Origin of the sequence: Pseudarthrobacter sp. PvP004 (assembly GCF_017876035.1) — a bacterium.
GTDB lineage: Bacteria > Actinomycetota > Actinomycetes > Actinomycetales > Micrococcaceae > Arthrobacter > Arthrobacter aurescens_A.
The window spans coordinates 3,041,843-3,099,513 of sequence record NZ_JAGINL010000001.1 but is presented as its reverse complement, the minus strand read 5'-3'; the positions used below and the strand labels follow the sequence as shown (position 1 = coordinate 3,099,513).

The window sequence follows — 57,671 nt, the reverse complement described above, 5'->3', positions numbered from 1 at the left end:
GATCGATCTTGAGGTCAAGAAGAAGGAACTGGGGTTGCTGTGACGACCACCCAGAACGCGAGCCCTTTGGAAGAGGACCTTCAAGAGGCACTGTCCTATATTCGGCCCCTGCTTAAGGGCCACTCCGGCGACCTGACAATCGCAGCTGTTGACGACGGTGTGGTCACCGTTGACTTCCACAATGCCTGCCACTCATGCCCTGCTATTTCGGTGACGTTCGCCGGCCTCGTCCGGTCCCGCCTGATGCAGGTGGACGGCGTCAAAGATGTCAGGTCTTCGCAGGTCCATGCATCACGGCGGGCCTTGGACCGCATCGCAGCCACGCTGGGAGGCCCTGCGCACTACAGGCCTGCCCAGTCCACCTCCAGACCGTCGCTTCCGCTGCTACCAAAGCAGCCCTCTGCCTGCGAACCGTTGGCAATCGCCGACGCAGGAGGACGTTGAGATGAGCAAACTCTCGTTCAGGCTCGACGACGGCGTGGCGATGGTGACCGGTGGGGCGTCCGGCATAGGTAGTGCCATAGCCATAGCGTTAGCCGAAATGGGCAGTCATGTGGCATTGGTTGACCTGCCTTCCAGTGATGCTTCGGCAACTCTAAAAGCAATCGAAGCAGAGGGAAGAAGTGCTGAGTTTATTGCGGCCGACGTGACCAGCGCTGAGCAGATGGAGGCTGCCGTGCGACGGGCAGAGGGCTCATTGGGGCCCCTGACTACAGCAGTGAATTCCGCGGGAATAGCCCATGCGGTTCCAGCGGAGGATATGACTGCTGAGCAGTTCGAGCGCGTCTTTCGAGTGAATGTCACCGGGGTCTTCCTTAGCTGCCAGGCGCAAGCGCGGGCTATGCGGGAGAACGGAGGGGGTGCAATCGTCAATTTGGCTTCCATCTCCGGAATTGTTTCCCATCGAGAGATGCTGCAGTCGCACTACAACAGTTCCAAAGCCGCTGTTGCGCACCTGTCGAAATCGCTGGCTACCGAATGGGCGCAGTACGGCATACGCGTCAACTCCATCTCTCCCGGTTTTACGCGAACGCCTATGAACGATCGCGCCGAAGTGGCGAGCATTCTGGATGAGGCCGTAACCCGCAACACACCGCTGGGGCGCCCCGCGGATCCGTTCGAAATGGCAGGGCCAGCACTGTTTCTCCTGTCTCCTGCCGCCAGCTTTTGCACGGGCGCGGACCTCGTGGTGGATGGAGGGTTCACCGCTTGGTGAGCCCCTCTAGCCCCGGGGTCGATAACCCAGGGTTATCAGGTCCGAAGAAACTTTGACTTGGACTTATCGTGACGGTCCTCACAGACTGGAAATAACTTCGCAGGTTCCCGGCATAGTGGCCGGCACCGCGGTAAACCCCGCTACCAACCCACACTGCGAAGAGCCACACTCCCCAACCCTCATCACCGTTCGAGATTTTCTTACAGAGAGGTAAGGCCCATCGTGATGAACGAATCAAGCCGCGCAACCCAAACAGAACCAGTCCACCTTGGACAGCAGAGGAAGCCGCGTTCCCGCCGCCCCCTGGGCGTCGCCTTGGCAATGCTTGCCACAGCCGCTTTGGCTCTGACTGGTTGCAGCGCGGACAACGCCGCCAATGCAGGCGGGACGGGCAAGAAGACAATCGGTGTTTCGATGCCTGAATTTCATTCCCTCTTTTATGTCGCAGCTGTTGACGGCATGAAGAAGGCCGCTGCTGACGAGGGCTACGAGCTCGTGGTCCTCAATGCGAATGGCAATTCGTCGCAGCAGGTCAACCAGGTGCAGAACCTGGTGACACAGCAAGTCGGGGCAGTCATCTTTGCCATGCAGGATGCAACAGCCGGCGCAGCGGGAGTGGCGGAGGCGAAGGGCGCCAATATCCCCGTCATTGCCATCGACCAGCGCCCTCAAGGCGATGTGACCACGTTCATTGGCAGCGACAGCGTTAAGGCGTCCACCGAGTTGTGTGACTACCTGGCCAAGCAGATGGGCGGCAAGGGTAACCTCGCCATCATCAAGGGTGTTCTCGGGTCTTCTACGGAAATTGAGCGTTCCAAGGGATGCGGAAGCATTTTGGAGAAGAACCCGGATATCAAGGTGGTCTCCACTACCAACGCTGACTGGGACGAGAACAAGGCCTATAACGTGGCGCAGGACGTGCTGACTGCCAACCCGGAGCTGCAGGCAATCTTCGCGCAAAACGATGGAATGGCCCTCGGTGCTGCCAAGGCCGCAGCCCAAGCCGGCCGCTCCAACCTCAAGATCGTCAGCGTGGACGGTTTCCCACAGGTTTACGACGCCATCGAGTCCGGACAGGTTTTGGCCACGATGTCGCAGGAACCGTATCAAATGGGCGAGCTTGCCGTCCGCACTGCCATCAAAGCCATGAGCGGCGAGGCCGGGTCCATTCAGAAGGAACAGTTGCAGCCCACCGTCCTGGTCACTAAGGAAAACCTCGAAGAGGCCCGTTCCGCCGGATACTACGGCCCCGCGAAATAGCAGAAGTCCGGCCTGCCCGGAGCTCGGGCAGGCCGGACTCCACCAAACTAAGAAGGAAATCATGTCAATCCTGAGCACGGGACCGGCCCCTCTCAACGGAGGATCGCTGACCGAGGAGCCCAACGCCCTCAAGGGCATTGGCCTCACCAAACAGTACGGCGGCAACACTGTGCTGCATGGAGTGGACATCACCCTGAGAGCAGGCACGGTTCTTGGATTCATCGGGGAAAATGGCGCAGGTAAATCCACCCTGAGCTCCATACTGGCAGGCATCAAGTCTCCAGATGCCGGAGAGATGTTCCTGAATGGGCTTCCCTACGCCCCTACAGGCCCGGCTTCTGCGCTAAACAGCGGGGTGGCCATTATTCACCAGGAAATCAAGATGGTCCCGCGGCTAAGCGTTGCCGAAAACATGTTTCTGGGGCGGTGGCCGAAAAAACGGGGCCGCGTGGACACGACTTCCATGGCTGAGCAAGCCGAGGCAGCCTTGGCCGTTTTGGGAGCCAAGATCAACCCGCGTCGGGCAGTTGCCGGACTCTCCATGGCGGCGCAGCAGGAAATAGAGATCGCAAAAGCCATCCTGCGGGATCCGTCCTACGTGATCTTCGACGAACCATCAGCTTCTTTGGGACAGGAGGAAACGGAGAAGGTCCTCGATCAAATCCGGGTACTTCGTGACCGGGGTGCGGGCGTCATTTACATCAGCCATCGCCTGGATGAAATTTCGGCTATTGCTGACGAAATTCTTTGCCTCCGTGATGGGCACAGAGCTATGGCATGGGAGACGGGCGAAGTCAGCAAGGACCAGATGATCCGCGCCATGGTGGGCCGCGAGTTCGTTTACGCGCACGAAGCTCCGAAGCCGGCTGAGCCGGATGTCGTGTTGGAGGTCAAGAACCTGGCTCGTCAGGGAGTCTTCAGCGATATCTCTTTCTCTGTGCGCAAGGGGGAGATCCTTGGGCTGTCCGGCCTTGTAGGAGCAGGCCGCACCGAAGTTGTCAGGACCCTTGCCGGTGCCGATCGTGCCGACGCGGGCACCATCGCGGTGGACGGCAAGCCCGTGAAGATCAGCAACGTTGCCAGTGCCATTCGACAAGGCATTTTCATGGTTCCTGAGGACCGCAAAGGCCAAGGGCTGAACTTGGGCAGGAGCGGAGGAGAGAACATGGTCCTGCCGTGGGAAAAAACGCTGACCCCCAGCGGATTCGTGTCCAACAGGACAGTGAAGCGCGTCGAGCGAGAGCAGGCCCAGGAGTTGGATATCCGAGGGAACCTGGACATTCCTGTCCTTTTTCTCTCTGGAGGAAACCAGCAGAAAGTCCTGTTGGCGAAGTGGCTGGTCCGGAAACCAAAGGTCCTCATCCTCGACGAGCCCACGCGTGGAGTGGATGTTGGTGCAAAGGCCGCCATCTATGAAATTGTCCGCAAGCTGGCCGCTTCCGGGGTGGCCATCATTGTTGTCTCTTCCGAACTCGAAGAGGTTCTCGGCCTCTCGCACCGTGTACTCGTCATGGCGGGAGGGCAGCAGCGCGGAATCCTCAACCGCGAGGAAGCCCTCCCGGACCGGGTCATGGAACTCTCAGTGCCCTAGCGCACCCACAACCTTCACAAAAGAAAGATAAGACTGTGCCCTCTACAAACACCGTCGGCCCCAAAGTCGAGCCAGGAGCCCGGGCGAATCCCGCCTCAGGTATTGGCCAGGAGTCAGTGCAAACGAGAATCAAACAGCTCGCCAAAAATATTCCGGGGCCAGTGGTAGGGCTTGTGGTCATCTGCATTGCAATGTCACTGCTCTCGCCCTACTTCCTGACGCCTAACAACCTCATCAACGTCCTTAGCCAGGTTTCATACATCGGGATGATGGCAGTAGGCGCTGCCTTGGTCATCATCCTCGGTGGTATTGACCTTTCCGTGGGCTCCACCATGGCATTGTCGTTCATGGCCACCGCGTTCCTTTACAAGGAAATTGGCTTGCCGTTTTGGCTCGCCATGGTTTGCGGGCTCATTTTGGGGGCTTTCATTGGCCTGGTGAACGGACTCTTGGTGACGTTCGGGCACGTCCAGCCATTTATCGCCACGCTGGCAACCATGTTCGCCGGGGCTGGGCTTGCTTTGTACATCACCAACGGAAACCCTGTTATCGGCTTCCCTGATTGGTTCCTCGGCCTGTCGCGGACCCGCATGCTCGGAATACCACTGCAGGTGTATCTGATGCTGCTGGTCTTTGTCCTCGCAGCGCTTTGGTTGCGGTATAGGCCCTCCGGAAGGCAGCTGTATGCCATTGGTGGCAATGAAGAGGTTGCCCGCCTTTCGGGCATCAGCGTGAGGCTTGCCCAAGCGCGCGTCTATGTCATTGCCGGCTTCCTGGCCGCCTTGGCGGGACTGGCGGTGGGAGCCCGGCTGGATTCAGCGCAGCCAACCGCGGGCAGTGCTTCAGATCTCCTGAGCGTGATCGCGGCGGTAGTCATCGGCGGGGCCAGCCTGTCGGGCGGTGTTGGTTCGATGTTCAGTACGTTCATAGGGCTGCTCATCATCGGAGTACTCAATAACGGGCTCACGCTCCTGAACGTGTCCCCGAATCTCCAGCCTGTGGTGATTGGAGTGGTCATTGTGCTGGCGGTGATCAGCGACCGCGGCAATCTCCCTCTCAAACGGACCTGATGCACCCACTTAACCGGCGAAGCTCCCTGCGCGAATTGTGCAGGGAGCTTTCGTTCGCTCACCCAGCGGGCTGGGAGGCCTGCTTCCGGGGCCGCCCGGAACCGTCCCGGAGAAACCAGGCGATTCCGGGGGCCGGCAACGCTTCTAAAGGTCGTTGGGATTGGGCTGGCCGTTCCAGGCCGTCACACCACCATCTGCCGCAAGGATGTGTCCGTTGATATACGAGGCATCGGACGAAGCCAGGAAGGTAAAGGCCGGTGCTATTTCCTCGGGTGCCGCTATGCGGCCCAAGGGGATGGAGCGTCCGAACGCCTCCTTCAACCCCGCGGTGGAGTCGAGGTTCTTCTGCAGCAGGGGCGTGAGGACCGGTCCTGGGGCCACAGCATTGCAGCGCACACCCCGTTGGGCGTAGTCCACCGCAACGCTGCGCGTGAAGTTGATGACGGCACCCTTCGAGGCGTCGTAGGCGGCGTAGTTGTAATCCGCGCCGATGCCCGAGACGCTTGCCGTATTGACGATGTTGCCTTGGGACTGGATCAGGTGGGGAAGCGCCGCCCGTGTTGCGTAGAACAAACCGTCAACGTTGACCTTCATGACGGACCGCCACAGCTCGTTCGATGTAGTTGCTGCGGGGCCGGTCGGAGCGATTCCAGCGTTGTTAACCAAGACATCCAGCGCCCCTAGTTCTTCCACGCTTTCATTGATGATTGCCTCGATGGCATCGGGATCACCCACGTCGGCGACCTTGAGCGTTATCTGGCCGGACAACACGGAGTTCCGGTCACGGAACCGTGCCATCGAATCTTCGCTAAGGTCCACTCCGATGACGTTTGCTCCTTCGAGGAGGAACCTCTTGAAGACGGCGGCACCCAACCCGGACCCCGCCCCGGTCACCATGACTGTTTTTCCCAAGAATCGATTCTGATCCATGTCCTACTCCATCTTTCATCGAGCCAAGCGCCGTAAAGTCAAGAAACGGCCGGGCATAATTATCGCAATGCAGACAGTTTGTCCGTAGCATAGAAAATAGAGTACTTTACTCGTCAGTCGTTTCGAAGGGATTTCGTTCACCATGAAGATTGATCTCAGCGGTAAGACAGCATTGGTTACTGGCTCTTCCCAAGGCATAGGCTTGGCCATTGCCAAGGAGCTGACAAAGTCGGGAGCGACAGTGGTGCTCAGTGGTCGCAGCCAGGATTCACTGGACAGTGCGGCTGCCGACATTTCCGCACTCGCTGATGTGCGCAAGCCCAGGACCGTCGCGGCGGACCTCGGCACCAAGCGGGGGGTTGCGGAACTCGTCAGCGAGGCAGGGCAGGTTGACATCCTGGTCAACAATCTCGGTATCTACGAGTCGAAGGATGCCTTGGACATTACGGACGAGGACTGGCAGGAGTACCTCGACGTCAACCTGCTCGCCGCTGTTCGACTGACGCGGGCCCTCCTGCCAGCCATGCTTCAGCAAAATTGGGGAAGGGTTCTTTACCTTGCCAGTGATGCGGCCATTGCTGTCCCCCACGACATGCTGCACTATGGCGTTTCCAAGACCGCCTTGGTAGCTGCGGCCAGGGGCTACGCCAAGGTTGCCGCAGGCTCTGGCGTCACGGTCAACTCTGTAATTGCCGGGCCAACCAGGACCGATGGTGCAGTCCGCTTCATCCGGGAGAAGTTCGGCCCGGATATGCCGTGGGAGGAGGCGGAGGGCAAATTCATGTCTACGGAGCGTTCTGCCTCCCTGATCAGGCGGCTTATCGACCCGCTGGAGATTGCCAACATGGTGGTCTACCTCAGTTCGCCCCAGGCCTCTGCCACCACGGGAGGCGCCTTGAGGGTCGACGGCGGATATGTCGACTCGATCTTCCCTTAGGAGAAGGCTGGAAGGACATGTTTCGCCACTTCTTCCAGGGCGTCTTCAATGGGGCGCGTGCTGGGCCGGAAGTTCAATGCCACATGGCCAACGCCGGACTCTTCCAGCTCTCCGAGGTAGCGGACAAGGGAATTGCGCCCTAAGCGGGCGCCGAAGCGGATCGGCTCGGGCGGCGCCCCGGGATCCTCGGCCAGGTCGACGAGCATGGTTGTCAGCAAGGGCTTGCCCTGCCCGTCCGGGACTGCACGGTTCCATCGGTTCACAACTGGTTTCATGAGCCCCCCGGGCCGGTGGTAGGTCATGTAGCCATCCATGGTGGAGGCGATCCAGTCAGTGGTTTGTTGGGCGCGTCCCACTGCCACCAGCGGGATTGGGTTCTGGGCCGGCGGCGGCAGAACCTTCACGGTATCTTCGGGATCCGAACTGTCCCGCCATGCCGTCCGGATGGTGTCCACTGACGAACGGAACCGCTCCCCGCGGGACTCGAAATCGGCGTCGAACGCTGGATATTCGATGGGCCGGTCGCCCGAAGCAACCCCGAGTATAAGGCGGCCTCCAGACAACTGATCGATGGAGGCAGCCATCTTGGCCACGTGCAGTGGATGCCGCAGCGGCAGGACCACTGCGGCCGTTCCCAACAGAATCGAATCTGTTACCCCGGCCAGATACCCGAGATAGGGGAACGGATCAAACACCTGGCCGGCGTCACCAAAAGCCGGAACCCAAAGGGGGACGTCGCGAAGCCAGAGGGCCCTGAAGCCCAACTGATCCGCCAGTTCGGCCCGGCGTCGATGGTGGGTCAGGTCCGGAATGCCGAACTGAGTGGAGGACTTTGCCCGGCTTTGCCGGGCAAAGTCGTTGTCCAAGGGAAACTCGACGCCGATACTCAAGCCGCTCCGACGGAGGGTCGCCAGGGCAGGTGATGGAGAGGTTAACGGGGCTGTTGCCAAGGTCATGACCGTCTTTCGAGCGGGGCTAGAGCGGAGATCCTGCGAGGGACTGCTTCTCGGATGTTGGCTGCACCATGGACTGCTCATCGCCGGACTGCGTCATTCGCTGAGCGGCGCGACGGGCGGCCGTTGCAGCGAACACCATGACGATGAGGCCAAGAAGTGTGATGGCAGCACCTGCCCAAATGGGGGATGTGTAGCCCAGGCCTGCCGTAATGGTGACGCCGCCTAGCCAGGCTCCCAGGGCGTTGCCCACGTTGAATGCGCCGATGTTGGCCCCGGACGCTAAGGTGGGGGCGCTCTTTGCATACGTCATGACGCGCATCTGCAGCCCGGGGACGGTGGCAAAGCCGAAGCCGCCCATGAGTACCAATGACATGATGGCGAGGGGCTGGTTGTCCGCGGTCAAAGCGAACACCACCAGAACTACCAGCAGCACGGACAGGACAACCAGCAAGGCCCGGTCGACGTTGCGGTCAGCGGCCTTTCCTCCAAGGGCGTTACCCACGAAGAGTCCAACGCCGAAGAGGATCAGCAGCCAAGGTACGGTTGCGGCTGGGAAGTGCGAGATCTCGGTCAGCGTGAAGGCAATGTAAGTAAAGGCTCCGAACATTCCGCCGTATCCCAGGATGGTGACGGCGATGGACAGCCAAACCTGGCCCGACTTGAACGCGCTGAGTTCGCCGCGAAGACCTGAGGATGGAGTGGAATCGATGTTTGTGGTGCGCGGCACCAGGGTCAGGATTCCAATCAGGGCAAGAATGCCGATGACGCTGATGGCCCAGAAAGTGGAGCGCCAGCCCGCTGCTTGTCCCAGCATGGTGCCGAATGGCACTCCCAGGACGTTGGCAGCGGTCAGGCCGGTGAACATGATGGCAATGGCAGCGGCCTTCTTGGTGCGGTCCACCATGCCCGCCGCTACCACCGATCCGATACCAAAGAAGGCTCCGTGCGCGAGGGCTGCAATGATCCGTCCAGCCATCATGGTCCAGTAGTCCGGGGCCAGTGCCGACAGGACGTTTCCTATGACGAAGACTCCGAGGAGTAAGGCAAGGGCCGCCTTCCGGTCGATGCGTGACATTGCCAGGGTTAGCAGCAATGCCCCAACCACCACGGCCAGGGCGTATCCAGATATCAACCAGCCCGCGGTCGCCTCGCTCACGGCGAAATCTGATGCGACCTCGGGTAGAAGTCCCATGATGACGAACTCTGTAAGCCCGATGCCAAAGCCTCCCAAGGCCAAGGCTATTAGCCCAATGGGCATAAGAATCTCCTAGAATACTATACGGAAGAGGATAGTGCGCGTAAGCTGTTAGTTGCAGGCGCTGGCTAATATCCTTGCACAAGAAGATACAGCGCGCAAGCAACTACTTTTGCCGTCGCATGGACGGCGCAAACGAAAGGTTGTCCCGTGAGCATCGAAGATGACGCCCTGGAAGTACGGGCCCGAGGTTGGCGAACCCTGGCCGCTTTGCACGGCCTCATTGAGGGTGAACTCGAGCAGGCACTCCAGGCAGAGGCAGGCTTGTCCGTGGTCGAATATACGGTTCTCGACGCACTTGCCAGGCAGGATGGCTGGCATATGAGAATGCAGCAATTGGCGCGGGCAACTGCGCTCTCGCCCAGCGCAACGACGCGCCTCGTGAATCGGCTGGAGGGCCGAGGGCTACTTCAGCGGATTCTGTGCTCAGACGACAGACGCGGTATCTACACCGAGCTCACAAGCGAGGGGAGCGAGCTGCTCATTTCAGCCCGCCCCGCTCACGACATCGCGCTTGAACAGGCGTTGGCAACGGCCGAGGAAACCGCAGAACTCGCTTCGCTCGTGCGGGCACTGCCTCAGCTGTCCACGGCTGTCCAAATCCGGTAAGGCAAAACCACAGTTGGGTGCCGGAAGCCTACCCGTGTCCGGGGGAGGGGATTACCGCAATGATTTCCTCAAGCTGGAGCGCCGCAGAAACCTGTGTCAACGCGGTCACGTTCGACAAGTCCAATCCCACCAGTTGCTCTATGAGATTTCGTCGTTGAGTGATCGTGGTCGTGTTTACGGTCAGGTGTTCGGCAGTCATTTGAGCGTCGAGGTTGTTGTTCATCAGAACGGTCAGGGTCTGCAGGAGTGCTGCCCCATTGGTTGCGTCATAACGATGCAACGGTCCCAGGATTCGGTCGCAGAACGAACGGAGGCCCGCCGAGTCCTGCGTCTGCAGAAAGAGCCCCGCTATCCCGAGATCGGTCAGAAGCAGGGTCTGGCTCGGCGTTCCCTTGAGTCTGGCGAGTTCGACTGCGCCGCGGGCTATGGAAAACGCTTCTTCGTACGCGTTCGGATCAGTCACCGGGCCCGTCAGCGCGACAAGCTGGCTGGTCTCGGCTTCCGTCAGACTCTGACGGATCTGTTCGGCGATGTCGCGAACGGATTCCAAGGGCCGCCTCCCCAAAGGCCACAGGGCGACGACGTAGTCCTTATGTAAACCAACCAGGGGCTTTGGCACGTTGTCATGATTCCAACGGTTTACCTTGCCAGCGAGTCGTCGTAGAACCTCGTCCTCTGGAACCTGATCGTGTGGGGCAGCAATCAAGGCATGAGGTTGCAACAGGTCATACCCCAGTCGCTGGGTCTCCGCGAGGAGAACGGACGTGGAAGGGCGCGGGCCCCTGATTATGTGTGAGAGAAGTTCCCCTGTTCGGTACCACACCGATGCGGCCCCACTGCGAGTGTAAAGGAATTCCAACGCCATGACGGTTGCGGCGTGCTCGATCGCGCGCCGGTGTAATGGCGCCATTTTGGTCAATGGGCCAGTTGTCCAGATCCAGGCCACAACCTCTTCTTTGATGACAACTGGCGCTCGAACGGCAGAAACCGTGGACCCATTGTGGAGCGGCAACCGGATATCCGACGGCCCGCTGATGGCGTCGCTGTTTGGTGATTCGCCTTGGACTTGCTCAGCTTCTCCAGCCACTCCGTCCAAGAAGTCGTCGGCTCCATACTCAGAACCGCAAACCGCATTGCCCTGATCACTCTGAATGACCACAGGCCGTTCGAGCAGCTCGGCAAGTGCATTGCCCACTTCGGCAATGCCACCTCCCTCTAGCGTCAGCGACGTGAGGCGATTGTGAACCTCAGCCACTTTGCGTTGCAGCTCATATTGCTTCTCCAGCGACTCATTGAGGGACTTCTGCTCGGCAATTGTGCGTGCTTGATCCGCCCTGAGCTGAGCCGTGTTCATTGCGACAGCAGCTTGATCGGCTAAAACAGTCAGTAACGAAACTTCGTCATTCTCGAACGCGTGTGGAAGGCGAGTGAAGCAGTTCAGAGTCCCGAGGGTTCCGCCCGGGGCGTTCAAAGGTACGGCAATCATGGAAGTGAAACCCTGGTGACGTGCCGCCGCGGCCCAAGGAACAAACGACGGGTTCGTCGCCGTGTCTTCGACGCTTACGGGGATGCCCAATGTGAAGGCTTGAGTGGATGGTGAAGGCAACGACATACCCCGCAAGCGGATCGGGTGGAGGGCGTTGACGTCCTGGATATATTCGTCGGTTAGTCCATGTGAACCCTTGATCAGCAGCACGGAGTTGGATTGGTCTGGGACTGTAACCGAGCAAAAGTCGTAGCCCATCAGTTCACTGGATGTTCTGGCCACCATGTTCAGCAACTCGTCGAGGGAGACGCCTCGGTTTACGGCCGCGCCTACAGCTGCCAACGCCTTTAGCCAATTCTGGAGACGCTCGACCGTTCGATCTGACCGCTCTTTCACAGTCTCAGTATTCCGATTGTTTGGTTGTGGGGATAGGCCTGAACTGCTGCTCTCTGCTCTGGCATCTACGGCGCGGCATTCTCCGATGCGTGACGACGGCGACGCCCCTGACCGGTTGCGTCGCCGTCGTTTTGCCTCTCCTGTCGAAGGTCTACTCGGCGAGCGCCGCGACCACGGCTGCGGCGACGGCCTCGCTGGATTGCGGGTTCTGGCCGCTGATGAGGTTACGGTCGCGGACAACGTAGCTGCTCCAGGCCGGGGCCGCTTTCACGATGGCACCGCGCTCCGCGAGGGTGGTGGCAACCAGCCACGGGGTGTTCTCGCCGGTCCCGCCCGTGAGCTCTTCTTCATCCGTGAACACCGTCAGCTGGCGGCCGGCAAAGGCGAAGTTCCCGTCCGCGGTGGTGGCGCTGAGCAGGCCAGCGGGTCCGTGGCAGAAGGGAGCGATGATTGTTCCGTCTTGGTCAGCCGCGATAAGCAAGGCACCCAGGTTCGCGTCCGTGGCCAGATCCACCATAGGGCCGTGCCCACCCGGCAGGACGACAGCGTCGAATTGGGCCACATTGACGGAGGCCAAGGGCTCTGGCGTCTCAAGTTCGCCTGCGATGTCCTCAAGGTACTGCTTGAAGTCCTGGACCTTTTCCTCGTCGCCCACGATTTCCGGGTTCAACGAGCCAGGGTCCACGGTGGGCTTCTTTCCGCCGGGGCTGGCGATAGTAATTTCTGCGCCGGTGGCTTTGAGGGCGCGGTGGGCCACCACGAGTTCCTCGGCCCAGACGCCCGTGGGGTGTTGGGTGCCGTCGGCGAGTTCAAGGGAGTCTGCTGCTGATACGACCATGAGGATGCGGGCCATGGGATTTCCTTTCGTGAAATAGTTATTCGATGGTGCCCCGCCGGCGCACTTGGCCTGCATAGGAAAAGCTGTGGCCCCCCATCGGGAAACCTTGGACCGCCCCATGCGAGGATTGCACCGATGGCCACTCACAACCTTGAGCATTTGCGGACCTTCCTCACCGTCTACCGCGTGGGGTCCCTGACCGAGGCAGCAAGGTTGCTCGGCATTTCGCAGCCCACAGCCTCCACCCATGTTCATTCCCTCGAACAGAACCTGGGGCTGCGCCTCTTTGAGCGAAGTCCTACGGGCGTCGCGCCGACCCCCAAGGCCGAGGGTTTGGCCCGGGACGTTGGCCCGCACATTGACGCTTTGGACGACCTCGCCTTCATGTCCTCTTCGTCCGGTGCCAACGGGTCAATCCACTTGGGTGGGCCTGCGGAGTTCATAACCACCTTGCTCCTGCCCCACACCCCGGAGCTCACAGAGGCCATAGGGGCCAAGCTGCGAATCAGGTTCGGTTTGGTGGACGGCTTGCTCGATGAATTGCGGTCCGGCGACCTCGATATCGTGGTGAGTGCTGTCCGCCCACGAGTCCAAGGGGTCACGGGGATTCCACTCTTCGATGAGGAATTTGTCCTGGTGGCTGCTCCGCTCTGGAAAGCGAGCATCACGGGCGTTGACCCCGCCGATGTGGAGTTGTCCGCTATCCCGGTTGTGGCTTACGCGGAGAACCTGCCCATCGTTCGGCGCTACTGGCGGACCGTGTTCGATCGTCGCCCCGATGACCTCCGAACAAGCTGCATCGTGCCCGATCTTCGAGGCGTGCGTGCAGCCATCCTGGCTGGCGCGGGGATGTCTGTATTGCCCAGTTACCTTGTTGAAGACGATCTCTCCACCGGCGCCCTCACCACTCTGCATACTCCCGAGTTCGCACCCCTGAACACCGTGTATTTGGCAACCCGCACCGGCGACCTCGACCGCAACCGTCAGCTGCGGTCCCTCGCTTCCGCCATCCAGAGGCGGGCACGCTTCTGAAGGCCGTCATGCGACCATCTGTGCGCTGGAGAGTTCCCTGATGGTCCACGGCCAGGTCAGGGAAAACAAGAACCCCCGGAAATCCAAGATTTCCGGGGGTTCTTTACCGAGCTTCCTATCAGAATCGAACTGATGACCTTTTCATTACGAGTGAAACGCTCTACCGACTGAGCTAAGGAAGCACCGCGTCCATCACCGGTTTCCCGGGCGATCACGCAAGACATAACTGTAATAGAGGCAGCGCGCTCGGGTCAAAACGAGGGGGGCGGGCGGCCGTTGCGGGGATGTTCACCCGCCCGTCGGGCCGGGTTCAGACGGTGGTTTCCCGGCAGCCGGAAGCTGGGGAACTAGCTGTGGTGAGATCCAGCCGCCATGCACACAAGCCGAAGGAGCCGCTCCATGACCGGGGACGCATTGACCAGGGACGCCAGCCACACACCGAACCGGCTGAGGCTCGCCGTCGTGGATATGGTGGGGACCACCATCACCGACGATGGCCGCACGGAGCGGGCCATGTCCCGGGCGCTTGCGGAACACGGCATCGAACCGGGCAGCAGCCGGTTCGAGAGCATGCTCGGCTACGCCCGGGACACCATGGGCTTCTCTAAAATGACCGTTTTCAGCCACCTTTTCGAGGACTCCGCTGTGGCCGAAAGCGCCAATAAGGTTTTCGAGAACAGCTATGACGAGCTCATTGAAGACGGGGGTGTCCGCGCGATTGCCGGAGCGGAGGACGCCATTTTGTGGATGCGCGAGTCCGGCATGCAGATCTGCCTGGCCACGGGATTCGGCCGTCACACGCAAAACATGGTGCTGGAATCCCTGGGATGGATGGGCCTGGCGGACCTCAGTCTGTGCCCGGCCGACGCCGGACGTGGACGGCCTTACCCGGACATGATCCTGACGGCCGTGCTCGCATTGGATCTGGACGATGTGCGCGAGGTGGCGGTGGTGGGCGACACCAGCTCGGACATGCTCTCTGGCGTCCGTTCCGGCGCGTCCCTCGTGGCGGGCGTCCTGACCGGTTCGCATTCTGAGGCAACGCTACGCGCGGCCGGAGCCACCGTCGTCGTCGATTCCATCAAGCAGCTCCCGCTGTTGGTGGAGAAGCGGGAAGCCAGGCACCTCTAGCATTTGAGCCCGTCCTGCGGCAGCTTGCCGTCAACAAAGTAGTCGTCGACGGCGGTGCTGACGCACGTGTTCGCGCGGCCGTATGCTGTGTGCCCCTCACCTTCCCAGGTGACGAGTGACGCATTTTCCAGTTGCTTGCGCAGGGACTGGGACCATTCGAGCGGGGTGGCGGGATCGCCGGTGGTACCGACCACCACAATGGGTGCAGATCCGTTGTAGTCCACTGGTGCCGGGGTGCGGGTGTTGGCGTACGGCCAGTCCTTGCAGGTGACGCTGCCGTACGCGAAGAATGCACCGAACGTGGGGGAGTCCTGTATGAGGCGGACTTCCTCGGCCCGCATGCCGGCAGTGTCTGTAACCATCGGGTAGTCCAGGCAGTTGATGGCTTGGAACGCGAAAGCGGAGTTGGAGCTGTACGTGCCGTTGGGTTCGCGGTCGGCGCCCAGATCGGCAAGCCGCATCATCTGCGAGACGTCACCGGAGAAAGCTGTCTCCAGTGCTTGGGTCAGGGCCGGCCAGCTGAGGTCGTTGTACAGGGGCAGGATGAGCCCGTTGACGACGTCATTGACCGTCACCAAGCGGCCGTCCTTGGCTGTCTGGGGATTCTGGTCTACGGCATTGATGAGGTCCCGGATTTCCTGGACACCGTTGTCCACGGAGCCGCTGAGGGGGCAGTTTTGCTGTCCCTGGCAGTTGGCCACGTACGTGCGGAGGGCCTTTTCGAAAGCACGTGCCTGGCCGGCCGTCAGTTCCTCGTTGCTGTTGGCCGGGTCCACTGCGCCGTCAAGGACCATGCGGCCCACGTTGTCCGGGAAGAGCGATGCGTAGGTTGAACCCAGGAGCGTGCCGTAGGAGAAGCCCAAGTAGTTGAGCTTGGCATCGTTCGCTACCGCGCGCAGGATGTCCAGGTCCTTGGCAGCGCTCACGGTATCGATGAGTCCCAAAACATCACCGGTCTGCTGGGCGCACTGATCAGCGAATGATTTGTTGAAGGCAAGCGCCGCAGCCAATCCTTCGTCAGTGTTCTTGCGGAACACCTTTTCGCGGGCGGCGTCACGTTCGGCGTCGGTCATGCAGGTCACCGGAGCGGAACGGCCCACTCCACGGGGATCAAAGCCAACAACATCGTAATTGGCCCGCAACTTCTCGGTGAAGTGGGTGCTGCCGGCGTCCTTGACGAAATCCACGCCGGAGCCGCCAGGTCCGCCGGGATTTATCAGCACGGAACCTTGCTTGTTGCCCGTGCTGGGCAGCTTAATGACGGAAAGCGCGATGTCCCCGGATGCCGGGTTTGCGTAGTCCTTAGGCACCTGGACCTTGCCGCAGTGCAGACCGTCCTCGCACGGGCTCCATTCAACAGACTGCGAGTAGTACTTCTCCAGGCCCTCAGGCGCTGATGCGGCGATGGACGGATCCACGGTGCTGGTGGACGGCTTGGCCTGTGGTGTTGGCAGGAGCGTGCACGCGCTGAGCACCAGCATGGATGCCAGAGCAACGCAGAGCGCAGCGACTCCGCGGCCACGCCTTACTGGCATTGCAACACCCCGGATTGCCGATCCACCACCCGCATCAACGTGGGCAGACCGGTCCCGTGAAGGGGTACCGGCGGACCGGCGGGGTGCGGACTTCATGCATTCTCCTATTGCTGAATGAGGCTCGTGGCCATGGACTCGACCGCCAACAGGGGCGCCACGTTGGTGGTGGTGATTCGGACACGGGCTTTGTTGATGGCGTCCATCCGGGCCAAGGTGGTTTCCGGGGTTGAATGGGCCGCGTATTCTTCCAATTCGCTCTTGAGTTCAACGTTGACCAGTTCCACTGCGTTCCCCAACTGGATGATGAGGACGTCCCGGTAAAAGGACAGCAGATCCGTCAGCGTGCGGTCCAGTGAGTCGGTGATGGAGCGCTTGGCACGCCGTTTCTGGTCATCCTCAAGCTGCCTGACTTGGCTGCGCATGGATGGTGGGAGGGTGCCGGATTCGGGAGCGCCCAAGCTTGCCAGCAGTGCGATTTTCTCCGCGGCGTCGCGTTCGTCGTTGGAGCTGTTGGCCTCGTCGGTGGCGATCTTGACCAGCTTTTCGGCCATCATCACGGCAGCAGTGACGCCGCGAAGGCCAAGCGGGATGCGAACGGTATCCATCCGACGTTGCCGCGCCTCGGCGTCGCGGGCCAACCGCCGGGCGATCCCGATATGGCTCTGAGCCGCGCGCGCCGCACGGTCCGCGAGTTGGCGGTCGACGCCGTCGCGCCTCACCAAAAGCTCGGCGACGTCGGAGGCCGGCGGCAGCCGCAGGCTCACAGGACGGCATCGCGACCGGATGGTGACCAGGACGTCGGCAGGTGAGGGGGCACACAGCATCCAGATGGTCCTGGGAGTGGGTTCCTCGATGGCTTTCAGCAAGACGTTGGTGGTGCGCTCGGCCATGCGGTCCGCGTCCTCCACCACGATGATGCGCCACCGTCCCGTGGCTGGCCGGTCGCCGGCCTTGGACACGAGTTCGCGTGCTTCGTCGATGGTGATGGTGACCTTTTCGGTGCGCACGAATGTCACATCCGAGTGCGTTTCACCGAGGATCGTGTGGCACGCCGCGCACTCGCCGCAGCCGCGCATGGTGACGTCGTCCTGCTCGCAGTTCAAGGCGGCGGCGAATGCCTTGGCTGCGTTGGAACGGCCGGATCCCGGGGGACCGGTGAAAAGCCACGCATGGGTGAGGCCGGTTTCGCCCTGCGCCGCTTGCCTTAGTTGCGCGACGACGGGCGCTTGCCCTTGGAGGTCGTCCCAGACGCTCACGGGCGGTCGCCCGAAACGGCTTCGCCCGCAGCGGTTTCGCCCGAAATCCGGTCACCCAACAACGTCTCCACTCGTTCCAGGATCTGTGCTGCCAATGTTTCAATGTCGGCACTGGCAGCCAGCACCAGATAGCTGGACGGTGCAGCCGCCGCGAGGTCCAGGAATGCGTGGCGGATGGCGGAATGGAAGTGGTCAGGCTCGGACTCCAGCCTGTCCTCGGTGGCGTCCCCGGCGGTCCGGCGTTGGCGGCCGTCGGAGGGGTCGACGTCGAGCAGTACCGTCAGGTCCGGATGCAGGCCTTCGGTGGCCCACTCATTGAGTGACAAAACGCCTTCGGCGCCGAGGCCGCGGCCGGCACCCTGATAGGCGACGGATGAATCGATGTAGCGGTCGGTGATGACCACTGTTCCGCCAGCCAGCGCGGGCCGGATCACTTGGCTGGCATGGGCTGCGCGGGCAGCGGCGAACATGAGGGCTTCCGTGCGGGGATCGATGGTGCCGTGTCCGTGGTCCAGGACCAAGGAACGCAATTTCTCGCCGATGGGGGTGCCGCCTGGTTCGCGGGTGCGCAGCACGGAAAGGCCCCGTGACTCGAGGGCGTCGGAGAGCCGGGCGGCCTGGGTGGACTTGCCCGCTCCGTCCCCGCCTTCGAAGGCGATGAAAAGGCCTGGACTCTTAATACTCACTCGTCTAGCCTACCGATCACCGGCATGCGAGACGGCTTTCATCCACAGCATTGCCCGCGACTACGCTGAAACCATGAGCCTTTCCGATCAGCACGCCGCCGATTTGTCTCCGGAAACCGTTGTAGTTGCGGCCGGCCGCCCCGAGCGCGCCCACGACGAGCCCGTGAATCCGCCCATCGTCTTGTCCTCCACATACTTCGGAACTGGTTCGTTGGGCGATGGAGATCGCGGTTACGGACGCTACGCCAACCCCACCTGGGATCCCTTCGAGGATGCGCTGGCCAAACTTGAAGGCGCCACCCTGCCCGGCCTGCTCTACGCCTCAGGTCTGGCAGCGGTCAGCTCAGCGCTGTCCCTTGTTCCCGCGGGTGGTGTGGTGGTCATGCCCTCGCACAGCTACGCAGGTTCACTGGTCATGGCCACCGAGCTGGCGGAGAAGGGTTTCCTGGAACTTCGCACGGTAGACATCACGGACACGGACGCCGTGAAGGCCCTCATCAGCCCTGAAAGCGGCAAGAAGGCGGACCTGCTCTGGCTGGAAAGCCCCACCAACCCCATGCTCGGCATCGCCGACGTCCGCGCGCTTACTGACGCCGCACACGCGGCCGGCGCGATCGTGGTCACGGACAATACTTTCTCCACGCCTTTGGTGCAGCAGCCCCTCAGCCTGGGTTCCGACGTCGTCCTTCACTCCGTGACCAAGTACCTTGCCGGCCATTCGGACGTTGTTTTGGGCGCCTTGGTGACGTCCAACCCGGAACTGCGCGCCACCCTGCTCCACCACCGGATCATCCACGGCGGCATCGCCGGACCGTTCGAGGCCTGGCTGGCACTTCGCGGCCTCCGCACCCTGGCGTTGCGGATCGAGCGTTCCCAGGCCTCGGCGGCTACGCTCGCCGAACGCCTCAGCGTCCACCCCCGCGTCGAAGCTATCCGCTATCCCGGCCTCGCCACGGATCCGGGCCACGAGCGCGCCAAGGCGCAGATGAAGGGCTTTGGCTCCATCCTGTGCATCCAGATCGCCGGCGATGAACAGCGCGGCGGTGCCGACGCAGCAGACCACTTGGTCCGCGCCTTGCAGCTCTGGCTTCCCGCCACGTCTTTGGGCGGGGTTGAGTCGCTGATTGAACGCCGACGCCGGCACACGGCTGAGCCGCTCAGCGTTCCGGAGAACCTGGTCCGGTTGAGCGTTGGAATCGAGAACGTGGAAGACCTCTGGTCCGACCTCGAGCAAGCGCTGAAGTCGCTGGACGGCTAGGCTAAAGAGCGTGGACGGAAAAATTTTGATCGCGTACGTTACCACCGGGGTTTACTGGATCCTTGGCTTGGTGGCCCTTGCCCTGGAACTGTGGGCCTTTGCGGACTGCCTGCGCCACAAGCCGACGCTCTTCGTAGCTGCCTCCAAGCGCACCAAGACCTTTTGGCTGGCCCTCACCGGAGTGGCACTTGCGATTGGCGCCTTGACCGTTCTGGCAGGCGGCAGCAGCCTGGGGTTGTTCGGGATCGCCGCCGTCACCGCAGCGTGCGTCTACCTGGCCGACGTCCGCCCCGCTCTGCGCGAGGCCGGCAGCGGCGGCAACCGCAACGTCGGTCCATACGGCCCCTGGTAGCCGGCGCGGTTCCTCTGGATCGGCCTTAGCGGGGAGCCACGGCGTCCCACGCCACCGTCACTTCACCCAAGCGCCACCGTGCCGGACCGTCCTGAAGCGGCCACCCGGCGTCGTGCAGTGAACGGCACATACCCGTCCAGCGTTGCCGGTTTCCGAACGACGCCAGAGGTGCCGCTTCCAACCATGCCTTGTCCATGGCTTGCAGGAACGCGTGGATCGCTTCGCCCGGGACATTTCGGTGAATCAGGGCCTTGGGCAGCCGCTCCGCTACCTCGGACGGCAACTCAAAACTGCCGAACCGCACGGAAAAACTCAGGCTCAACGGACGTTCTTTATCCAACGCCACCCACGTCACACGGCGCCCTATCTCGTCGCATGTGCCATCAATGAACAACCCGCCGGGCGCCAGCCGGGACTGCACCAGTTTCCAGATCCCTGCGACGTCCGCTTCCTCGTACTGCCGCAGCACGTTGAAGGCCCGCACCAACACCGGGTCACCCGGAACCGGGATTTCGAAACCGCCAACGTGGAAGCTCAGCCCGGGCCGTTCAAGGGCTTTGGCGGTCCGCACGCGCTCCGGCTCAATCTCGATCCCGCAGACCCGCACATCGGGCCGTACGGCTTGAAGCCGTTCAAAAAGCTCGACGGCGGTGGTGGGCGAGGCGCCATAGCCAAGGTCCACAACAAGGGGGTCGACGGCGGCGCGCAGCCGCCACGCTTGGGGTCCCGCCAACCAGCGGTCCAAGCGGCGCATGCGATTGGGGTTCGTGGTGCCGCGAGTGACGTTGCCAACCGGCTTTCCGCCCCGACTACGGGGAGAGCCCACCCGTTCCGCTTTTTGCACCACGGCCCCCACTTTATCCTTGCCAGCATCGGTCCGCGGGGCTCGTTGCCGGACGTAACGACGGGCAGGGCACGTAACTGCTCGGCTAGGATGAAAACCATGACTTACAAGCTGATTCTGCTGCGCCATGGCCACAGCGAATGGAACGCCAAGAACCTGTTCACCGGTTGGGTGGACGTTGACCTGAACGATCAAGGCCGCGAAGAAGCAGTGCGCGGTGGAGAGCTCCTGGTTGAGAACGAGATCCTCCCGGACGTCCTCTACACCTCGCTCCTGAAGCGTGCCATCAACACGGCCAACATGGCCTTGGACAAGGCCGACCGCGGGTGGATCCCCGTCAAGCGCGACTGGCGCCTGAACGAGCGCCACTACGGCGCCCTGCAGGGCAAGGACAAGGCCCAGACCCTTGCCGAATTCGGCGAAGAGCAGTTCATGGAATGGCGCCGCAGCTACGACACCCCGCCGCCGCCCCTGTCGGACGACAGCGAATTCTCGCAGGCACACGACGTCCGCTACAAGGACCTCGGCGACGCACTGCCGCGCACCGAATGCCTCAAGGACGTTCTGGTCCGCCTGCTCCCTTACTGGGAATCGGACATCAAGGAAGACCTCAAGGCCGGCAAGACCGTTCTGGTTACCGCCCACGGCAACTCCCTGCGCGCCCTGGTGAAGCACCTGGATGGCATCAGCGATGACGCCATTGCCGGGCTGAACATCCCCACGGGCATCCCGCTGGTCTACGAATTGGATGAGGACTTCCAGCCCATCAACCCGGGCGGAACCTACCTGGATCCCGACGCAGCAGCCCAGGCCATCCTCGCGGTGGCCAACCAGGGCAAGAAATGACGTTGTAGTTAACGACGACGGCGGCCGGTCACCTCAGGTGACCGGCCGCCGTCGTTAATGCTCCAGTGTTAGAAGCCCTCGGGCTGCCATTCGCCGGTCACCAAGTAGGTGACCTTGCGCGCGACCGAAACGCCGTGATCGGCGAAGCGTTCGAAGTAGCGGCTGGCCAGGGCGACGTCCACGGTGGTGGACGGGCTTTCAGTCCATTCGGGGGAGGCGATGGCCTTGAAGACGCTGAGGTGGAGGTCGTCTACGGCGATGTTGATCTTGAGGATGTCGCGGGCTACCTCAAGATCGCGGGTCTCCAGCAGTTCAATGACCTTGGCGGTGATCTCGATGTCGTGCTGGGCCATGGCCTTGAAGGTCTGGGTCAGCGACGACGGGATCACGGTGGCCGGGTAGCGCAGGCGCGCCAGCTGGGCAACGTGGCGGGCCAGGTCACCCATGCGTTCCAGCGACGCACTCATGCGCAGCGAACCTACAATCATGCGGAGGTCGCTCGCGACAGGACCCTGCAAGGCAAGGATGTCGATGGCACGCTCGTCGAGGCTGTTCTGCAGGAAGTCGATGCGGGCATCTGCCGCAATGACGTCCTGGGCAAGATCCACGTCGGCGCCTTCGAAGGACGTAGTAGCCTTCGTGATTGCTTCGTGAACCAGCTTGGAGATCTCGATGAGGTCGTCACCTACCTGGGTGAGCTCCTCCTGAAAAACCTTGCGCACTAAGGCGTCCTTTCCTTGGAAATCCTGTTCCCATGGTGGGGGTCGGATTTCAAAACCATTGACAGTCCAACCAGTAACTGTGTCAGGGACCAGTGAACTGTTTGGCTCCTTTAGATGAACGTTAGTTGAACCGTCCGCGTTTGGCGCCGGATCACAGCATTGCCGTGTTTCCACAGCATAAGCTGGACACGTGGATCCATTGCTCATAGGTGTCGTCGCTGGCCTCGTAGGCCTGTCGTTGGGCGTCTTTGGCATGCTCGCTTTCAGGATCAGCGAGCGGCAACGGAGCATCGTGGACCTGGACGTCAGCGAACCCCTGCTTCCTGAGGGTGCCGCGGAAGTGCTGTCCGTCGTCGGGCGTGCCTTTGTAGTAGTGGACGCGATCGACGGCGTGGTCCGTGCAAGTCCCGCAGCGTACGCGTACGGCCTGGTGCGCGGGCACACGGTGGTGCACAAGCAACTCCTGGACATGACCGCGAAGGTCCGCCGCGATGGCGTGATCCTTGAAGAGCAGTACGAGCTCCCGCGTGGTCCGTTGGGCAAGGGCACTATTGTGGTCCAGGTCCGGGCAGCCATGCTCGGTTGGGAATACATCGTGTTGCTGGCCGACGACCGTACCGAGATCACCCGCACCGAGGAGATCCGCAACGACTTCGTGGCCAACGTGTCCCACGAGCTCAAGACCCCCGTCGGCGCCATATCGCTCCTGGCCGAGGCCCTCGAAGCGTCGCCCGATGACGAGGAAGCAGTGCGCCGCTTCGCTAAGCGCATGCACAAGGAGTCCGGCCGCTTGGCAGCCCTGGTCCAGGACATCATTGAACTTTCCCGGCTGCAGGGCGCCAACGTCGCCCAGCAGGGGCACGCCGTGGACATCAATACCGTGATCACAGAAGCGGTGGACCGCTCGCAACTGCCTGCAGAGAGCAAGAACATCCAGATAGTGGTGGGTGGACACTCCGACTCGCTTGTTTTCGGTGACCGCGATCTCCTGGTGACCGCGCTCCGCAACCTGATCGACAACGCCATCCGCTATTCCCCCGAAAACACGAGGGTTGGTGTCGGCGTCCGGACCCGCGAGGGCGTCGTCGCCATCTCGGTCACGGACCAAGGCGAAGGCCTCACCGCCGAGGACCAGGAACGCGTGTTCGAGCGTTTCTACCGCGTGGACGCGGCGCGATCCCGCCACACCGGTGGCACGGGCCTCGGGCTCAGCATCGTCAAGCACGTGGTGTCCAACCACGGCGGCGAGGTGACCGTGTGGTCCCAGCCCGGCCAAGGGTCAACGTTTACTATTCGCTTGCCGGAGATGGAAGGCCAGGACGACGACGCCGGCCTCCAGACTTCCGCTGCCACGGCAGCCGCGTCTTCCGAACTTCCGGCGACCACCGCCGTCGAGCCTCATCACGCGATTGAACAACCCCATCACGTGAATCACCATAGGGGCGCCAGCGGCGCCCAAGAGCAAGGAGCCAGCGCTTGAGCCGGATTTTGATAGTGGAGGACGAAGAGTCCTTCAGCGACCCCTTGTCCTATCTTCTGGGCAAAGAGGGTTTCGACGTCGAGGTAGTGGATAACGGCAGCGACGCCTTGGTGGAATTTGACCGGAACGGTGCCGACCTCGTCCTTCTGGACTTGCAGTTGCCGGGAACGCCAGGAACGGAAGTGTGCCGGCAGCTCCGGCAACGTTCCAGTGTCCCCGTCATCATGCTGACGGCCAAAGACTCGGAGATCGACAAGGTTGTTGGGCTGGAGCTCGGCGCGGACGACTACGTCACCAAGCCGTATTCCTCCCGCGAGCTCGTGGCCCGAGTCCGAGCGGTGCTTCGCCGGCAGGGCGAGCCGGAGGAGCTCATCACGTCCACGGTGCAGGCCGGTCCTGTCCGCATGGACATCGAACGCCACGTGGTGAGCGTCAACGGTGAGCAGGTTTCCCTGCCGCTTAAGGAGTTCGAGCTGTTGGAGATGCTGCTCCGCAACTCAGGCCGGGTACTGACGCGTGGCCAGTTGATCGACCGTGTGTGGGGCTCGGACTACGTGGGTGACACCAAGACATTGGACGTCCATGTGAAGCGGCTCCGTAGCAAGATCGAGCCGGATCCCTCCGCTCCCCGATACCTGGTAACTGTGCGCGGCCTGGGCTACAAGTTCGAGCCGTAAAGATCGCTGCAACGGCGCTGCGCACAAACAAACAAGGAAGGGTCCCGCCGAGGCGGGACCCTTCCTTGTTTGTGTCGCTTGTGGCTTGCTGCCTGCTAGTGTCCGGCGGCCGGGGCCTCCGAGGACGTAGCTGTGGACGTCGGCGTTGCCGTCGGGGTCGGCGTGGTGGGCAGGTACTTGGCGTACTCGGGCAGGGTGCCGTCAACCACGGGGACGTTGACCGTAGCGGAGTCGGATCCACTGCGGATGGTGATCGGGGTCAGGCCGCCGGGGATGACACCCGCGGTGCTGAGGATCGCTGCATCCGCGGTGTCATTCAGGTACGTCTCCGCGTTGGCCTTGACCGGGATTTCGGTCTGGGCTCCGTTGGCACCGCTCATGGTGAGGGTGGCGTCGGTGCCGGAGGTGTTGAAGACGGCGCCGATGACGCGGCCGGGCTCGTTCTCGCCCGACGCAACAATCAGGATGTTGCGCAACTGCAGGGGACCGAGATCAGCTTTGATCCCGTCCGATGCCGAGTATTGGTGGGTAGTCTGCTGGGCGTTGACGAATCCACAGCCGGTGACGGACAGAAGACCGACGCCGATTGCAGCCGCCGCAATTGCCAGCTTGCCGCGCTGGACAGGGTTCATCGCAGTATTGCGCACGACACCTACTCCTCAAGAGTCATTGGAACACTTTTCAGCCATAGCCTATCGGCAAACCCGCCAAAATAAGGATTCGGGAAGGCTATGTGGCGCCATCAACGGAAGAGATCTTGCTCGCACTTTGATTGCCATGAGCATCTTTCCCCGAATACGTCAAGACCTTGGAGGAAGTCGTTTAAGGCCTTATTCCCTTTATTGGCGCGGCAGGAGGGCCTGTGTGATGCCAGTCGTATGCCTTAATCGTGATAGACTAATCTGCGGGAAAGGGGAAAGTCCACATGGTTTTTGAGGTCGGCGAGACAGTAGTTTACCCTCACCACGGTGCAGCAAAAATTGAGGAAATCAAGATGCGCACCATCAAGGGCGAAGAGAAGATGTATCTCAAGCTCAAGGTGGCTCAGGGTGATCTGACCATTGAAGTTCCAGCAGAGAACGTTGACCTTGTTGGGGTCCGGGACGTAGTGGGCAAAGAAGGCTTGGAGCACGTATTTGACGTTCTCCGCGCCGAGTTCACTGAAGAGCCTACCAACTGGTCGCGTCGTTACAAGGCGAACCTGGAGAAGCTTGCTTCGGGCGATGTCATCAAGGTGGCAGAGGTCGTTCGCGATCTTTGGCGTCGTGATCACGATCGCGGCCTTTCCGCAGGTGAGAAGCGGATGCTGGCCAAGGCGCGGCAGATTCTGATTTCAGAACTGGCCCTGGCTGAGAAGACAGACGAAGAGAAGGCTGCAAGCGTTCTCGACGAGGTCTTGGCTTCCTAAGAAAATTGAGCCCGGTGGTGCGAATGCGCCGCCGGGTTTCTTTTTGCCACGCGCCGGGTTTCATTTCTCACAAGTACTCTGGTGATCATGAGTACTCCTTCCAAGCGCGCCGTCACGGCCGTGATCGTGGTTGCTGCCGGCTCCGGTGAACGCCTCGGCTACGGCATGCCCAAAGCCCAGGTTCCGCTGGGTGGCGAAACCATTTTGATGCATGCCCTTCGCGGTGTGGTTGCCTCTGATGTTGCGCGCCAGATCTGCGTCGCCGTGCCCAAAGGGGACACCGCCCTGCGCGAGTCGATCTCCGAGTTCACTATTGACCTGGTGGACGGCGGCCCCGAGATTTCGGTTGTCGACGGCGGTTCCTCCCGCGCGGATTCCGTCCGGGCCGCCATGGCTGCTTTGGAGGACGGAACGGAACTTGTTCTGGTCCATGACGCCGCCCGCGCCCTGACCCCGGAACGGGTTTTCCAGCGTGTCTCCGACGCCTTGGCCTCCGGCGCGAAGGCCGTCATTCCCACCATGCCGGTGGTGGACACCATCAAGACCGTTGCCGAGACGAACGGCTCAGACGCGTCCATCGCCCCGGAAGTGGTCACGGGAACAGCTCCCCGCGAACAGCTCCGGGCCGTACAGACCCCGCAGGGCTTCGAGCTGGCCGTCCTGCGCAGGGCACACGAAGCGGCCGGGCTGTTCGACGACAAGCAATCCGCAGCTGTCACCGACGACGCCATGCTGGTGGAGCTCCTGGGCGTTCCCGTCCACGCTGTCCGCGGGGCCAGCCAGTCACTCAAGATCACCACGCCCCTGGATCTGATCATTGCCGAAGGCTTGTTGGAAGGTCCCCTGGGAATTCGTTGGGTGGAAGGCTGATGACACAGAACCAGAACATGGTGCTTCCCCGTACCGGCGTTGGCATAGACGTCCACGCGTTCGCCCCCGAAGACCACCCGCAGCCGCTGTGGCTGGGCGGGCTCTTCTGGGAAGGCGAGCAAGGACTTTCAGGGCATTCCGACGGCGATTGCGTCGCCCACGCCGCCGCCGACGCACTCTTCTCCGCATGCGGAATCGGTGACCTGGGCACGCACTTCGGCACGGACCGTCCTGAGTTCGCCGGAGCCTCCGGCGTCAAGCTCCTCAGTGAAGCGGCACGCATTGTGCGCGCCGCAGGCTTCGAGATCGGCAACGTCGCAGTGCAATTCGTGGCTAACCGCCCCAAATTCGGGCCGCGCCGGGAAGAATCCCAGCGGGTCCTCAGCGAGGCCGCAGGTGCGCCGGTCAGCGTCACGGCAACTACCAGCGATGGACTGGGATTCACGGGCCGGGGCGAAGGAATTTCCGCTGTTGCCACAGCCCTCGTTTACCCGGTTTCCGCACATGAGGTGGCGGCAGCCGAGCCGGGTCCCGCGAAAGGTGCGCCTCATGGTTAAGCCGGGCGCTGGCGTCGTGCGTTCCGCTGTGGTGTCTGCAGGCTTGGCCGCATCTCTCCTGCTGAGCGGTTGCGGAGGGACGCCAAAGATGGATGTAACAGCCAGCTGCGAATTCCTGAACAACGACACCTTCAAGCCCGAAGGCAACCAGCAGCAGCAGTCCAAGCAAATCGCCGCCCACTATCACGAGATCGCGGACAAACTCGCTCCGGAGATCGGAAATCCCATCAAGGAAATGGCCGCGATCATGGACGAAGCAGCGGGTTCATCGCTCGGGGCAGCCACCCAAGACCAGCAGGAGAAGCTCAAGGTGCAGTTCAACAAGATCGGCGAATACTGCAAGTAGGCAGGTCACGCCGCGTCATCGGCTAATCTGGAGCGGTGACCCTGCGCTTCTATGACACCGCCTCCGCCGAAGTCCGCGACTTCGTTCCCCTCGAAGACGGCAAGGCCAGCGTGTACTACTGCGGGGCCACTGTCCAAGGAATGCCGCATGTGGGCCACGTCAGGTCGGCCATCGCCTTCGACCAACTGACCCGCTGGCTCGAATTCCGCGGCCTCCGGGTTACCGTGGTGCGCAACGTCACGGACATCGACGACAAGATACTGGCCAAGTCCGCCCAATCCTTCGGGCCGGACTGGGACGCGGAACCGTCAGCGCGCCAAGCCGAAGAGTGGTGGGCCCTGGCGTACCGCTACGAGCAGGAATTCGAGAATGCCTACGAGTCCCTGGGCGTCCAACGGCCCACGTACGAGCCCCGTGCCACTGGCCACATCCCGGAAATGCATACGCTCATCCAGCGGCTCATCGACCGCGGCCATGCCTACCCCGCACTTGACGATTCCGGCGACGTCTACTTCGACGTCCGCTCTTGGAGCAAATACGGCTCGCTGACGCGGCAGAATATTGACGACATGCAGGGCGCGCCCGACGCCGACCCTCGCGGCAAGCGCGATCCGCGCGACTTCGCGTTGTGGAAGGGTTTCAAAGACGGTGAGCCCGTCACTGCCAAGTGGGAGTCCCCATGGGGCGCCGGTCGTCCCGGATGGCACCTCGAGTGCTCCGCCATGGTCACCAAGTACCTGGGCCCACGGTTCGATATCCACGGTGGGGGACTGGACCTTCGCTTCCCGCACCACGAGAACGAGATGGCCCAATCCCAGGCTGCCGGCGACGAGTTCGCCAACTTCTGGATGCACAACGGCATGGTCACCTACGAGGGTGAAAAGATGTCCAAATCCATCGGCAATACGGTGAGCCCGGCCGAGATGCTCGAACTCGCCTCACCCCGCGTGGTTCGCTACTACCTCGGCCAGGCACATTACCGCTCCATCCTCGACTACCGGCCTACCTCGCTGCAGGAGGCCGCCGCCGCCGTCGAGCGCATTGACGGCTTCATCCACAAGGCATCTTCCAAGGTAGGCACGGGCGCGCCAGACGTTTCCCCGCAGGCCAACATGCCCGCGGCTTTCATCGCAGCCATGGACGACGACCTCAACGTTCCCCAAGCCCTGGGTGTGCTGCACGAAACTGTGCGGGCCGGCAACACCGCCCTGGCTTCCGGTGACCTTGAAGGCGCCAAAGCGGCCCTCTACAGTGTTCTTTCCATGACCGAGGTGCTCGGCCTGGATTCAGTCAAGCGTCCGGAAGCTGTCCAAGGACGCGAGCACGCCGCCTTGGAAGTGCTGATCGAAGCTCAACTCGAAGCCCGAGCCGCCGCCCGGGCCAACAAGGACTGGGCCGCGTCCGACGCAATCCGCGACACACTCGCCGCCGCCGGCGTCGTCGTCGAAGATGGTGCGGACGGCGCCACCTGGAGCCTCAAGCGCGACTGACCAACCGGCGCGACGGCCGAATTGCATCGGGTCAGTAGACTTGATTCCAGACTTACTCACAAAATCAAGGATGGAATCTCATGGCCAATAATGGTCGCCGGTCGGTCAAGCAGAAGAAGGGCCCCACCACCGGAACCGGTGGCCACGGCCGCAAGGCCCTGGAGGGCAAGGGTCCCACGCCCAAGGCGGAGGAACGCACCTACCACAAGGCATACAAGAACAAGCAGCTGGCTGAGCGCTCCGCTGCCAAGCGCGGATCGGGCACCCGTCCCGGTGGCGCCGGCGCCCGCTCGGGTCCCAAGGGCCGTGCAACTGAAGAGCTGGTGACGGGCCGTAACTCGGTGGTCGAGGCTCTCCGCGCCGGGATCCCGGCCAAGGCTTTGCACGTCGCCATCCGCATCGAGATGGACGACCGCGTCAAAGAATCCCTCAAACTCGCTGCCGAGCGCGGTATTCCGCTGCTCGAAACGGGCAAGGTTGAGCTGGACCGCATGACCGAGGACGCCGTTCACCAGGGTCTCGTACTGCAAATCCCGCCGTACGAATACGAGGACGCTTACGACCTCGCCGAGGAAACCCTCGCCAAGTGGAAGAAGGGGCACATCTCCAACGCCCCCATCTTCGTTGCACTGGACGGCATCACCGACCCCCGCAACCTCGGCGCCATCATCCGTTCCGTCTCCGCGTTCAGCGGCCACGGCGTCATCGTCCCCGAGCGTCGCTCCGTCGGCGTCACGGCGTCCGCATGGAAGACCAGTGCCGGTGCTGCTGTCCGCGTCCCGGTAGCCCGTGCCGCGAACCTCAACAACGCACTCAAGCAGTTCAAGAACATGGGCATCTACGTTCTTGGCTTGGACGGCGACGGCGATGTCTCACTGCCTGACCTTACTGTTGCAACCGAGCCCGTCTGCATCGTGGTCGGTTCCGAAGGCAAGGGCCTGAGCAGGCTCGTCCGCGAAAACTGCGACCAGATCGTCTCGATCCCCATCGACTCCGCCATGGAGTCGCTCAATGCCTCCATGGCCGTTGGAATCTCGCTGTACGAAGTGTCGAGGCAGCGGGCCGTTAAGTAACCCTTGCCAAGGCGCCGCAAGCGCCAAGCAGTCCTCATGAAGGCGCCGCAAGCGCCATCCTCCGCGTGCTCGCTCGTTCTTCGCTTAGACGCACGCTTCCGGATGGCCCTTGCGGCGCCTTTTCGCATGCCCAGCACGGTGTCCCGACGCTCTCTCACATCCCTCGGGCTTGGGCCGGACGCTCTCTCATATCCCTCGGGTTTGGGCGGGTCGCTCTCTCACGTCCCTCGGGTTTGGGCGGGTCGCTCTCGCACATCGCTCTTGGAAGTCCTCTACTTTCCCAGGAACTCGACCTCGGCTTTCAGCCGCACGCTCTCGGCCAGCGCCTACTGATGCTACTCCCATGCCAAGGGCCCACGAACGGGCACCGGGGCCAGCGCCGGACCGCCAGAAGAACGCTTCCGGGCCCGCGAGAGCCAGTTTCCCAGGGCGCTTTCCGCGACCTCGATCGCCTCACCGAGAGGGATGGCTGGAAGGGCTGGGGATGTGAGAGAGGGATGGCTGGGAGGGCTGGGGATGTGAGAGAGGGATGGCTGGGAGGGCTGGGGATGTGAGAGAGGGATGGCTGGGAGGGCTGGGGATGTGAGAGAGCGTTAGAAGTCGCGGCGGTTGGCAAGGACGGGGAGTTTGGCGCGGGCGTCTTCCACCACAGCAGGATCGAGGTCGTAGAAAATGAGGCCCGGCTCGCCTTCGAGGGCTTCCAGTACCTGTCCGAACGGGGAGACGACGGCGGAGTACCCCACGCCCGTGGGTGCGGCACCTTTGGCCTCTACACCTTGGGTGGCAGGATCGCCTTGGCCGCAGGCGAGCACGAACGTGGTGGTGTCCACGGCGCGGGCGCGGGCCAGGAGCTGCCACTGATCGGCCTTGCCCGGCCCGGAACCCCAGGACGCGGACACAATGTTCACCACGGCTCCGCGCTGGGCATTGGCCGTGAACAAGGCGGGGAAACGGATGTCGTAGCAGGTAGCCAAAGCAAAGGTGAGGCCACCGGCGTCGAACGTTACCGGATCCGTACCCGCCTCAACGGTGTCCGATTCCGCGAAACCAAACGCATCAAAGAGGTGGATTTTGTCGTAGCTCGTTTCCACGCCAGGTCCCGTGGCCAGAAGCGTGTTCCGCACCCGCGGGGATCCGGACTCGGAGGGGCTGCCCGGGGTGAACATGCCGGCCACGATCACCAGCTGAAGTTCCTCGGCGAGGGATCGCACCCGGCTGGCCCACGGCCCGTCCAAGGGCTCAGCGATGTCCAGCAGCGAATTTCCGAACGCGCGCATCATCGCCTCAGGGAAGACCACCAACTCGGCGCCGCCGTCCTTGGCCCGGCGGGCGTTCTCCTCCAGGAGCCGCAGGTTGTCGGCCAGATCCCGGCCGGTGATGACTTGGGCAAGTGCTACTCGCACGATAAAACCTCCAGTTGTCTCCGTCCCAGTATGCCAAGCGGGTGGCCCGGAGGCGGCGCGTCGCGACACAATCGGGGCCTGAGACCTCAAACGAGCACGCCCCGAGGGAGCGTTCCAGCACGTGAGCGGCTGTTCAAATCCCGCCATATTAGGGCAAGTAATGAAATCGAGATGCTGAACGTCGTCACATGGCGGGCCCGCGCGGTACATACTTTGCGTGGAACTAAACTTGCAAGCAATGGTTATGCCGATTTTTGACACAGCAGCTGCCCTGGATGCGTCGCAGCCCAGGCCCCTCGGACTGAGCGCGCCCCAGCCCGGAGTTTTCGACGCCCAAACCGCACCCAACGATTCGGTGAACGTGGCCGTCTTCGCACCGGATCTGGACCGCGTGGAGGTGGTGTTCCAAGCACCCGGCGAACCGTGGCAGTCCCACATTCTGTCCAACGTTGAGAACGGCGTCCACTTCAGCCTCGTCAACGGCATGCCGCCGGGCACCCGCTATGGCTTCCGTGAGGCCCCCGGTGAGGGCGGGCTTCCGCTGTCCATCCCGGCTGTGGACCTGGACGACGACGGCGGCCAGCCACTGCTGCTCGATCCTTACGGCCGCGCCGTGGACCAGCGGGGCGAGTTCCTCACAAGCGTCCACGTGGATACAGGCTTTGATTGGGGCGACGACCGCCCGCCACGAACGCCCATGCGCACCTCGGTGATCTATGAGGCACACGTTCGTGGCCAAACCATGCTGCACCCGGACATCCCTGAGCACCTCCGCGGGACCTACGCGGGCATGGCGCATCCTGTGATGATCCAGCACCTCACTGAACTGGGCATCACGGCCGTCCAGCTTCTGCCCATTCATTTCCACTTGGATGAGTCCCACCTCCAGGACTTGGGCATGACCAATTACTGGGGCTACAACACGGCTGCCTTCTTTGCTCCCCACGCTGACTACGCCACGGAGGCGGCTCGCAATGCCGGGCCCCACGCGGTGCAGGATGAGCTCAAGGGCATGATCAAACTGCTCCATGCGGCGGGGATCGAAGTCATTCTCGACGTCGTGTATAACCACACGGCCGAAGCGGGGCCCGACGGACCGCCGCTGAGCTTCCGGGGTTTGGCAGAGAAACGTTACTACCGGCACGACGCCCATGGGCGCTACCTGGACACCACCGGATGCGGCAACACCTTGGATTTCAGTGATCCCGTAGTGGTTGATCTCGCCCTGGATTCCTTGCGTTACTGGGTGAACGATTTCCATGTGGACGGGTTCCGCTTCGACCTCGCGGTGACGCTGTGCCGGGATGCCAGTAACACCTTCGATCCCCAGCACCCTTTCCTGCAGGCGATTGCCGAGGACCCCGTACTCTCAGCGGTCAAGCTGATCGCCGAGCCTTGGGATGTTGGCTATGGAGGGTGGCAGACGGGGCGGTTCCCGCACGGATGGTCGGACTGGAATGACCACTTCCGTGACGGAGTCCGGAGCTTCTGGCTGTCTGACAGGGCCGCGATCGAGGCCGGCGGCCAAGGCGGCTCGGTGGCGTCGTTGGCTGAGCTCATGGCCGGCTCCGCCAACCTCTTCGCATCATCGGGCCGCACCCGCCTGGCCAGCGTCAACTTCATCACCGCCCACGACGGTTTCACCCTCAAGGACCTGGTCAGCTACGACCGCAAACACAACGAGGCCAACGGGGAGCAGAACCGCGACGGCCACGGAGACAACCGGAGCTACAACCACGGCGTGGAGGGCAGGAGCGAGAACGAGGCAATCGTCGCCGCCCGTGCCCTGTCGGTCCGCAACCTGATGGCCACCTTGCTCCTGTCTTTCGGCGTTCCCATGATCACTGCCGGCGACGAGATCGGGCGCACCCAACAAGGCAACAACAACGCCTACTGCCAGGACAATCCCACGGCCTGGCTTGACTGGAGCCGGACCCAGGAAGCCAACGCCATGTTCAGGACCACGCGTGAACTGGTCAGGCTGCGCCGTTGGTTCTTGAGGCACCAGCCTGAAAGTTTCCCCGGCAACGCGAACGATTCCAGCCTGCAATGGTTTGACGACAAGGGAAAGCGGATGACTCCGGCGCGCTGGAACGATCCCAGTGTCCGCTCCGTCCAGCTCCTGATGGGTCACGAGGACAGTGAGATCCGCGGGTTGATCTCAGTGAACGGCAGCAACCAGGACGTGAAAATGGTCCTGCCGGAGATCTTGAGCGAGTCAGGCATCGGAAAGCGCATGTTTGAACTTCGCTTCACCACCTCGGTGCTGCATGAGCGAAGGAAGGGCGCGTTGGTGGCGTCGGGCGAGCGGGATATCCTGCAAGCCAACACCATCAACATCTACCGCACATAGTCGCTGCCTAGAAGCGCCAACTAACAGGAGTCTCTCAGCATGAACCGCAGCCGCAGCAAACTGGTGGCATTCGCGGGTCTGGTGATTGCCGTCGTCGTGCTGGTGGTTGCCATGGTGGGTGGAGGCTCACTGACCGCGCAAACCACGACGCCGGAACCTGGCTCCACATCGACGTCACCAACGGCGGCAGCCACCGCAGGCGCCACTCCCGCCGTCGCCAACCCCTCTTCGCTGCCCACCATCAATGCTTCTCAGTTACCCAAGGAAGCGCGCCAGACCCTTGCGCTGATTGCCCAAGGCGGCCCGTACCCGTACGACCGCGACGGCGTGAACTTCGGCAACTTCGAGGGATTGCTGCCGAAGAAGTCCGGTGGTTTCTACAAGGAGTACACCGTGCCCACACCGGGGGAGTCGGACCGCGGCGCGCGACGAATCATCGTGGGCAAGGACTCAGCGAAGTACTACACCCCGGACCATTACGAGTCGTTCAAATTCATTGTCGAAGACAAGTAGGAGCCCATGAAGATCTATTCCGCAGACACCTGGACGCTCGAAGAACTCCAAGAGCAGATCTCCGACGCGGGCCGGCGAACGCTTCTGGTCCCACCCGCAAGCACCAAGCAAGGGGTCCTTGAGGTCTTCGGCCAGGTCCTCGATTTCCCTGAGTACTATGGCGTGAACCTCGACGCCCTCAACGATTCCCTGCATGACTACGCCGATGCCCTCTCAGAGGACGACGGCAGCCCGGTCACCATGATCTGGCAAGTCCCTGCGGCCTACCGCACGGACCGTTCCTTCGGCGTGGTCTGCGAGATCCTCCAAGACGCAGAGCGCTACGCCGGCCGTGACCTCGCAGTCATCGCCGTCTTCCAGAACTAAATCGCGAACCGGCCACACCTAACGGCGCCCCAATGGGCCACCGTGACCCGGCAGCGCGCGTCAAAGCGACGAAGGAGCAGCGCGCAGAGGGTTACGGTCGCCCAGCGGGCGAAGCCAGGCTTAGGCGTTCGCGATCAACCCCAGTTCAGCTTTTGATGCCAGTGCGCTGTGCTTCGGGAACACCCGGACGGTGTAGCCGAAGGAGCCGGACCGGTTGATCACCAGTGAGCCGCTGAACAGGTGGCGTCCGCCGCCGAGGTCCTCCAGGGAATCCAGTTCGGCCACCACGATGTCTTCGAGCTCGTCGGATTCCTCGGCGCGGCCGAAGGCTACCTCCACGGAGACGTCGTCCGGGGTGAGGTTGTTGAGGGCCACGTAGGCGTTGACTTGGAGCGTGTCGCCCACTTGGGGTTCTTCGGAGACGCCAACTGAGTCTACGTGTTCCACTACAACCTCGGGCCACGCACTGCGAACCTTGGAGGTCCAGGCCGCGAGTTCCTTGGCTTCCTTGAACGACTCGGCAACAGCGCGGCGTCCGGACACAGCGGCCGGGCAGTAGAGGTTGTTGACGTAGTCGTGGAGCATGCGTTCTGCCGAAACGGCAGGGCCCAGGTTGGCAAGCGTGTGCTTGATCATGGACACCCAGTGTGTGGGTACGGTTTCACGGCTGGATTCGGACGGTCCTGCTGCTCCGGCGCCCTGGGCAACGGTGGTGCCGTAGAAGCGCGGGGCTACCTGGGTCTCCAGCAGCTCGTAGAGTGCTGAGGCCTCAATGTCGTCGCGTTCCTCGGAGGATGCGTTGTTGTTGGCTGTGGGGATTGCCCAGCCGTTTTCGCCGTCGTACATTTCGTCCCACCAGCCGTCCAGGACGGAGAGGTTGAGCGAGCCGTTGATGGCGGCCTTCATGCCGGAGGTGCCGCAGGCTTCCAGCGGGCGGAGCGGGTTGTTGAGCCAGACGTCGCAGCCGGGGAACAGTGTCCGTGCCATGGCGATGTCGTAGTTGGGCAGGAACACGATCCTGTGCCGGACTTGGGGGTCGTCCGTGAACTTGACCAGGTCCTGGATCATTTTCTTGCCGGCATCGTCTGCGGGGTGGGACTTGCCTGCGATGACCAGCTGGATGGGGTGTTTGGGGTCAAGCAGCAGGGCCTTCAAACGTGCAGGGTCGCGCAGCATGAGCGTGAGGCGCTTGTAGGTGGGCACGCGGCGTGCGAATCCGATGGTGAGGACGTCAGGGTCCAGGACGGAGTCGGTCCAGCCGAGTTCGGCGTCGGCGGCGCCGCGTTTCTTCCACGAGGCCCGGAGCCGGCGTCGGACGTCGTCAATGAGTTGGGCGCGGAGTTCCCGACGGAGGGCCCAGACGTCTTCGTCGCTGACGTTGTAGGCCAGGTCCCAGCGTCCGAGTGCTTCGGCCTCCGCGCCGAACTGGTTCCGGGCCAGGGACGAAATGCGGGGGTCCACCCACGTGGGCACGTGGACACCGTTGGTAACGGAGGTGATGGGGATTTCGGAGTGGTCGAATCCTGGCCAGAGCCCGGCGAACATTTCGCGGGACACCACGCCGTGCAGTTTGGCCACACCGTTGGCACGTTGCGCCAGGCGCAGGCCCATCACTGCCATGTTGAACACGGAAGGGTTGCCGCCGTCGAAGTTTTCGCGGCCGAGTTCCAGGATGCGCTCGGTGGGCACAGCAGGTGCCAGCCCGGCTTCGAAGAAGTGCTTGATCTGCACGGTTTCGAAGCGGTCGATGCCAGCGGGTACGGGCGTGTGCGTGGTGAAGACGGTGGACGCGCGTCCGGCGGCGAGGGCCTCGTCCCAGCTGAGGGGCTCATGGGCGTCGGACATGGCTTCCTGGATGCGTTCGATCCCCAGGAACCCTGCGTGGCCTTCGTTGGTGTGGAACACTTCCGGCGCGGGTGTACCGGTGAGTTCCTGGTAGACGCGCAGCGCCTTGACGCCGCCCATGCCCAGGAGAAGTTCCTGCTGGAGCCGGTGGTCGCCGCCGCCGCCGTACAGGCGGTCGGTGATGCCGCGCGCGGCTTCGTCGTTGGAGGGGACGTTCGAGTCCAGCAGCAGCAGCGGAACGCGTCCGACGTCGGCACGCCACACGTGTGCGTGGAGCTCGCGGCCGTTGGGCAGCGGAAGGGAAATGTGGACCGGCTTGCCCTGGGCGCCATCCTTGGCAGGGTGGCGGAGCAGCGTGAGCGGCAGGCCGTCCGGATCCAGTACGGGGTAGGTTTCCTGCTGCCAGGCGTCGCGGGAGAGCGACTGCTTGAAGTAACCGGCCTGGTACAGAAGCCCGACGCCGATCAGCGGCACGCCGAGGTCGGAGGCAGCCTTGAGGTGGTCACCGGCCAGGATGCCGAGGCCGCCGGAGTACTGCGGGAGTACTTCGGTGATACCGAATTCGGGCGAGAAGTACGCGATGCAGGCCGGAGCGTCTTCGCCGAGGCCTTGATACCAGCGCGGTTCGCTCAGGTATCGGTCCAGGTCTGCTGCGGCGCCCTGGACCCGGTTCACCAGCTCGCCGTCATTGGCCAGATCCTGTAACTGCTCGCGGCTGATCGACCCCAGCAGGGCTATGGGGTCGTGCTGCGATTCCTCCCAGAGAGCCGGGTTAAGGCTCGCAAAAAGTTCCCGTGTGGGCCGGTGCCAGGACCAGCGCAAATTGGTTGCCAGACGGGCCAGGGGCCTGATGGGCTCGGGGAGGACGGTACGGACTGTAAACCTTCGAATAGCCTTCACGAGCGCCACACTAACGGACTCGCATGGCAGCCGGAACTGGATTGGGTTTCTTTTAGGTAAAAGTCATCTTGCGTCAAGGAGATAGGTCGTGTGCTTAGCATTCTGTGATTTTTGTCGCTAACGTCGTGGTTGTGACGAAAACCGCGCGAACCATCACCGCTCTGAAATCCAAGACGACTACGGACATCACCGAGGGACTTCGCTTCGGCCGGTTCCCCATCACGGCCGTGCAGCCGGTGGTTGAGGGTGGCCGTTTCCCGGCGAAGGCTTTGCCAGGCGAGGACCTGGTTGTCGGCGCCACGGTCTTCCGTGAAGGCCATGACCAGCTGGGCGTCTCCGCTGTGCTGCTCGATCCCCGGGGCAAGGAGCGTCAGCGAGTACGCCTGACCCCGGCCCAGGGCGAGCAATGGAAGGGCCTGGATCGCTGGGAGGGCCTGATCACGCCCACCGGCACCGGTGCCTGGTCCTTCGTCATTGAGGCCTGGCATGACCGGTACGGCACTTGGCATCACAACGCCGAGGTCAAGGTAGGGGCCGGCATTGACGTCGAGCTGATGCTCGCCGAAGGCGCTGCCCTCCTCGCGGAAGCCGCTGACGACGACGCCGGGCGCAGCGCAGTGGAGAAGCGCACCTTGCGTGCCGCTTCCGTCGTGCTGGCCGACACCACCAAGACTGCCGAGGAGCGCCTTGGTGCCGGTTTCAGCCCCGAGGTGCTGGCCGCCGTCGGACGCGTTCCGATCCGTGAGTTGGTGACCGTTTCGGAACGTTTCCCGCTGCAGGTGGAACGCGACCTCGCAGGCCGCGGTTCTTGGTACGAGTTCTTCCCCCGTTCAGAGGGTGCCGTGTTGGATCACTCCACCGGCGTGTGGACCTCCGGCAACTTCCGCACGGCAGCCAGGAGGCTCGACGCCGTGGCGGACATGGGCTTCGACATCATTTACCTGCCGCCCATCCACCCGATCGGTTACCAGCACCGCAAGGGGCGCAACAACACGCTGACGCCGGGGCCGCAGGATCCAGGTTCGCCGTGGGCCATCGGTTCCAAGGACGGTGGACATGACGCCATCCATCCGGAACTGGGTACGTTTGAGGACTTTGATGCGTTCGTGGCGCGCGCTAACGAGCTGGGACTCGAAGTTGCCCTGGACCTGGCGTTGCAAGCAGCTCCGGACCACCCTTGGGTGACGTCCAACCCTGAATGGTTCACCACACGCGTGGACGGTTCCATCGCGTACGCAGAAAACCCGCCGAAGAAGTACCAGGACATTTATCCCCTGAACTTCGACAATGACCCGGCCGGCCTTTCCAAGGAAATCCTGCGGATCGTGCAACTGTGGATCAGCCACGGCGTCAAGGTCTTCCGCGTGGACAATCCCCACACCAAGCCTGTGTGGTTTTGGGAATGGCTGATCGGCAAGATCAACAAGAAGAACCCCGAGGTTGTCTTCCTGGCGGAGGCCTTCACACGCCCGCCAATGATGCATGCTTTGGGCCGCGCAGGATTCCAGCAGTCCTACACCTACTTCACATGGCGGAACACCAAGACTGAGCTGGAGCAGTACTTCCACGAGGTCAGCCATGAGACCGCCGCGTTCTTCCGTCCGAACTTCTTCGTGAACACCCCGGACATCCTCACTGAGTACCTGCAGTACGGCGGCCCGGCAGCGTTCCGCATCCGGGCCGCGTTGGCCGCAACGGCCAGCCCGCTGTGGGGCGTCTACGCCGGTTACGAGTTGTACGAGCACGTGGCCCGTCCGGGAGCCGAGGAGTACATCGACAATGAGAAGTACGAGTACAAGGCGCGGGACTGGGAGGGCGCGGCTGAGTCGGGGCGTACCTTGGCGCCGTACATCACCAGGCTTAACACCATCCGCAAGAACCACCTGGCCCTGGGCGATCTGCAGAACTTGACGCTGCACAGCAGCACGGACGACGCCACGATCGTCTACTCCAAGCACAAAACGCTCCCGGACGGCACCAAGGACACCTTGATCATTGTGGTCAATGTGGATCCCCACAGCACCCGCGAAAGCACGGTGTCCCTGGACTTGGGGGCCCTGCAACTGGATCCCTCTGACTTCAACGAGGACGGCCGGTTCCGCGTGGACGATTTGATCAGTGGCCAGAGCTGGGAGTGGGGCGAGCACAACTACGTCCGCCTGGACGCCCACGTTGAACCGGCACACATACTGAGCATCCGGAGGCAGCCTTAGTGAGTTTTTCTCCGCAGAACCCCAGCCAGTACTTCACTCCGAAGAACACCTTCGAGTTGAACGCCCCAGGTCTCCAGCACGATCCGCACTGGTACCGCAAGGCAGTCTTCTATGAGGTACTGGTGCGGGCCTTTGCGGATGCCAACGGGGATGGTTCCGGCGACTTCCACGGCCTGATCGAGAAACTGGACTACCTCCAGTGGCTGGGTGTCGACTGCTTGTGGTTGCCCCCGTTCTTCCATTCCCCGTTGCGCGATGGCGGTTACGACATCGCGGACTACACGTCCGTGCTGGACGAGTTCGGCACCATCAGCGATTTCAAGCGACTGGTTGCCGAGGCCCACGCCCGTGGCGTCCGGGTGATCATCGATCTGCCGTTGAACCACACCTCGGACCAACATCCTTGGTTCCAGGAGTCGCGCAAGGATCCAACGGGTCCCTACGGCGATTTCTACGTGTGGAGCGATACGGACGAGAAATACCAGGACGCACGCATTATCTTCGTTGATACCGAGGAATCCAATTGGACTTTCGATCCCATCCGCCGCCAGTTCTTCTGGCACCGCTTCTTCAGTCACCAGCCAGACTTGAACTTCGAGAATCCCGCCGTCATCGAGGCGCTCTATGACGTAGTCCGCTTCTGGCTGGACCAAGGGATAGATGGCTTCCGCGCCGATGCCATCCCTTACCTGTTCGAAGAGGACGGCACCAACTGCGAGAACCTGCCGGCCACACACACCTTCCTTCAGGACCTTCGCCGGATGGTGGACTCCAACTATCCGGGCAGGGTGATCATTGCCGAGGCAAACCAACCTCCGCATGAGGTGGTGGAGTACTTTGGCACCGAGGAAGCCCCCGAATGCCACATGGCCTTCCACTTCCCCATCATGCCGCGGCTGTACTACGCCTTGCGGGACCAGAAGGCCGCCCCCATTATCGAGACGTTGCGGAACACCCCGGAGATCCCCAAGGGGGCGCAGTGGGGGACCTTCCTGAGGAACCACGACGAACTGACGCTGGAGATGGTGCCCGCGGAAGAGCGTGCCGCCATGCTCGGCTGGTACGCCCCGGATCCCCGGATGCGGGCCAACATTGGTATCCGACGACGTTTGGCGCCGCTGCTGGATAACTCCCGCTCCGAGATCGAGCTCATCAACGCCTTGCTGCTTTCCCTGCCGGGCAGTCCCTTCCTGTACTACGGGGATGAGATCGGCATGGGAGACAACATCTGGCTCGATGACCGCGACGCCGTCCGTACCCCTATGCAGTGGAACCCCGATCGTAACGCGGGCTTCTCCGGGGCCGATCCGGGCAAGCTTTACCTTCCGGTCATACAGTCGCTGGTTTACAACTACAGCATGGCCAACGTTGAGGCCCAGGCCGCGCACTCAGGTTCGCTGCTGCGCTGGACCCGCCAGATCCTCAGCGTCCGGAAGAACCACCCGGTGTTTGGCCTGGGCGGCTTCCGGCACATCGAGGCGGACCATGAGGTGGTGCTGGCCTACGTCCGGGAACTGCCGACGGGCAACCCGGAAGGGGAGGACGCAGAAACCATTCTGTGCGTCTTCAACCTCTCACAGCACCCCGTGGCAGCCACGCTGGACGTACCTGAGTTTGCAGGCCGTGGCCTGCGCGATATTTTCGGCGGCCAGCCTTTCCCGGCGGTCGGCGACAACGGTCACTTGACCGTGATGCTGGGCAGCCACAGCTTCTATTGGCTGCGGGTCCGCTCGGCATTTTCCAACCCCTCGTCGCCTTTTACCCAGGCGATTCCCGTGGTGACCTCCAAAGGATGAGATGAGCAAGGCAAACTTGAACCCCTCCATTGAAGGACTTCTCCGGAACTGGCTGCCAGGCAAGCGCTGGTTCCCCGTCAAGAGCCCCGACTTCGCGCTCGAGCAGGTGGGCAGCTTCAGCCTCCCGGGTACCGGCGCGGAGGCCGGATTGGAAGTTGTGCTGCTGGCGGTAACCCACCGAACTGCCGACGGCGGTTCGCGGACCGACGTCGTCCAGGTTCCGTTGAGTTACCGGAGCCAGCCGCTCACGGATGCTCCCAGTGCATTGTTGGGCGAGTTCACGGATCCTGACCTTGGCCTGCGGCTGGTGTACGACGCCGTCTACGATGCGGATTTTGTGACGGCGTGGCTGGAACTCATGCGCAGTGAAGGAACCGTGGCCGGCGCCCGGGGGCATCTCACCCGTGGCCGCGTCGCGCTTCCAAAAAATCCCACCTCGGTCAAGGTCCTGTCCGGCGAGCAGTCCAACACGTCCGTCATTATCGACGACGGCGATTCGGCAGCGATCGTCAAAATTTTCCGTGTGCTTGCGGCAGGTAAAAATCCCGAAGTCGAACTTGGTGCCGCCCTGACGGCGGCCGGGACTACCGAGGTTCCCGCGACGCTCGGTTGGATAACCGGCTCGTGGGACGGGCCGGCGTCGAACGGTTCCGCAGCGGCCACGGGTGAGCTGACCGTCGCCCACGAATTCCTTCTCGGAGGCCTCGATGCCTGGAGACTGGCAGTGGAGGCAGCCGCAGCCGGCAAGGATTTCACGGCAGAGGCCCGCGGGCTCGGGGCTGCTACTGCCACGGTTCACGCGAGGCTCGCGGAGACGTTCGGAACCCACGACGGCCAGGAACAGGGCCCGGACATCATCGCGACTGTGGCCCGGCGTGTCCGCGGCTCATGGGCCGAAGCCTCGGCCGCCGTCGGGCCCTACGACCACGAGCTCGACGAGCTGTTGTCGGCTCTGGATCCCCGGGACGTCGGCCAGTTGCAACGCGTTCACGGCGACCTCCACCTGGGACAGATCCTTCTGGTTCCCGGCGCTGAGGGGCAGCCGGGACGGTGGGCCATCCTCGACTTCGAGGGCGAGCCGCTCCGGACCATCGATGAACGTAACAGCCCCGATCTTCCCCTGCGGGATGTCACAGGCATGCTGCGGTCGTTCGACTATGCAGCGGGTGCCGCTACGCGCGAAAACGCCCACGCCAACGTGCCCGAGACCTGGGTGGATGACTGCGCCGCCGCGTTCCTTGAGGGTTACAGCGAAGTCACCCCGGGAACCATAGACCGCCGCTCGCCGCTCTTTGTGGCATTGTGGCTGGACAAGGCCTTATACGAGGTTGTTTACGAGTTGCGGAACCGGCCCGACTGGCTGTCAATTCCGGTGAATGCATCCCGACGAATCCTCGACAACACAAGCCGCGGCAAGCATGCGGCAGCTACAGCGGAAGGTAATGACATGACTGGCTCTGCACGCACCGAACGGCCCCGAGTACCCCTGCACGTGGACTCCGAGACCTTGGAACGCGTGGCGGCCGGCGCTTACCACGCGCCGCACTCAGTTCTTGGTGCCCACTTGGACGATCATGGCCACGTCACCATCCGCACCGTGAAGCACCTCGCGAAGTCCGTCGTTGTGGTGACGGAAGCCGGCCGTACTGACATGACCCATGAGGCCCACGGGGTCTGGGCAGCGGTCCTGGAACCGCTGCAGGCAGGCCATGTGCCGGACTACCGTTTGGAAGTGGTGTACGACGCCGAACCCGTCACCATCGATGACCCCTACCACTACCTGCCCACCGTGGGTGAGGTGGACCTGCACCTGATCGGCGAAGGACGCCACGAACGCCTCTGGGATGTCCTCGGCGCGCACGTCCAGCACTATCGCTCGGCCTTGAGCGAGGTGGACGGGGTCTCGTTCGCTGTTTGGGCTCCAAATGCTCAGGCTGTTCGCGTTAAGGGCGACTTCAACGGGTGGGATGGCCGCCAGCACGGGATGCGTTCCTTGGGCTCCTCCGGTGTGTGGGAACTCTTCATTCCCGGGGTTGTAGCAGGGGCGTGCTACAAATACGAGATCCTGACCAAGGCGGGTCAGTGGGTGGAGAAAGCCGACCCGATGGCCTTCGGCACCGAGGTCCCGCCGCTCACAGCCTCCCGTGTGGTGGACGCCAGTTACCGGTTCAAGGACGCGGAATGGATGAGTGCCCGTGCCCAGAGGGACCCGCACAACTCGCCCATGAGCGTTTACGAAGTCCATTTGGGCTCCTGGCGGTTGGGCCTTGGCTACAAGGAACTCGCCAAGGAACTTGTGGACTACGTGAAGTGGCTTGGGTTCTCCCATGTTGAGTTCATGCCGGTCGCGGAGCACCCCTTCGGTGGATCGTGGGGCTACCAAGTGACGTCCTACTTCGCCCCGACGTCGCGGTTCGGACACCCGGACGAGTTCCGGTTCCTGGTGGATTCACTGCACCAAGCGGGCATCGGCGTACTCCTCGACTGGGTCCCCGCACACTTCCCTAAGGATTCCTGGGCGCTGGCGCAGTTCGACGGCCAGCCTCTGTACGAGCACTCGGACCCCGCCCTGGGTGAGCACCCCGACTGGGGAACGCTGATCTTCGACTTCGGACGCAGCGAGGTCCGCAACTTCCTTGTCGCCAACGCGCTGTACTGGCTGGAGGAGTTCCACATCGATGGCCTGCGCGTGGATGCCGTGGCCTCGATGATCTACCTGGACTACTCCCGTGAGGAAGGACAGTGGAGGCCCAATAAGTTCGGCGGCCGCGAGAACCTTGAAGCCATCTCCTTCATGCAGGAAGTCAACGCCACCGTCTACAAGTCCCACCCCGGCGCCATCATCATCGCCGAGGAATCAACGGCATTCCCCGGTGTCACGGCGCCCACCAACCACGGCGGACTCGGCTTCGGTCTCAAGTGGAACATGGGCTGGATGCACGACTCGCTCAAGTACATCTCCGAAGACCCCATCAACCGCAAATGGCACCACGGCACCATCACGTTCTCCCTGGTCTACGCCTTCACGGAGAACTTCCTGCTGCCCATTAGCCACGACGAAGTAGTTCACGGCAAGGGATCCATGCTGCGCAAGATGCCCGGTGACCGCTGGCAGCAGCTGGCAAACCTGCGGGCGTTCTTTGCTTATCAGTGGGCGCATCCGGGCAAGCAGCTGATCTTCATGGGCACGGAGTTCGGTCAGGAAGCAGAGTGGTCCGAGCAATACGGACTGGACTGGTTCCTTGCTGAGATTCCTGCGCACCGCGGACTGCAACTCCTGGTCAAGGATCTTAACGAGCTATACACGTCGACGCCTGCCCTGTACCAGCGGGACAACGAGCCCGGCGGTTTCCAGTGGATCAATGGCGGAGATGCCGACCACAATGTTCTGACTTTCATCCGATGGGATGGCGATGGCAAGCCGTTGGTTTGCGCCGTGAACTTCTCGGGCGGTCCCCACAAGGACTACATCCTGGGTGTGCCCGCCGCAGGGGAGTGGACGGAAGTCCTGAACACCGATTCGGAGACATATGGCGGCTCGGGGGTCGGTAACCCGGGATCGTTGAAGGCTTCGACTCCCGGGACTGATGGCCAGCCTGCAGCGCTGACCGTCACGCTCCCTCCGCTCGGCGCTTCCTGGTTCGCGCCGGCTGAGTAGCCACTGTGGACAGGAGGGTCCGGAGCCTTGGCTTCCGGGCCCTCTTCCCTTGGTTCCCGGGGATTTTGCCCGGGAGATGGACTGTGTCGCTGAGGGGTTTTGCCATCCCGGGGAAGTAGGGGTATAGTTAGTACCCGCGCTGCTCCACGAGTAGAGATCGCAAGCTGACAGGAAACCGCAAGGAAAAATCAAGTCACGCTTGCCGATTTGACTCGGAGGGAGACAGCCGGTAAGTTTGAAAAGTTGCTCCGGAGCGATCCAGCTGAGGCTGGTGGTACTGCTTTGGATTAGCGACCTGTTGTTTGAGAACTCAATAGTGTGCCAAGTTTGTTGATACCGATTGTTTTATCAATTGGTTGAATTTATGCTGGATTGTCATGCACCCCCGTGTGTGGTGGTCTGGTTTTCAGCTGGTTTCGAATTTTGTGCAGCCGTGTTCGCCGTTATTTCCGGTGGGTGTGGTTGTGTCTGTTTGATTTGTTTTTCTTCAACGGAGAGTTTGATCCTGGCTCAGGATGAACGCTGGCGGCGTGCTTAACACATGCAAGTCGAACGATGATCCCTGGCTTGCTGGGGGGATTAGTGGCGAACGGGTGAGTAACACGTGAGTAACCTGCCCTTGACTCTGGGATAAGCCTGGGAAACTGGGTCTAATACCGGATACGACCATCTGGCGCATGTCATGGTGGTGGAAAGCTTTTGTGGTTTTGGATGGACTCGCGGCCTATCAGCTTGTTGGTGGGGTAATGGCCTACCAAGGCGACGACGGGTAGCCGGCCTGAGAGGGTGACCGGCCACACTGGGACTGAGACACGGCCCAGACTCCTACGGGAGGCAGCAGTGGGGAATATTGCACAATGGGCGCAAGCCTGATGCAGCGACGCCGCGTGAGGGATGACGGCCTTCGGGTTGTAAACCTCTTTCAGTAGGGAAGAAGCGAAAGTGACGGTACCTGCAGAAGAAGCGCCGGCTAACTACGTGCCAGCAGCCGCGGTAATACGTAGGGCGCAAGCGTTATCCGGAATTATTGGGCGTAAAGAGCTCGTAGGCGGTTTGTCGCGTCTGCTGTGAAAGACCGGGGCTCAACTCCGGTTCTGCAGTGGGTACGGGCAGACTAGAGTGCAGTAGGGGAGACTGGAATTCCTGGTGTAGCGGTGAAATGCGCAGATATCAGGAGGAACACCGATGGCGAAGGCAGGTCTCTGGGCTGTAACTGACGCTGAGGAGCGAAAGCATGGGGAGCGAACAGGATTAGATACCCTGGTAGTCCATGCCGTAAACGTTGGGCACTAGGTGTGGGGGACATTCCACGTTTTCCGCGCCGTAGCTAACGCATTAAGTGCCCCGCCTGGGGAGTACGGCCGCAAGGCTAAAACTCAAAGGAATTGACGGGGGCCCGCACAAGCGGCGGAGCATGCGGATTAATTCGATGCAACGCGAAGAACCTTACCAAGGCTTGACATGAACCGGAAAGACCTGGAAACAGGTGCCCCGCTTGCGGTCGGTTTACAGGTGGTGCATGGTTGTCGTCAGCTCGTGTCGTGAGATGTTGGGTTAAGTCCCGCAACGAGCGCAACCCTCGTTCTATGTTGCCAGCGCGTTATGGCGGGGACTCATAGGAGACTGCCGGGGTCAACTCGGAGGAAGGTGGGGACGACGTCAAATCATCATGCCCCTTATGTCTTGGGCTTCACGCATGCTACAATGGCCGGTACAAAGGGTTGCGATACTGTGAGGTGGAGCTAATCCCAAAAAGCCGGTCTCAGTTCGGATTGGGGTCTGCAACTCGACCCCATGAAGTCGGAGTCGCTAGTAATCGCAGATCAGCAACGCTGCGGTGAATACGTTCCCGGGCCTTGTACACACCGCCCGTCAAGTCACGAAAGTTGGTAACACCCGAAGCCGGTGGCCTAACCCTTGTGGGGGGAGCCGTCGAAGGTGGGACCGGCGATTGGGACTAAGTCGTAACAAGGTAGCCGTACCGGAAGGTGCGGCTGGATCACCTCCTTTCTAAGGAGCTGCTAACAACTGGTTGCTGCGCCTGCATGGGTGTGGTGGTGGTTGTCAGTGTTGCCCATTGCGCAGGCGTCTGTTCTGCGGTGGGTGCTCATGGGTGGAATATCAACGAATCAAACTTGTTTGGCATGGCCTTCACCGGTTGTGTCCTGGTGCCAGTACGGCAACCTGTGCCCCTTGTGGGTGTGGTGTTGTTTGGAACGCTGCCGGGGTGCGGGTGTGTGGGGTTGTGTTTGGCGCACTGTTGGGTCCTGAGGCAACAGGACCTTTTTGCAGCAATGCATGGGGGCATCTTCTGGTGTTTCTTTTGTTCCTGCTTCCGGTAGCACTGTTCATCGTGCACGGCCCCGCTGTGGTGTGGGTTGTGGTGGGTGGTGGTCTGGTTGACGGGGTTGTTGTTTGAGAACTACATAGTGGACGCGAGCATCTAGAACACACACGTGGCTGATCCCTTTTTTGGGGTTGGTGTGTGTGTTCTTACAGCAATTTCTTATGAATGAACCTGGCCCTTGTGGTCATGGTTCTCTCGAATAGATGATGCATGATCGGATGAGAGTCCGGTCTGTGTGTGGTCAAGTTTTTAAGGGCACACGGTGGATGCCTTGGCATTAGGAGCCGAAGAAGGACGTAGGAATCTGCGATAAGCCTGGGGGAGTTGATAACCGAGCGTTGATCCCAGGATGTCCGAATGGGGAAACCCCGCACAACGCTGCAAGGTGATTGTGTGACCCGCATCTGAACACATAGGGTGCGTGGGGGGAACGCGGGGAAGTGAAACATCTCAGTACCCGCAGGAAGAGAAAACAATAGTGATTCCGTTAGTAGTGGCGAGCGAACGCGGATCAGGCTAAACCGTTTCCATGTGTGATAGCCGGCGGGCGTTGCATGGGCGGGGTTGTGGGACTTTCCGTTCTGGTTCTGCCGGACCAGTGAGGTGAGGTGCAGGCATAGGTGAACGGTCTTGAAAGGCCGGCCAGAGAGGGTGTGAGCCCCGTAACCGTAATGTTGTGCACGGCCTGGGGAGTATCCCAAGTAGCACGGGGCCCGAGAAATCCCGTGCGAATCTGTCAGGACCACCTGATAAGCCTAAATACTTCCTAATGACCGATAGCGGACCAGTACCGTGAGGGAAAGGTGAAAAGTACCCCGGGAGGGGAGTGAAACAGTACCTGAAACCGTGTGCTTACAATCCGTCGGAGCCAGTCTGATTCTGGTGACGGCGTGCCTTTTGAAGAATGAGCCTGCGAGTTAGTGTTACGTCGCGAGGTTAACCCGTGTGGGGTAGCCGTAGCGAAAGCGAGTCTGAATAGGGCGAGTGTAGTGGCGTGATCTAGACCCGAAGCGGAGTGATCTACCCATGGCCAGGTTGAAGCGACGGTAAGACGTCGTGGAGGACCGAACCCACTTCAGTTGAAAATGGAGGGGATGAGCTGTGGGTAGGGGTGAAAGGCCAATCAAACTCCGTGATAGCTGGTTCTCCCCGAAATGCATTTAGGTGCAGCGTTGCGTGTTTCTTGCCGGAGGTAGAGCTACTGGATGGCCGATGGGCCCTACAAGGTTACTGACGTCAGCCAAACTCCGAATGCCGGTAAGTCAGAGCGCAGCAGTGAGACTGTGGGGGATAAGCTTCATAGTCGAGAGGGAAACAGCCCAGACCACCAACTAAGGCCCCTAAGCGTGTGCTAAGTGGGAAAGGATGTGGAGTTGCGAAGACAACCAGGAGGTTGGCTTAGAAGCAGCCATCCTTGAAAGAGTGCGTAATAGCTCACTGGTCAAGTGATTCCGCGCCGACAATGTAGCGGGGCTCAAGTACACCGCCGAAGTTGTGGATTTCACATAATGCCCTAGCCTTCGTGGTTCAGGGGTGTGGAGTGGTAGGGGAGCGTCGTGTGGGCAGTGAAGTCGCGGTGGAAACCAGCGGTGGAGCCTACACGAGTGAGAATGCAGGCATGAGTAGCGAAAGACGGGTGAGAAACCCGTCCGCCGAATGATCAAGGGTTCCAGGGTCAAGCTAATCTGCCCTGGGTAAGTCGGGACCTAAGGCGAGGCCGACAGGCGTAGTCGATGGACAACGGGTTGATATTCCCGTACCGGCGAAAAACCGCCCATGCCAAGCGGGGGATACTAACCGCCCGGAGCCTGCCCGCTCACCCTTGTGGTGTTGTGGGTTTTGGCCGAGCGCGGGACCTGATCCCGGGAGGTAAGCGTATTAACAGGTGTGACGCAGGAAGGTAGCCGGGCCGGGCGATGGTTGCCCCGGTCTAAGGATGTAGGGTCAGGGATAGGCAAATCCGTTCCTGTGTGCTTCGAGCACGATCCTGAGATCTGATGGGACCCCCGTTCGGGGGGATCCGGTGATCCTATGCTGCCAAGAAAAGCATCGACGCGAGGTTTTAGCCGCCCGTACCCCAAACCGACACAGGTGATCAGGTAGAGAATACCAAGGCGATCGAGAGAATTATGGTTAAGGAACTCGGCAAAATGCCCCCGTAACTTCGGGAGAAGGGGGGCCTGCCCCGTGATGGAGACTTGCTCTCCGTGAGCGGGTGTGGGCCGCAGAGACCAGGGGGAAGCGACTGTTTACTAAAAACACAGGTCCGTGCGAAGTCGCAAGACGATGTATACGGACTGACTCCTGCCCGGTGCTGGAAGGTTAAGAGGACCGGTTAGCCCTTACGGGCGAAGCTGAGAATTTAAGCCCCAGTAAACGGCGGTGGTAACTATAACCATCCTAAGGTAGCGAAATTCCTTGTCGGGTAAGTTCCGACCTGCACGAATGGAGTAACGACTTCCCCGCTGTCTCAACCATAAACTCGGCGAAATTGCAGTACGAGTAAAGATGCTCGTTACGCGCAGCAGGACGGAAAGACCCCGAGACCTTTACTATAGTTTGGTATTGGTGTTCGGAGTGGCTTGTGTAGGATAGGTGGGAGACGTTGAAACCCGGACGCCAGTTCGGGTGGAGTCATCGTTGAAATACCACTCTGGTCACTTTGGACATCTAACTTCGGCCCGTGATCCGGGTCAGGGACAGTGCCTGATGGGTAGTTTAACTGGGGCGGTTGCCTCCTAAAAAGTAACGGAGGCGCCCAAAGGTTCCCTCAGCCTGGTTGGCAATCAGGTGTCGAGTGTAAGTGCACAAGGGAGCTTGACTGTGAGAGAGACATCTCAAGCAGGGACGAAAGTCGGGACTAGTGATCCGGCGGTACATTGTGGAATGGCCGTCGCTCAACGGATAAAAGGTACCTCGGGGATAACAGGCTGATCTTGCCCAAGAGTCCATATCGACGGCATGGTTTGGCACCTCGATGTCGGCTCGTCGCATCCTGGGGCTGGAGTAGGTCCCAAGGGTTGGGCTGTTCGCCCATTAAAGCGGTACGCGAGCTGGGTTTAGAACGTCGTGAGACAGTTCGGTCCCTATCCGCTGCGCGCGCAGGAAATTTGAGAAGGGCTGTCCTTAGTACGAGAGGACCGGGACGGACGAACCTCTGGTGTGTCAGTTGTACTGCCAAGTGCATCGCTGATTAGCTACGTTCGGATGGGATAACCGCTGAAAGCATCTAAGCGGGAAGCTCGCTTCAAGATGAGATTTCCATACACATTATGTGTGAGAGGCCCCCAGCCAGACCACTGGGTTGATAGGCCGGATGTGGAAGCGAGGACTAAAGACTCGTGAAGCTGACCGGTACTAATAGGCCAACAACTTACACCACACAACACACTGCACGCGTCCACTATGTGGTTCCCGAACAACAACCGTTCCAGGAACCAACAACTAAATACACAACACCACAGTTGTAACCCAAAGATTTCCCACCCCCACCCAGGACAACCTGGCACCGGGGTTCGGGTAACAGAGTTACGGCGGTCATAGCGTGGGGGAAACGCCCGGTCCCATTCCGAACCCGGAAGCTAAGACCCACAGCGCCGATGGTACTGCACCCGGGAGGGTGTGGGAGAGTAGGACACCGCCGGACAACCATTCACGGGAAGCCCCGACCACCACGGTCGGGGCTCCCCGCATTTAACCCTGATTAACCCACGTGTGCGCCTGCTCCCGCCGGTAGAGTTGGTGGTCATGGAAAACCTCTTTAGCCACCCCGAGTCGGAGCCCGAGCCGTCCCAGCAGGACGGTGATGGTCTTGACCCCCTGATCATTACTGTCGTGGTTCCCACCAACGTGTCGCACGCCTTCCAGGGATTCACTGATCATCCACATCTGTGGTGGCCGCTGGAGCAAGAGAGCGTCTTCGGTGCGGGCTCGCATGTTGAGTTTGAAGAGAACCTGATCTTGGAGACCGCCGAGGACGGTCGTACCTCCGTGTGGGGAACCATCGACGATTGGCAGCCCCCGCTGTCCTTCCACGCCAGTTGGTACCCAGCGAGCACGCCCCTGTGGTCCACCGAGATCCGTGTGGCTTTCAGAGCCGTGGAGGAGGGCACTGAAGTTCGCTTGGTCCATGACGGCTGGGAGGGCGCCGAAGACCCTGCGGCTTCGCGCGCGTCCTACGCCGAAGGTTGGCCCCGTGTCTTGGAGCGCTACGTGAGGTTCATGGGCGGAGCAGTTGCCTAGGATCCGCAGGCTCCACGCGATTGACTGGCCCTTGTTGAGGGCCGTCCGCCTGGAGATGCTCACAGATACGCCCATGGCTTACGTGGAGAGCCTGGACGCCGCCCGCCGGCAAACAGACACCCAGTGGCAGGAACGTGCGGCAGCGATGTCCGGGGATGCCAGCATCACCTTGGTCGCTGACGCGGGTAGCGACGGCAGTAAGCTCTGCGGCCTGATGCGTGTGGTGGTCAAACACCCCCGGATCCCGGAGAAACCGCTGCAGGCCATGCTCATCAGCGTGTATGTCGCACCAGAGCACCGTGGGCTGGGATTAGCCGATGAACTCCTCCATGCAGCGTGCAGAGCCGCCGCTGGAGAACTCGCGGCCGAAAGCATCGAGCTTGGGGTGCACGAGGACAATTCAAGAGCACTTGCGTTCTACCGGCGCCACGGATTCGAGACCACCGGTGCCAGCCGGCCCTATCCGCAGGACACATCAAAACTTGAGCTCGTGATGGAACGGCGGCTGCCGTAGGCACACCTTAGGAGGTGCCGGCCCTCGGCACCGCGGTACTGGTGCGAACCACGAGCTTGGTGGGGTGTTGGGTATCGGCTGGTTCCAGGACCAACCCGTTGTTGATGGCGCCCAGCAGAGTCCGGACGGCCAACGCTCCCTGGCCCTTGGCATCCTGGTCGATGGTGGTCAGGCCAAGGACATTGCCAAGATCGTGCCCATCAATGCCCATGACGGACAGGTCGTCAGGGATGCGCAGGCCGAAGTCCCTGGCGGCGAGGATGGTGCCGATGGCCATTTCATCCGACGCCGCAAAAACAGCCGTGGGGCGCTCCGGTGCGCTGGCCAGGAGTTGCCGGGCCGCCGCGTACGCGCCTTCTATGGTGAAGTCCGCGGACACGATCCATTCGGGCCTTACCGGGCAGTCGGCGTCGTTCATTGCTTTCTCGAAACCGCTGCGGCGGGTTCCAGGCAGGTGGAAGTCTTGGTCATACGCCTCATGACCTGTGATGTGCGCGATCTTGGTATGCCCCAGGCCCAGCAGGTGGTTTGTGGCCTTCAATGCGATGCCGGCGTCATCGATCCTGATGGTTGACGCTCCCGGCAACGGTCCGCCGATGCCCACGATGGGCCGGTGTACCGCGTGAAGCTGCTGGATCTCGTCTTCGCTGAGTTCCAGGGACACTGCAATGACTGCATCCACCCGTTTGCGCAGCAGGAAGTCGTTGAACACGCTCTGCCGGTGCGCGGGGTTTTCACCGATGTTGTAGAGGGTGAGGTCGTATCCGGCCTCGAGCAACGCCGCGGAGGCGCCCTCGATCACCGCTGAGAAGAACCAGCGGTGGACCGAGGGCACCACCAAACCAACGTTGTGCGTGCGCCCGGAGGCCAGGCTTGACGCATGGTAGGACAGCACGAATCCCAACTCGGCGGCTGCGGAGCGAGCACGTTCCCGGCTGCTGGGGGATACGTTGCCCTTTCCGCTCAGCGCTCGTGAGACCGTGGCAACGGACAGCCCTGCTCGCTCGGCTACGTCCTTGATGCCGGTCATGCTGCTCCTCGGAGGAAAAGTTAGCTGGCTGTTAGCCAGATTGTCTCCCCCGAGCCTAGTAGATCAGCGACCAGGAGATCAGCGCCGACTTCCGCCGCGGAGCTCCGCAGGATGGTTTCGCCTGCCGGGAGCGGCATTGCCTCGGCCCCGACGTTCAAAATCACCAGGGTGTTGCCGTTAAGGTAGGCGAGCGAGGTCTCGCTGCAGTAGTCCTCTACCCAGGCGAGGGAGCCTTCTCCGAGGCGGTGCGTGGTGCGGAGCTCGAGCATCCGGCGGTACAGGTTAAGGTGCGACGCCGGATCCGCCTCTTGCTTGTCCCTTGCCAAGGCGGGCCAGGACTCGGGCTGGGGCAGCCATGGGTCCAGGCCGCTGCCGAACCCTGAGTGGGGTTCGGACGAACGCCAGGGGAGCGGCACGCGGCAGCCGTCGCGGCCGATGCGGGCTCCGCCGGTGCGGGCGAACGTTGGATCTTGGCGCATGCTGCCGGGAATGCTGGAGGAATCCGGGAGCCCGAGCTCTTCGCCTTGGTAGAGGTAGGCGCCGCCGGGGAGGCCCAGCATGAACATGGTGGCCGCGGCAGCCCGTCGTCGTCCGAGGTGTTCGTTGGGTTGCACGTCGCCAGGGCCGATGCCGTCGCCGTCGCGGGGTCCTGGTCCGTCGTAGCCGAACCGTGAAACGTGCCGGACAACATCGTGGTTGGACAGCACCCAAGTGCTCGGGGCGCCCACGGCGTCCAAGGAGATCAGGGAGTCCGTGATGATGTGGCGCAGACGGTTCACGTCCAGTCCTGCGTGCAGGTAGGGGAAGTTGAAGGCCTGGTGCATTTCGTCGGGTCGGACCCACTGTGCCAGCCGGGGGAGCGGGTCCACATTGGCCTCAGCGCAGAGGATGCGGTCCGGTCCGTACTCTTCCAGAATGGAGCGCCAGCGACGGTAGATATCGTGCAGGGCGGGCTGGCCGAACATGGGAGCGTCTTGGCCCGGGAAGCCTTCGGAGCTGTTGCCATCTGCGCGGCCACCCCAGTCAGGGAGTCCGGCTGCCTTGACCAGGGCGTGCGCGACGTCCACCCGGAAGCCGGAGATGCCGCGGTCCAGCCAGAAGCGGAGGACGCGTTCAAACTCGGCATGGACGGCAGGGTTGTCCCAGTTGAAGTCCGGCTGCGAGGAATCGAAGAGGTGCAGGAACCATTGGCCGGGCTTGCCGCTCGGCTCGATGACGCGCGTCCATGCCGGTCCGCCGAAGTGCGATTGCCAGTTGTTGGGAGGCTCGTTGCCGTCGGGTCCTCGGCCGTCCCGGAAGATGAACATATCCCGCTCGGGGCTGTTGGCACCGGCAGTAAGCGCTGCTTGGAAGGTGACGTGCTGGTCGGAACAGTGGTTGGGGACGAGGTCCGCGATGACACGCAGGTTGAGCCTGTTGGCCTCTGCGATGAGGGCATCGAAGTCGGTCAGGGTGCCGAAGAGGGGATCGACGTCGCAGTAGTCGCTGACGTCGTATCCGGCGTCCCGCTGGGGTGAACGGTAGAAGGGCGACAACCACACGGCGTCGACGCCCAACGTCGACAACTGCGGAAGCTCGGCGGTGATGCCCGCCAAGTCTCCTACACCGTCGCCATTGAGGTCGCGGAAGGACCGCGGATAAATCTGGTAGATCACAGCGGACCGCCACCATCCGTGCGACGTCGAGGCGTCGTGGACGGGGGTCACGTGCGTGAAAGCTGCAGTGGGCTCGTGGGTCGCAACCGAGAGCAATGAGTCAACGGACATGAACACATCGTAGAAGAGATTCTGCGGAGTTGTAAACGCTTCCAGTCCTAAGGATGCTGTCTTTGCTTTGGTCACGAAGCGCGAGCTTTTCAAATTCGCATTCAGCACTGTAGTGTGTGGAAACGCTTGCAGTTTGTGAGCAATGTCACCGGCGATGCGACGGGTTTAGAGCCCTTGCCGTCGAAGCAAAGAAGAACGGAAGGGACACCAATGAAGGTGCACAATACCCTCGCGACTCAAACCACCCGGCGTGTTTTTGCCGCCGGGGCGATCTCCGTGGCCGCAGCCCTGGCGCTGACCGCCTGCGGTGGAAGCGCCTCCACCGCACCCAGTTCGGATGCTACAAAACCGGACCTCAAGGCTGCTGGAGCCGGTGCCATCACCATGTGGGTTGACGCCGAGCGCTCTCCGGCCCTGAAGGACATCACGGAGAAGTTCAAGTCCGATACCGGCATCGAAGTGAAGCTTGTGGTCAAGGACTTCGCCGCAGTGCGTGACGACTTCATCACCCAGGTACCCACCGGCCAGGGGCCGGACTTGATTGTTGGACCCCACGACTGGATTGGAAAGTTCGTCCAGAACGGTGTGATTGCTCCCGTCGAACTGGGCGACAAAGCCGCGCAGTTCCAGGATTCCTCCATCAAGGCCATGACCTACAACGGCGCCGTTTATGGTGTCCCGTACGCCATCGAGAACATCGCCTTGCTGCGCAACACCAGCATCGTGGACAGCAAGGCTGCCACGCTGGACGAAGTAGTGGCCAACGGCAAGAAGGCCGTTGCGGACGGCAAGGCCGCTTTCCCGTTCCTGGTGGGTATGGACCCGAAGCAGGGCGATCCGTACCACCTGTACCCGCTGCAGTCCTCCATGGGTTCACAGGTCTTCGGCAAGGGCGCCGATGGCGGATATGACGCAAAGCAGCTCCTCATCGGTGACGCTGCCGGCGTCGAATTCGCCAAGAAGCTGGCCGCTTGGGGCGACGCCGGTGAGAAGATCATCAACTCCAACATCACAGGTGACATTGCCAAGGAGAAGTTCCTGGCCGGGGAATCCCCGTACTTCCTGACGGGCCCATGGAACGTTCCTGACGTCCAGAAGAAGGGCATCAAGTTCGCCGTAGATGAGCTACCCACAGCCGGCGGCGAGCCTGCCCAGCCGTTCATCGGCGTCAACGGCTTCTTCATCAGCGCCAAGAGCGCCAACGCCTTGGCCACCAACGAGTTCGTCACCAACTACCTCACCTCCGAGTCGGCACAGGATTCCATGTATGCGGCAGGCGGACGCCCGCCGGCATTGAAAGCCTCGTTCGAGAAGGCCGCCAGCGATCCCGTTGTGGAGGCGTTCGGAAAGATCGGTGCCACGGGCATCCCCATGCCGGCAATCCCTGAAATGAGCGCGGTGTGGGCTGATTGGGGCGCCACCGAGTTGGCCATCATCAAGGGCCAGGGCGATCCGGCTGAGGCTTGGACCAAGATGGCCGACAGCATCAAGTCCAAGATCGGCGGCTAGCACCACAACCGGATAACTCCACCGGTCTGCCCCGGGCCGGGCGGCAATCCACCGCCCGGCCCTGCCTGCCGCCAACCGCTTCCCCCAAGGATCCACAATGCCAAAACCAGACCTCCGCGAACTGCCAGCCACCCAAGGCCAACCGACCCCGGAACAGCCCGTCAGCAGCGGCGCCCGCCCCGCAGCCAAGCCCGCACGCCACCCGGATTCCCTCAAGGGCACCATCCTCAAGGTGGTCCTACTGGGACTTGTGGACGCCTTTGCGGTGTACGTCCTGATGATGCTTTTCCTCAGCCAGTCCTGGGCCGCGCTGGCGGTATCGTCACTGGTGGTTCTGGCCATCAACTGGATCTACCTCCGCAAAGGTGGGCTACCGGCCAAGTACCTGGCTCCCGGTGTGCTGTTCCTGCTGGTGTTCCAGGTCCTGGTGGTGGTGTTTAGCGGTTACATCGCCTTCACCAACTACGGCGATGGGCACAACAGCACCAAAGACGATGCCATTTCGGCCATCCAGTTGACGGCCCAGAAGCGCGTCCCGGATTCGCCTGCATACAAGGCGTCCGTGCTCACCAAGGGCAACGGCTTCTATCTGCTGTTCACGGATCCGTCCGGTAAGGCACAACTCGGCAGCAGTGAGGATCCGCTCACCGAGGTCCCGGAGGCAGGCAAAGACTCAACGGGCAAGGCCAACTCCCTGCCGGGTTATGAGACGCTGAAGTTCCAGGAAATCGTGGCCAACCAGCAGGACATCCTGAAGATCACGGTCCCGGTTTCGGACGATCCCGCTGACGGCACCTTGCGCACAGCAGACGGAAGCACGGCGTACCAGTTCAAACCGGCGCTCAACTATGACGCCGCCACGGACACTTTCACGGATACCGAAACCGGCACAGAGTACCGCGATAACGGCAAGGGCGCTTTCGCCGACGCCAACGGCGAGACCCTGGCAACCGGCTGGAAGATCGACGTAGGCATGGACAACTTCGCCCGGGCCTTTACGGACCCCAGCCTTCGCGGGCCACTCCTGGGTGTGATCCTTTGGACGTTCACCTTCTCCATCGCATCCGTCGCGCTGACCTTCGTGATGGGCCTCTTCCTGGCCATCACCT

The 57,671-nt window shown here is 61.8% G+C and carries 46 protein-coding genes, 1 tRNA gene and 3 rRNA genes (2 of these 50 running past the window's edge); 34 read left to right on the top strand and 16 right to left on the bottom strand.

The genetic code is table 11. The features are described from left to right. The 6 genes from J3A64_RS13890 to J3A64_RS13865 all read left to right on the top strand — a co-directional run. Positions 1 to 43, top strand: the end of a protein-coding gene (locus J3A64_RS13890; protein WP_011773613.1) for an amidohydrolase family protein. Its footprint begins 965 nt before the window's first position; 43 of the gene's 1,008 nt are visible here — the last part of the coding sequence; its start codon lies beyond the left edge, outside the window; it ends in the stop codon at positions 41 to 43. After that, a complete protein-coding gene (locus tag J3A64_RS13885) occupies positions 40 to 444 on the top strand; it encodes a NifU family protein (protein WP_210064546.1) in 405 nt (134 codons plus the stop codon). Before J3A64_RS13890 ends, J3A64_RS13885 begins: the two co-directional genes overlap by 4 nt. 1 nt (position 445) lies before the next feature. Next, a complete protein-coding gene (locus tag J3A64_RS13880) occupies positions 446 to 1,216 on the top strand; it encodes an SDR family oxidoreductase (protein WP_011773615.1) in 771 nt (256 codons plus the stop codon). Between the two features lie 225 nt (positions 1,217 to 1,441). Next, positions 1,442 to 2,476, top strand: coding sequence for a substrate-binding domain-containing protein (locus J3A64_RS13875; protein WP_014920828.1), 1,035 nt, complete (start codon positions 1,442 to 1,444; stop codon positions 2,474 to 2,476). A gap of 61 nt (positions 2,477 to 2,537) precedes the next feature. Then, positions 2,538 to 4,067 carry a sugar ABC transporter ATP-binding protein gene (locus J3A64_RS13870; RefSeq protein ID WP_011773617.1) on the top strand — a complete coding sequence of 510 codons (1,530 nt, stop codon included), beginning with the start codon at positions 2,538 to 2,540 and terminating at the stop codon, positions 4,065 to 4,067. 35 nt (positions 4,068 to 4,102) lie between these two features. Next, positions 4,103 to 5,137 (top strand): ABC transporter permease, encoded by a 1,035-nt coding sequence (locus tag J3A64_RS13865; protein WP_210064545.1) that lies wholly within the window; start codon positions 4,103 to 4,105, stop codon positions 5,135 to 5,137. 144 nt (positions 5,138 to 5,281) lie between these two features. Here J3A64_RS13865 and J3A64_RS13860 read toward each other — a convergent pair whose 3' ends face one another. Then, on the bottom strand, positions 5,282 to 6,067 hold the full coding sequence (locus tag J3A64_RS13860; protein WP_011773619.1) for an SDR family NAD(P)-dependent oxidoreductase: 786 nt from the start codon (positions 6,065 to 6,067) through the stop codon (positions 5,282 to 5,284). A 142-nt stretch (positions 6,068 to 6,209) separates the two neighbouring features. On the opposite strand from J3A64_RS13860, the gene J3A64_RS13855 reads away from it, so the two are divergent. Further along, the gene (locus J3A64_RS13855) at positions 6,210 to 7,004 is read left to right on the top strand and encodes an SDR family NAD(P)-dependent oxidoreductase (protein ID WP_210064544.1); all 795 of its coding nucleotides are present in this window, start codon (positions 6,210 to 6,212) and stop codon (positions 7,002 to 7,004) included. On the opposite strand, the gene J3A64_RS13850 is transcribed toward J3A64_RS13855, so the two are convergent. Together J3A64_RS13850 and J3A64_RS13845 are read right to left on the bottom strand one after the other, a co-directional pair. Beyond that, complete coding sequence (locus tag J3A64_RS13850; RefSeq protein ID WP_210064543.1) at positions 7,001 to 7,960, bottom strand: LLM class oxidoreductase; 960 nt, start codon at positions 7,958 to 7,960, stop codon at positions 7,001 to 7,003. The two genes, J3A64_RS13855 and J3A64_RS13850, sit on opposite strands and share 4 nt — an antisense overlap. Before the next feature lie 19 nt (positions 7,961 to 7,979). Then, positions 7,980 to 9,218 carry an MFS transporter gene (locus J3A64_RS13845; RefSeq protein ID WP_210064542.1) on the bottom strand — a complete coding sequence of 413 codons (1,239 nt, stop codon included), beginning with the start codon at positions 9,216 to 9,218 and terminating at the stop codon, positions 7,980 to 7,982. A 147-nt stretch (positions 9,219 to 9,365) separates the two neighbouring features. Here J3A64_RS13845 and J3A64_RS13840 point away from each other — a divergent pair, with 147 nt between their 5' ends. Further along, the gene (locus J3A64_RS13840) at positions 9,366 to 9,824 is read left to right on the top strand and encodes a MarR family winged helix-turn-helix transcriptional regulator (protein ID WP_011773623.1); all 459 of its coding nucleotides are present in this window, start codon (positions 9,366 to 9,368) and stop codon (positions 9,822 to 9,824) included. A gap of 28 nt (positions 9,825 to 9,852) precedes the next feature. On the opposite strand, the gene J3A64_RS13835 is transcribed toward J3A64_RS13840, so the two are convergent. Both J3A64_RS13835 and J3A64_RS13830 read right to left on the bottom strand, forming a co-directional pair. Continuing rightward, positions 9,853 to 11,706, bottom strand: a complete 1,854-nt coding sequence (locus J3A64_RS13835) for a GAF domain-containing protein (RefSeq protein ID WP_083773621.1) — start codon at positions 11,704 to 11,706, stop codon at positions 9,853 to 9,855. Positions 11,707 to 11,857: 151 nt separating this feature from the next. Further along, entirely contained in the window at positions 11,858 to 12,559 is a 702-nt protein-coding gene (locus tag J3A64_RS13830; protein ID WP_043469797.1) for a type 1 glutamine amidotransferase domain-containing protein, read from the bottom strand. A 120-nt stretch (positions 12,560 to 12,679) separates the two neighbouring features. Between J3A64_RS13830 and J3A64_RS13825 the strand changes: the two genes are divergently transcribed. After that, positions 12,680 to 13,576 carry a LysR family transcriptional regulator gene (locus tag J3A64_RS13825; protein WP_210064541.1) on the top strand — a complete coding sequence of 299 codons (897 nt, stop codon included), beginning with the start codon at positions 12,680 to 12,682 and terminating at the stop codon, positions 13,574 to 13,576. 109 nt (positions 13,577 to 13,685) lie between these two features. Here J3A64_RS13825 and J3A64_RS13820 read toward each other — a convergent pair. Continuing rightward, a tRNA-Thr gene (locus J3A64_RS13820) sits at positions 13,686 to 13,758 on the bottom strand. 217 nt (positions 13,759 to 13,975) lie between these two features. On the opposite strand from J3A64_RS13820, the gene J3A64_RS13815 reads away from it, so the two are divergent. Further along, complete coding sequence (locus J3A64_RS13815; protein WP_014920835.1) at positions 13,976 to 14,707, top strand: HAD family hydrolase; 732 nt, start codon at positions 13,976 to 13,978, stop codon at positions 14,705 to 14,707. Here J3A64_RS13815 and J3A64_RS13810 read toward each other — a convergent pair. The 3 genes from J3A64_RS13810 to tmk are packed head-to-tail and all read right to left on the bottom strand — an operon-like array spanning position 14,704 to position 18,184. Then, a complete protein-coding gene (locus J3A64_RS13810; RefSeq protein ID WP_210064540.1) occupies positions 14,704 to 16,338 on the bottom strand; it encodes an alpha/beta hydrolase in 1,635 nt (544 codons plus the stop codon). The genes J3A64_RS13815 and J3A64_RS13810 overlap by 4 nt on opposite strands. A gap of 8 nt (positions 16,339 to 16,346) precedes the next feature. Beyond that, on the bottom strand, positions 16,347 to 17,498 hold the full coding sequence (locus J3A64_RS13805) for a DNA polymerase III subunit delta' (protein ID WP_011773629.1): 1,152 nt from the start codon (positions 17,496 to 17,498) through the stop codon (positions 16,347 to 16,349). After that, a complete protein-coding gene (gene tmk, locus J3A64_RS13800; protein WP_210064539.1) occupies positions 17,495 to 18,184 on the bottom strand; it encodes a dTMP kinase in 690 nt (229 codons plus the stop codon). Before tmk ends, J3A64_RS13805 begins: the two co-directional genes overlap by 4 nt. A gap of 73 nt (positions 18,185 to 18,257) precedes the next feature. On the opposite strand from tmk, the gene J3A64_RS13795 reads away from it, so the two are divergent. Together J3A64_RS13795 and J3A64_RS13790 are read left to right on the top strand one after the other, a co-directional pair. Continuing rightward, positions 18,258 to 19,442 carry a PLP-dependent aspartate aminotransferase family protein gene (locus J3A64_RS13795; RefSeq protein WP_011773631.1) on the top strand — a complete coding sequence of 395 codons (1,185 nt, stop codon included), beginning with the start codon at positions 18,258 to 18,260 and terminating at the stop codon, positions 19,440 to 19,442. A 10-nt stretch (positions 19,443 to 19,452) separates the two neighbouring features. Beyond that, on the top strand, positions 19,453 to 19,794 hold the full coding sequence (locus J3A64_RS13790; protein ID WP_011773632.1) for a DUF2516 family protein: 342 nt from the start codon (positions 19,453 to 19,455) through the stop codon (positions 19,792 to 19,794). A gap of 25 nt (positions 19,795 to 19,819) precedes the next feature. Here J3A64_RS13790 and J3A64_RS13785 read toward each other — a convergent pair whose 3' ends face one another. Continuing rightward, positions 19,820 to 20,641: a class I SAM-dependent methyltransferase gene (locus J3A64_RS13785; protein WP_210064538.1), complete on the bottom strand. Its 822-nt coding sequence runs from the start codon at positions 20,639 to 20,641 to the stop codon at positions 19,820 to 19,822. Between the two features lie 96 nt (positions 20,642 to 20,737). Here J3A64_RS13785 and J3A64_RS13780 point away from each other — a divergent pair, with 96 nt between their 5' ends. Next, positions 20,738 to 21,484, top strand: coding sequence for a phosphoglyceromutase (locus J3A64_RS13780; protein WP_043469799.1), 747 nt, complete (start codon positions 20,738 to 20,740; stop codon positions 21,482 to 21,484). A gap of 68 nt (positions 21,485 to 21,552) precedes the next feature. On the opposite strand, the gene phoU is transcribed toward J3A64_RS13780, so the two are convergent. Next, complete coding sequence (gene phoU, locus J3A64_RS13775; protein WP_011773635.1) at positions 21,553 to 22,206, bottom strand: phosphate signaling complex protein PhoU; 654 nt, start codon at positions 22,204 to 22,206, stop codon at positions 21,553 to 21,555. A 199-nt stretch (positions 22,207 to 22,405) separates the two neighbouring features. Here phoU and J3A64_RS13770 point away from each other — a divergent pair, with 199 nt between their 5' ends. Next, positions 22,406 to 23,686, top strand: a complete 1,281-nt coding sequence (locus tag J3A64_RS13770) for a cell wall metabolism sensor histidine kinase WalK (protein WP_238324625.1) — start codon at positions 22,406 to 22,408, stop codon at positions 23,684 to 23,686. Continuing rightward, positions 23,683 to 24,363, top strand: coding sequence for a response regulator transcription factor (locus J3A64_RS13765; RefSeq protein WP_020608526.1), 681 nt, complete (start codon positions 23,683 to 23,685; stop codon positions 24,361 to 24,363). Before J3A64_RS13770 ends, J3A64_RS13765 begins: the two co-directional genes overlap by 4 nt. Positions 24,364 to 24,458: 95 nt before the next feature. Here the strand turns inward: J3A64_RS13765 and J3A64_RS13760 are convergent, their stop codons facing one another. Continuing rightward, complete coding sequence (locus J3A64_RS13760; RefSeq protein ID WP_011773638.1) at positions 24,459 to 24,995, bottom strand: hypothetical protein; 537 nt, start codon at positions 24,993 to 24,995, stop codon at positions 24,459 to 24,461. A 293-nt stretch (positions 24,996 to 25,288) separates the two neighbouring features. On the opposite strand from J3A64_RS13760, the gene J3A64_RS13755 reads away from it, so the two are divergent. The 6 genes from J3A64_RS13755 to rlmB all read left to right on the top strand — a co-directional run bounded on the left by J3A64_RS13755 (position 25,289) and on the right by rlmB (position 30,107). Next, positions 25,289 to 25,771 carry a CarD family transcriptional regulator gene (locus tag J3A64_RS13755; protein WP_011690592.1) on the top strand — a complete coding sequence of 161 codons (483 nt, stop codon included), beginning with the start codon at positions 25,289 to 25,291 and terminating at the stop codon, positions 25,769 to 25,771. Between the two features lie 87 nt (positions 25,772 to 25,858). Continuing rightward, the gene (gene ispD, locus J3A64_RS13750; RefSeq protein ID WP_043469801.1) at positions 25,859 to 26,641 is read left to right on the top strand and encodes a 2-C-methyl-D-erythritol 4-phosphate cytidylyltransferase; all 783 of its coding nucleotides are present in this window, start codon (positions 25,859 to 25,861) and stop codon (positions 26,639 to 26,641) included. After that, positions 26,641 to 27,198: a 2-C-methyl-D-erythritol 2,4-cyclodiphosphate synthase gene (gene ispF / locus J3A64_RS13745; RefSeq protein ID WP_011773640.1), complete on the top strand. Its 558-nt coding sequence runs from the start codon at positions 26,641 to 26,643 to the stop codon at positions 27,196 to 27,198. Before ispD ends, ispF begins: the two co-directional genes overlap by 1 nt. Further along, entirely contained in the window at positions 27,191 to 27,544 is a 354-nt protein-coding gene (locus J3A64_RS13740) for a hypothetical protein (protein ID WP_011773641.1), read from the top strand. Before ispF ends, J3A64_RS13740 begins: the two co-directional genes overlap by 8 nt. Positions 27,545 to 27,579: 35 nt before the next feature. After that, the gene (cysS, locus tag J3A64_RS13735; RefSeq protein WP_014920842.1) at positions 27,580 to 29,034 is read left to right on the top strand and encodes a cysteine--tRNA ligase; all 1,455 of its coding nucleotides are present in this window, start codon (positions 27,580 to 27,582) and stop codon (positions 29,032 to 29,034) included. Between the two features lie 80 nt (positions 29,035 to 29,114). Continuing rightward, positions 29,115 to 30,107: a 23S rRNA (guanosine(2251)-2'-O)-methyltransferase RlmB gene (gene rlmB, locus J3A64_RS13730; protein WP_011773643.1), complete on the top strand. Its 993-nt coding sequence runs from the start codon at positions 29,115 to 29,117 to the stop codon at positions 30,105 to 30,107. A 593-nt stretch (positions 30,108 to 30,700) separates the two neighbouring features. Here the strand turns inward: rlmB and J3A64_RS13725 are convergent. Beyond that, positions 30,701 to 31,510, bottom strand: coding sequence for a carbon-nitrogen hydrolase family protein (locus J3A64_RS13725; RefSeq protein WP_210064537.1), 810 nt, complete (start codon positions 31,508 to 31,510; stop codon positions 30,701 to 30,703). 238 nt (positions 31,511 to 31,748) lie between these two features. On the opposite strand from J3A64_RS13725, the gene glgX reads away from it, so the two are divergent. Genes glgX through J3A64_RS13710 form a run of 3 tightly spaced genes read left to right on the top strand, consistent with a single transcriptional unit; the run spans position 31,749 to position 34,742 of the window. Continuing rightward, positions 31,749 to 33,863 (top strand): glycogen debranching protein GlgX, encoded by a 2,115-nt coding sequence (glgX, locus tag J3A64_RS13720; RefSeq protein ID WP_043805813.1) that lies wholly within the window; start codon positions 31,749 to 31,751, stop codon positions 33,861 to 33,863. 39 nt (positions 33,864 to 33,902) lie between these two features. Further along, entirely contained in the window at positions 33,903 to 34,376 is a 474-nt protein-coding gene (locus tag J3A64_RS13715; RefSeq protein WP_210064536.1) for a ribonuclease domain-containing protein, read from the top strand. Positions 34,377 to 34,382: 6 nt separating this feature from the next. Continuing rightward, complete coding sequence (locus J3A64_RS13710) at positions 34,383 to 34,742, top strand: barstar family protein (protein WP_011773647.1); 360 nt, start codon at positions 34,383 to 34,385, stop codon at positions 34,740 to 34,742. Positions 34,743 to 34,862: 120 nt separating this feature from the next. Here J3A64_RS13710 and glgP read toward each other — a convergent pair whose 3' ends face one another. Further along, entirely contained in the window at positions 34,863 to 37,487 is a 2,625-nt protein-coding gene (gene glgP / locus J3A64_RS13705) for an alpha-glucan family phosphorylase (RefSeq protein ID WP_187329920.1), read from the bottom strand. Positions 37,488 to 37,612: 125 nt separating this feature from the next. Between glgP and J3A64_RS13700 the strand changes: the two genes are divergently transcribed. The 8 genes from J3A64_RS13700 to J3A64_RS13665 all read left to right on the top strand — a co-directional run bounded on the left by J3A64_RS13700 (position 37,613) and on the right by J3A64_RS13665 (position 52,257). After that, positions 37,613 to 39,700 carry an alpha-1,4-glucan--maltose-1-phosphate maltosyltransferase gene (locus J3A64_RS13700; protein ID WP_307807227.1) on the top strand — a complete coding sequence of 696 codons (2,088 nt, stop codon included), beginning with the start codon at positions 37,613 to 37,615 and terminating at the stop codon, positions 39,698 to 39,700. Further along, positions 39,700 to 41,496 (top strand): maltose alpha-D-glucosyltransferase, encoded by a 1,797-nt coding sequence (gene treS / locus J3A64_RS13695; protein ID WP_011773650.1) that lies wholly within the window; start codon positions 39,700 to 39,702, stop codon positions 41,494 to 41,496. The genes J3A64_RS13700 and treS overlap by 1 nt, the downstream gene beginning before the upstream one ends. 1 nt (position 41,497) lies before the next feature. Further along, positions 41,498 to 45,154 carry a 1,4-alpha-glucan branching enzyme gene (locus tag J3A64_RS13690; protein WP_210064535.1) on the top strand — a complete coding sequence of 1,219 codons (3,657 nt, stop codon included), beginning with the start codon at positions 41,498 to 41,500 and terminating at the stop codon, positions 45,152 to 45,154. 487 nt (positions 45,155 to 45,641) lie between these two features. Next, positions 45,642 to 47,164, top strand: a 16S ribosomal RNA gene (locus J3A64_RS13685). Positions 47,165 to 47,740: 576 nt separating this feature from the next. Then, a 23S ribosomal RNA gene (locus J3A64_RS13680) occupies positions 47,741 to 50,883 on the top strand. A 147-nt stretch (positions 50,884 to 51,030) separates the two neighbouring features. Further along, positions 51,031 to 51,147, top strand: a 5S ribosomal RNA gene (gene rrf / locus J3A64_RS13675). Together the 16S, 23S and 5S rRNA genes form the textbook arrangement of a ribosomal RNA operon. Positions 51,148 to 51,248: 101 nt before the next feature. Then, positions 51,249 to 51,743, top strand: a complete 495-nt coding sequence (locus J3A64_RS13670) for an SRPBCC domain-containing protein (protein WP_043471025.1) — start codon at positions 51,249 to 51,251, stop codon at positions 51,741 to 51,743. A gap of 73 nt (positions 51,744 to 51,816) precedes the next feature. Then, the gene (locus J3A64_RS13665) at positions 51,817 to 52,257 is read left to right on the top strand and encodes an N-acetyltransferase (RefSeq protein ID WP_286176319.1); all 441 of its coding nucleotides are present in this window, start codon (positions 51,817 to 51,819) and stop codon (positions 52,255 to 52,257) included. A 7-nt stretch (positions 52,258 to 52,264) separates the two neighbouring features. Here the strand turns inward: J3A64_RS13665 and J3A64_RS13660 are convergent, their stop codons facing one another. Both J3A64_RS13660 and J3A64_RS13655 read right to left on the bottom strand, forming a co-directional pair. Continuing rightward, the gene (locus J3A64_RS13660) at positions 52,265 to 53,287 is read right to left on the bottom strand and encodes a LacI family DNA-binding transcriptional regulator (protein ID WP_210064534.1); all 1,023 of its coding nucleotides are present in this window, start codon (positions 53,285 to 53,287) and stop codon (positions 52,265 to 52,267) included. 20 nt (positions 53,288 to 53,307) lie between these two features. Continuing rightward, entirely contained in the window at positions 53,308 to 55,161 is a 1,854-nt protein-coding gene (locus J3A64_RS13655; RefSeq protein WP_210064533.1) for a glycoside hydrolase family 13 protein, read from the bottom strand. Positions 55,162 to 55,263: 102 nt separating this feature from the next. Here J3A64_RS13655 and J3A64_RS13650 point away from each other — a divergent pair, with 102 nt between their 5' ends. Next, positions 55,264 to 56,562 (top strand): maltose ABC transporter substrate-binding protein, encoded by a 1,299-nt coding sequence (locus tag J3A64_RS13650; protein ID WP_011773656.1) that lies wholly within the window; start codon positions 55,264 to 55,266, stop codon positions 56,560 to 56,562. Between the two features lie 97 nt (positions 56,563 to 56,659). After that, positions 56,660 to 57,671, top strand: partial view of an ABC transporter permease subunit gene (locus J3A64_RS13645; RefSeq protein ID WP_210064532.1) — the 5' portion only. 629 nt of this gene lie beyond the right edge of the window; the window shows 1,012 of its 1,641 coding nt (coding positions 1-1,012); the start codon lies at positions 56,660 to 56,662; its stop codon lies off the right edge, out of view.

Excerpts from the sequence above, each read along its gene's own strand:
- J3A64_RS13880 (WP_011773615.1), top strand. The coding sequence starts at position 446 with ATGAGCAAACTCTCGTTCAGGCTCGACGACGGCGTGGCGATGGTGACC.
- J3A64_RS13875 (WP_014920828.1), top strand. The coding sequence starts at position 1,442 with ATGAACGAATCAAGCCGCGCAACCCAAACAGAACCAGTCCACCTTGGA.
- J3A64_RS13870 (WP_011773617.1), top strand. The coding sequence starts at position 2,538 with ATGTCAATCCTGAGCACGGGACCGGCCCCTCTCAACGGAGGATCGCTG.
- J3A64_RS13860 (WP_011773619.1), bottom strand. The coding sequence starts at position 6,067 with ATGGATCAGAATCGATTCTTGGGAAAAACAGTCATGGTGACCGGGGCG.
- J3A64_RS13855 (WP_210064544.1), top strand. The coding sequence starts at position 6,210 with ATGAAGATTGATCTCAGCGGTAAGACAGCATTGGTTACTGGCTCTTCC.
- J3A64_RS13850 (WP_210064543.1), bottom strand. The coding sequence starts at position 7,960 with ATGACCTTGGCAACAGCCCCGTTAACCTCTCCATCACCTGCCCTGGCG.
- J3A64_RS13845 (WP_210064542.1), bottom strand. The coding sequence starts at position 9,218 with ATGCCCATTGGGCTAATAGCCTTGGCCTTGGGAGGCTTTGGCATCGGG.
- J3A64_RS13830 (WP_043469797.1), bottom strand. The coding sequence starts at position 12,559 with ATGGCCCGCATCCTCATGGTCGTATCAGCAGCAGACTCCCTTGAACTC.
- J3A64_RS13825 (WP_210064541.1), top strand. The coding sequence starts at position 12,680 with ATGGCCACTCACAACCTTGAGCATTTGCGGACCTTCCTCACCGTCTAC.
- J3A64_RS13815 (WP_014920835.1), top strand. The coding sequence starts at position 13,976 with ATGACCGGGGACGCATTGACCAGGGACGCCAGCCACACACCGAACCGG.
- J3A64_RS13810 (WP_210064540.1), bottom strand. The coding sequence starts at position 16,338 with ATGAAGTCCGCACCCCGCCGGTCCGCCGGTACCCCTTCACGGGACCGG.
- J3A64_RS13795 (WP_011773631.1), top strand. The coding sequence starts at position 18,258 with ATGAGCCTTTCCGATCAGCACGCCGCCGATTTGTCTCCGGAAACCGTT.
- J3A64_RS13780 (WP_043469799.1), top strand. The coding sequence starts at position 20,738 with ATGACTTACAAGCTGATTCTGCTGCGCCATGGCCACAGCGAATGGAAC.
- J3A64_RS13760 (WP_011773638.1), bottom strand. The coding sequence starts at position 24,995 with ATGAACCCTGTCCAGCGCGGCAAGCTGGCAATTGCGGCGGCTGCAATC.
- J3A64_RS13755 (WP_011690592.1), top strand. The coding sequence starts at position 25,289 with ATGGTTTTTGAGGTCGGCGAGACAGTAGTTTACCCTCACCACGGTGCA.
- ispD (WP_043469801.1), top strand. The coding sequence starts at position 25,859 with ATGAGTACTCCTTCCAAGCGCGCCGTCACGGCCGTGATCGTGGTTGCT.
- ispF (WP_011773640.1), top strand. The coding sequence starts at position 26,641 with ATGACACAGAACCAGAACATGGTGCTTCCCCGTACCGGCGTTGGCATA.
- J3A64_RS13740 (WP_011773641.1), top strand. The coding sequence starts at position 27,191 with ATGGTTAAGCCGGGCGCTGGCGTCGTGCGTTCCGCTGTGGTGTCTGCA.
- rlmB (WP_011773643.1), top strand. The coding sequence starts at position 29,115 with ATGGCCAATAATGGTCGCCGGTCGGTCAAGCAGAAGAAGGGCCCCACC.
- glgX (WP_043805813.1), top strand. The coding sequence starts at position 31,749 with ATGGTTATGCCGATTTTTGACACAGCAGCTGCCCTGGATGCGTCGCAG.
- J3A64_RS13715 (WP_210064536.1), top strand. The coding sequence starts at position 33,903 with ATGAACCGCAGCCGCAGCAAACTGGTGGCATTCGCGGGTCTGGTGATT.
- J3A64_RS13710 (WP_011773647.1), top strand. The coding sequence starts at position 34,383 with ATGAAGATCTATTCCGCAGACACCTGGACGCTCGAAGAACTCCAAGAG.
- J3A64_RS13690 (WP_210064535.1), top strand. The coding sequence starts at position 41,498 with ATGAGCAAGGCAAACTTGAACCCCTCCATTGAAGGACTTCTCCGGAAC.
- J3A64_RS13670 (WP_043471025.1), top strand. The coding sequence starts at position 51,249 with ATGGAAAACCTCTTTAGCCACCCCGAGTCGGAGCCCGAGCCGTCCCAG.
- J3A64_RS13665 (WP_286176319.1), top strand. The coding sequence starts at position 51,817 with ATGGCTTACGTGGAGAGCCTGGACGCCGCCCGCCGGCAAACAGACACC.
- J3A64_RS13660 (WP_210064534.1), bottom strand. The coding sequence starts at position 53,287 with ATGACCGGCATCAAGGACGTAGCCGAGCGAGCAGGGCTGTCCGTTGCC.
- J3A64_RS13650 (WP_011773656.1), top strand. The coding sequence starts at position 55,264 with ATGAAGGTGCACAATACCCTCGCGACTCAAACCACCCGGCGTGTTTTT.